Raw genomic sequence first — 49,377 nt, 5'->3', positions numbered from 1 at the left:
CGCACCCGACGGGCGTCGCCCGGCGCCGACCCCGCCCGCACCCGACGGGGGTCGCCCGGCGCCCACCCCGTCGGGGCCGGCGCCCTCGACGCCGACCGCGTCCGGGCGGATCCGCTCGACGTCGATCCCGACCGGGCCGGCGTGCGACACCGCCACCGCCACCAGGCCGGGCGCCCGGCTCATCGACAGCTGCGGCGCCGGGCTCCCGTCGGCGAGGTCGCCCACCGGGACGCCGTGCGCGGCGGACCCGCACCGCGGGCAGCGGCGCCGGACACGGACGGCGCCCGGGTCGACCCCGCACGCCTCGGCGACCGCGAGCCGCGCGAGCAGCAGCGCGGAGGCGACCGGGTTGCGGTCCCCGGGTGCCGCGCGGCCGAGCCGGTCGCGCTCGTCGGGGCTCAACCGCGGGACCAGCGCGTCCGCCGGGACGACGGCGGCACGACGGACGCGGATCGAGGTCACCCCGCCATCATCCCGCGGACAGGTGCGGACGCGTGCCCGCCGTGTGCCGCGACGAGGGGCACGTCCTTCCTGGCGGTGTGGACGCGGTGCACCCCGGCCAGGGAGGCGTTCGTCTTGGCGGTGTGGACGCGGTGTACCCGGGCCAGGGAGGCGTTCTTCCCGGCGATGCGGACGCGGTGTACCCCTGCGGGTGGGAGGTTCCTCCTGGCCGGGGGGACACGGTGTACCCGGGCCTGGGAGACGTTCGCCCTCGCGGTGCGGACGCGGTGTCCACGGTGTCCCGTCGTCCGGAGCGATGGTGCCCCCGCCCGGGTACACCGCGGACCCCGTTCGCGTCGGGGTGCCGGCGTGCAGTCGCGCGACGGGGCGTGCGGCCGCACGCTGCTCCCCGTCGTCAGGCCGCGGCGGCCTCGCGTGCAGGCTCCGGCGCCTCGTCGGCGGGGGAGCGGTGCGTGAAGCGGTGGATCGTCGCCCGCGTGCCGCCGTCGCTGCGCCGGGCGAGCGCCAGACCGACGACGACCGCGCCGAGCAGCGGGCCGACCCCGCACGCGACCATGCCGGCCCGCGCCCCGAGGTGCTCGCAGATCCAGCCGACCAGCGTGCCGGACACCGCCTGCGCGCCGAGCAGCACCAGCACGTACAGGGCCATGACCCGGCCGCGGACGTGCGGCGCGACGGTCGTCTGGACGAGCGTGTTGGACCCGGTCAGGTAGAGCAGCGTGACGACGCCCATCGCGATCAGCACGGTGATGAACACCGGGCGGGACGGGGCGGCCGCGGCGAGCAGCTGCAGCAGGCCGATGGCACCGGCGAGCAGCACCAGGTGCGTGATCCGGCTGCCGCGGCGGCGGGTCGACAGCAGCGCGCCGGTGAGCGCGCCGACCGCCAGCATCGAGGTGAGCAGCGCGTAGCCGCCGGCGTCGGTGCGGAACACCTGGTCGGTGTACGCGGCGAGCACGGTCGCCATGTTGACGCCGGTGATCGCGACGAACCCGACGAGGACGACGGACCACAGGATCCGCGGGCTCCGACGCACGTACGCGAGGCCCTCGCGGAGCTGGCCCTTCGCGCGCGCCACCACCGGCGCGGCGGTCAGCTCGCCGGTCCGCATGACCGCGAGCAGCACGACCGCCGCGAGGCAGGCGACGGCGTTGAGCAGGAACGTCCAGCCCTCGCCGACCGCGCTGATCAGGCCGCCGGCGACCGCGGGACCGACCAGGCCGCCGAGCTGGAACACGGCGGAGTTCACGCTGATCGCCTGGCGCAGGTGCTCGGGGCCGGCGACCTCGTGCACGAACGCCTGCCGCGCCGGGTTGTCGAACACGGTGGCGAGGCCGCTGACGAACGCCGCGACCAGCACGTGCCACGCCTGGACGTGCCCGCTGATCGCGAGGACGGCGATCGCGAGCGTCGAGAGCCCGAAGACCGACTGGGTGACCATGAGGACGCGGCGGCGCGGGAACCGGTCGGCGACGACGCCGCCGACCAGGCCGAGCAGCAGCATCGGCACGAACTGCAGCGTCACGGTCAGGCCGACCAGCGCGGCGGACCCGGTGAGGCTGAGCACCAGCCAGTCCTGGGCGACGCGGGCGGCCCAGCCGCTGGTGTTGGTCAGCACCTGCGAGAAGACGTAGAGCCGGAAGTTCCGGACGCCGAGCGCGGCGAGCGTCGCGTTCCGGGGCTTCGGCGCGGGGGTCGCGGTCGACGCGGCGGCCGCGGCGTCGGCGGGGGTGTCGGCCACCGGGCGGGGGCGGCGGTGCAGCGCGAGGCGCGGGCCGTGCAGCGTGCGGCGCAGGCGGCTCGTGCCGGTGGTGGCGGGGCGGCGGGTGCGGGTCGGGGACGTGGACGGGCGGCGAGCCGAGGGCACAGGTGTTCCTTGCTGGGCGATGCGGTGAGGTGTCGGTGCGGAACTCAGGTCCGTGACGAGTCGTGTCCCTCTAGGTTACGGCGCCCCAGGCAATTTCTTGAGGCGATGACCGCAATCACTGTGATGATGTTCTGTAATGATGCCGTGACGGCGCCGCAGGTCAGCGCGTCACCCCGAGCTGTAGAGGAGCGCCGTGCTTGACCCCGACCAGCTGCGGACTTTCCTCGCGGTTTCCGAGACGTTGAACTTCACGCGCGCCGCGGCGCGGCTGTCCCTCTCGCAGCCCACGGTCAGCCAGCACGTGCGCAAGCTCGAGGACGCCGCCGGGCGTCGGCTGCTCGACCGGGACACCCGCGGGGTGGCGCTCACCGACGACGGGCAGGCGATGGCGACGTTCGCCCGGACGATCCTCGCGGCGCACGACGAGGCGACCCGGTACTTCACCGGCTCGGCCATGCACGGGCGGCTGCGGTTCGGCGCCGCCGACGACCTGGCGCTGGCGCAGCTGCCGCGCGTGCTCCGCGACTTCCGCCGCCTGCACCCGCGGATCAACCTCGAGCTGACCGTCGCCCAGAGCGGCGCGCTGCACCGGCGGCTGCGGGCCGGGCAGCTCGACCTCGTCTACATCAAGGAGGCGACCGGCCAGGCCGAGGGGCAGCTCGTGCGGCGCGACCGGCTGGTGTGGGTGGCGGTGCCCGGCACCGCGGTCGACGCCGAGGCGCCCGTCCCGCTCATCACGTACCAGGGCGCGTCGCTGACCCGGCAGGCCGCCGTCCGCGCGCTGACCGACGCGGGCCGGCCGTGGCGCACCACGTGCAAGGTCGTCGAGGTGAACGGCGTGCTCGCCGCCCTGCGCGCGGGGCTCGGCATCGCGGTGCTGCCGCAGAGCCTGCTGCCCGAGGACCTGGTGCAGCTGCCGGCCGCGGCGCTCGGGCTGCCCGACCTCGGCGACGTCGACATCACGCTGGTGGCCAACCCGACCTCGCCGCGGGAGCCGATCGAGGCGCTGACCTCCGCGATCCTCGGCCAGGCACCGCGCTGACCCGCGGCGCCCCCGCACGCCGTCCTGCGCTACGGTCGCGCCCGGCCCGTCCGCAGCGGCCGGGCCGACGACGAGAGAGGACCGCCGTGGCGAGCGCCGACTACTTCCTGTCTGGGCACCCGGACGCCGCCCGCGCCGCGCTGGCCGAGGCGCTGGGCGAGCACGGGTTCGCGGTGTCGACCGGTCCGGACGGCTCGTGGGAGGTGACGCGCGGCAGCGCGACCGCCACCGCCCTGCTCGGGGCGCTCGCCGGGCGGAAGAACCAGCGGCTCGTCTACACGGTGCGGTTCTTCGACCACCAGGGCACGCCGGTCGCGCGGTTCGCCCGTGACTCGGGCGCCGGGGCGATGGGCGGTGCGTTCGGCGTCCAGCGCTCGGAGAACGTCTTCGCGGAGGTGAGCGAGGCGGTCGCCGCGCGGCTGCACGCGCGGGGGCACCTGGCGCACCTGCTCCGCGGGGCGTGAGATCCGGCCGCACGCGGCCCGGAACCGGAATGTCCCCGTAACACCCGCTGGTTAGGCTCGACGGTGGGACGCGCGTCCGCGCGCCCCGGGCACGAGGGAGAGCGTTCGTGGCACAGGGTGTGGTGGCCGAGGGCCTGCAGGTCGGGTACGCGGCGATGCTGGAGCAGTTCCATCCGACCGAGGCGGTCGAGCTGTCCGCCTACGCGGAGCAGCAGGGGTTCCTCGGCACGATGGCGGCCGACCACTACCAGCCGTGGGTGCCGCAGCAGGGGCAGTCGGCGTTCGTGTGGAACGTGCTGGCCGCGCTCGGCGAGCGCACCACGGGCGACATGGGCCCGGGCGTGACCGCCCCGACGTTCCGCTGGCACCCGGCGATGGTCGCGCAGGCGTCCGCGACGCTCGCCGCGATGTACCCGGGCCGGCACTGGCTGGGCCTGGGCTCCGGCGAGGCGCTGAACGAGCACATCACCGCGCAGTACTGGCCCGAGGCGCCCGAGCGCATCAACCGGATGTTCGAGGCCATCGACATCATCAAGAAGCTGTTCTCGGCGTCGCTCGCGGGCAAGGACGTCAAGCACGCGGGCCAGTTCTACAAGGTCGAGTCGACCCGGCTGTGGACCATGCCGGAGGTCGCCCCGGAGATCCTCGTCGCCACGGCCGGCCCCGTCACCGCCAAGCGCGCGGGCAAGCACGCCGACGGCCTCATCACGGTCGGCGCCCCGCTGGAGAAGATCAGCGGCCTGTTCGGGAAGTTCGACGAGGGCGTCCGCGAGTCGGGCCGGAACCCCGAGGACCTGCCGAAGGTGCTGCAGCTGCACCTGTCCTGGGCCGACACCGACGAGCAGGCGCTCGAGAACGCCATGGTCGAGTGGCCCAACGGCGGCATGAAGTTCCCCAAGGGCGACATCCGCTCGCCGTTCGACTTCGCGCAGATGGCCAAGCTGGTGCGCCCGGAGGACTTCGAGGGCCGCATGGTCATCTCGGCCGACCCCGACGTGCACCGCGCCGAGATCCAGAAGTACGTCGACCTCGGGTTCGACCGCATCTACCTGCACAACGTGGGCCGCAACCAGCGCGAGTGGCTCGACGTGTTCGGCCGCGACGTGCTGCCGAAGCTGGTGCGCTGACCGTGCCCGAGCCGGTGTCCGTCGCCGCGGACGTCCTCACCGCCTGGGGCGTCCCCGGGATCGGCGAGGTGCGTCCCGGCGACGACCTGGCCGCGCTGCTCGGCGACGCCCTGGCGGCGGACGCCGCGGCCCGGCCGGCGACCGCGCCCGCGGACGGCGACGTCCTCGTCGTGACGAGCAAGGTCGTGTCCAAGGCGGAGGGCCGCGTGGTCCAGGCCGAGGACCGCGAGGCGGCCATCACGGCCGAGACCGTGCGGGTCGTCGCCACCCGCGAGCACCCGGGCGGCGTCACGCGGATCGTCGAGAACCGGCTCGGCCTGGTCATGGCCGCGGCGGGCGTCGACGCGTCGAACACCGACGACGGCACCGTCCTGCTGCTGCCGGTCGACCCGGACGCGACGGCCCGGGCGCTGCGCGCGGCGCTGTCCGCGCGGTTCGGGGTGCGCGTCGGCGTGGTCGTCACCGACACCGCCGGACGGCCCTGGCGCCAGGGGCAGACCGACATCGCGATCGGCGCCGCCGGGGTGCGGGTGCTCGACGACCTGCGGGGCTCGACCGACACGCACGGGCGGCCGCTCCAGGTCAGCATGGCGGCCGTCGCGGACGAGATCGCCGCGGCCGCCGAGCTCGTCAAGGGCAAGGCGACCGGGCGTCCGCTCGCCGTCGTCCGGGGGATGGCGCACGTCGTCACCGCCGAGGACGGCCCGGGGGCGCGGGTGCTCGTGCGCACGGGGCCGGACGACATGTTCGCCGAGGGCACCGCGGAGGCGTACGCGCGCGGCTGGAAGGACGCGGCGGGAGTCGGCAGCGCCGACCGCTGAGGCGAGGCAGGACGACCTGTCGCGCCGAGCGTGCCCTGGATACGATCGAGGGCATGTCGCGCCTCGACCGCATCACCTCCGACCCGGGCATCTGCCACGGTCGGCCGGTCGTGCGCGGGCTGCGCTACCCGGTGTCGATGCTGCTGGAGCTGATGGCAGCGGGCATGTCGGCAGAGGCGATCCTCGACGACTACCCCGACCTCGAGGCCGACGACCTGCTCGCCGCGCTCGAGTACGGGGCGCTCGCGGCGGGCGGGCACACGGTCCTCCCCGTCAGTGCCGCGTGAAGTTCCTGGTCGACGCGCAGCTCCCACCACGGCTCGTGCGAGCCCTCGTCCGGCACGGGCACGACGCCGTGCACACGAGGGATCTGCCGCATGGCAATCGGACGCCGGACGCCGAGGTCGCCGCCCGGGCGGACGCCGAGAACCGCGTCGTCGTCACGAATGACGCCGACTTCCAGATCACGCACCAGCTGCACGGGCGGCAACGGCGTCTGCTGGTGGTCGCGACCGGCAACATCACCGACGACGACCTGCTCCTCGTGGTCGAGCGGTCCCTGTCCACCGTCCTCGCGGCGTTCGACGCGGCGGACCGCGTCGAGCTGCGGGCCGCGGAGATCGTGGCCTGGCCCCGGCGGGCCGTGTCCACGGATCAGGTATGACGGCCCAGCTCACAGGCGCTGGGGCTCGGTCCGCGTGGCGCCTCCGGTTCGACTGGGGGCCGACCGGCGCGCTGGCCGTCGGCGACGGCGCCGACGTCGTCGTGGTCGTCGACGTGCTGTCGTTCACGACCGCCGTGTCCGTCGCGGTCGACGGGGGCATGGCGGTGCTGCCGTACCCGTCCCGGGACGGCGACGCGGCTGAGCACGCGCGGCGTCGCGGCGCGGCGCTCGCGGTCCCGCGGTCCGCGGCGTCGCCCGGCGACCTGACGCTCTCGCCCGCGAGCCTGCGGGACGCGGTGGGGGTGCACCGCGTGGTGCTGCCGTCCCCGAACGGGTCGACGATCGCGCACGCGCTGGCCCACCGCGCCGGTGCCGTGGTCGCGGGGTCGCTGCGGAACGCGGGTGCGGTGGCCCGGTGGATCGCGGCGCAGGTGCGCGACGAGGACGCCGTGGTGGCGGTCGTCGCGGCGGGGGAGCGGTGGCCCGACGGGTCGCTGCGCCCGGCGGTCGAGGACCTGTGGGGCGCCGGGGCGGTGCTCGCGGCGCTGTCCGGCGCGCCGGGCGCGCGGCCCACGCCGGAGGCGTGCGCGGCGGTCGGGGCGTACCGCGAGGTGGCGGGCGACGTGCCGGCAGCGCTGCGCGCGTGCGTCAGCGGCGTCGAGCTGGCCGGGTCCGGGTGGTCGGACGACGTCGCGCTCGCGGCCGAGGTCGGCGCCGGCCGGTCGGTCCCGATCCTGCGCGACGGCGCCTTCGTGGCGGCCTAGCGGCGCCCGCGGGCGTCCGGGGCGCACGAGACACCCCGGGAGTGCCCGCACGGAGGGCACCCCGGACGTGTCTCGTGCACCCTCGCCGTCAGCGCCCCGGCTGCTGCCCCGCGATCTGCGCCGACTGCCCCGTCGCGCCGGGCTCGCCCGCCGGGATCGGCTCCGCGATCACGGCGGTGCCGTACGCGCACACCTCGCTGAACTGGCCGATCGCGTCGGTGTCGAACCGCATGGCGACGATCGCGTTCGCCCCGCGCTGCACGGCCTCGTCGGTCATCCGGCGCATCACCTCGTGCCGGGACTCGTACATGATCTTCGTGTACTCGGGGATCTCGCCGCCGCCGATCGACCGGAAGCCCGCGGTGAAGCTCGCCCCGATGTTGGTGGCGCGCACGGTCAGGCCCATGACCTCGCCGAGCACCGCCTGGATGCGGTAGCCGGGGATCTCGTCGCTCGTCACCACGATCATGCGGCGATCGTGCCAGGACGGCCCCGGTCCCACGACCGGCGCGGGCACGGATCACCCGCGTGCCGCGTCCCGGGCGTGGCCGCGGCACGCGGATAGCATCACGCCGAGGCATGACGAGAGGGAGGCCCGCGGTGGGCACGTCCGAGAAGTTCCAGTACGGCGGCGGGCAGTGGGGCGGCGACCTCGCGGCGACGCCGAGCCTGGCGATCGAGGTCCAGGACAGCGACATCGCCGTCATCGACTACCGGCCGGCGCCCGAGGGCCTGGGGCGGTTCTACCTCGGGTTCCAGCCGCGCGACCTGTACGACGACCCCTCGGAGAGCGAGCCCGTGGACGTCGAGGCCGAGGCGGAGGCGTTCGCCACGTGGGCCGAGGCGATCGGTGTCGACGACGTGCAGCCGAAGGAGGTCCGGCGGCTGATGGCGATCGAGGGCGAGGAGCCCGAGGACACGTTCGTCGAGGAGACGGTCGTGCGGCTGCTGCGCCTCGTCGGGCTCTCGGTGCCGAAGGGCCTCGCGGGCTGACGTCCGGAGCCCGTCCCGCGCGGTCCCGTGCCGCCGGCCTCACATCGGGGCGCGCCACGTCGTCGGGGAGGTGCCGCGGCGTCCGGCCGCGCGCTGTCGAGGTGAGGTGGGGCGGATGAGGATCGTGGTCTGCGGCGGGACCGGCGCGGTCGGACGGCACGTGGTGCGGGTCGCCGGCGGGCGCGGGCACGACGTCGTCGTCCTGAGCCGATCGGCGGGCGTCGACCTCGCGGGCGGGCCGGACGCCGCCCTCGACGCCGCGCTCGCCGGCGCGGACGCCGTCGTCGACGTGCTCGGGACGCCGACGCTGTCCGCGAGGGGCTCTGTCGCGTTCTTCACGGCGACCACCGGTCGGCTCCTGGCGGCGGAGCACCGGGTCGGGGTGCCGCACCACGTCGCGCTGTCGATCGTCGGCATCGACGGGATCGACGCGGCCTACTACGCGGGCAAGCTCGCGCAGGAGCGGCTGGTCGCGTCGGCGGCGGTCCCGCACACGGTCGTGCGGGCGGCGCAGTTCCACGAGTTCGCCGGGCAGATCGTGTCCCGGGCCTCGCTGGGGCCGGTCACGCTCGCGCCCCGGACGCTGACCCGCCCGGTCGCGGCCGCGGAGGTCGCCGAGCACCTGGTCGGGGTCGCCGAGGCGGGCCCCGTCGGCCGCGCACCGGACCTGGTCGGACCCGCCGACGACACACTCGCGGGGATGATCAGGCGGCTGTCCGCGCACGACCGCGCCGGCCGCCGGGTGGTCGAGGTGCGCCTGCCCGGCCGGTACGGCGCGGGCCTCGCGTCCGGTGCGCTCCGCGGCGGGCCGGGTGCGGTGCGTGGGCGGCTGACGTTCGACGACTGGCTGGGGTCGGCGGCACGGGTGGCGTGAGGTTCGGGCCGCCCCGTGGCGGTGTCAGGCCTTGGCGGCGCGCGCGGCGGCCTTCGCGGCCTGCTTGGTCTCGCGGACCCGCCGCAGCGAGTCGGGGTCCCGCACGTCCGCGATCGACCGCGGGACGTCGTCGCCGTAGGCGCCCGCCGCCTCCTGCCAGCCCGCGGGGGCGACGCCGCGCTGCTTGGCCAGGAGCGCCAGGAAGATGCGCGCCTTCTGGTCGCCGAACCCGGGCAGCGCCTTGAGCCGCTTCAGCACGGTCGCGCCGTCCGGGTCGCCCTCGGTCCAGATCCGCGTGACGTCGCCGTCGTAGTCGTCGACGACCGCGCGGGCGACCGCCTGGATGCGCCCGGCCATCGAGCCCGGGAACCGGTGCACCGCGGGCGGCGTGGCGCACAGCGCGGTGAACTCCTCGGCGTCGGCCTCGGCGATCCGCCGGACGTCGAACCCGCCCATGCGCTGCTCGATCTTGGCCGGGCCGGCGAACGCGGACTCCATCGTCACCTGCTGGTCGAGCAGCATGCCGGTGAGGAGCGCGAACGGGTCGGAGTCGAGCAGGCGGTCCGCGTCGGCGTCGCCGGTCAGCCACAGGGTCATCGCGCCATTGTGCCCGAGCGGCGCGACGCGCGGATCTCACCCGCCACGGGTGCCACGGCCCGTTGACGGCGACGCCCGACCGGCGGAGCGTGGACCGGGTACGAGGGAGTACCGCCATGCGCCGCCGACTGCTCGTCCTGCTGTCCGTCCTGTCGCTGCTGCTCGGGGGGAGCCTGCTCGCCGCACCTGCGGCGTCGGCGCATCCGTACTGCGCGCAGGTCTGGGGGTCGACCGCGAAGGGCGTCCCCGGCATGTCGGCGGGTCAGCTCACCAACGTCCGCGCCGGCCGGCACGCCTGCTTCGACCGGCTCGTGCTCGACGTGGACCGGCCGCTGACGGCGTGGTCGGTGCGGTACGTCGGCCAGGTCGTCATGGACGGGTCCGGGGCCGTGGTCCCGGTGCGCGGCGGGGCGCGCCTCGAGGTGGTCGCGCGCGTGAACGTGCTGCCGACCGACGCGTTCTTCGTCGGGTCCGGGCGCGACCTGGTGAACACGGCGGGGTACCGGACGTTCCGGCAGGTGGCCTGGGCCGGGAGCTTCGAGGGCGTCTCGACGGTGGCGCTGGGCGTGCGCGCGCGGCTGCCGTTCCGGGCGTTCGTGCTCCCCGGGCCGGGTGCCGGGTCGCGGCTGGTCGTGGACGTCGGGCACCAGTGGTGCGCGCCGGGCCACACCGACTGCTGAGGCCGCTCGGGGACCCGGCCGTCAGGGCGTCGGCGCGACCGCCGGGACGGTCGTCGCCGCGCCCGCGGCGGTGTGGACCACGGCCGTCGACCAGCGCAGGTCCGGGCAGTCGGCCGCGGTCGCGCAGAACCGCGCGGGCTCCTGCGCGCCCCAGCCGAGCGGGATGCCGACGACGCCGAACAGGCAGCCCGCGAGGGTGAGCGCGGACATGACGCGCTGCCGCGTGCTCATCGCCCCACCCCCTGCCCGACCCGCCGACGTCCGTCACCCCCTCCCATCGGCGGCCGGGCGCTCGCGTCGAGCAGGCATCCGGGTGATCGCGAGGGTGTGCAGCGGAGCGGAGCGCCGCCATGATCGGCGAGGCAGAGGAGGAGCACCCATGACCGAGGTGACGGAGTACGTGGCGTCGCTGACCGGCCCGGAGCGGGACCTGGTCGCCCGGCTGCTCGACCGGGCGCGGGCCCTCGTCCCGGGCGTCGAGGAGGGCACCAGCTACGGCATGGCGGCCTTCCGGCACCGCGGCCGACCGCTCGTCGCCGTGGCGGTCGGGTCGCGCGGCTGCACCGCCTACCCGTTCAGCTCGGACGTCACGGCGGCGGTGCTGGCGACGCCCGACGGGTTCGACGCGACGAAGGGCGGGATCCGGTTCACGGCTGACCACCCGCTGCCCGACGCGGCGTTCGACGCGCTGGTCGCGGGGCGGCGCGCCGAGATCGACGCGGCCCTGGACCGCGTGCGGGGCTGACGCGCCCGGACGCGCCTGCCGCCGCGCCGCGGCCCCGCGTAGGGTGCGTCCGTGCTGCTCGGTCGGTGGGTCCTCGTCGTCCCGGTGAAGGACGCGCGGCGGGGCAAGACCCGCCTGGCCGACGTGCTGGAGGCGCGGGCGCGCGCCGCCCTGGTGCGGGCGATGGCGCTGGACACCGTCGAGGCGGTGCTCGCGGTGCCCCGGGTGGCCCGGGTGGTCGTCGTCACCGCGGATCCCGAGGTCACGGCCGGCGCGGCGGCGCTCCCGCGGGTCCGGGCGCTGCCGGAGCCGCCCGCCGCGCCGGACGACGCCGCCGGCTGGGCCTCGCTCGACCGCGCCGTCTCCGCCGGCGTGGCCGCGGCGCGCGCCGAGGCGCCGACCGCGCACGTCGGGGTGCTGCTGGGCGACCTGCCCGGGCTCGACCCCGCAGAGCTCGACGCGGCGCTCGCGGCGGCCGAGGCGCACCCGCTCGCCGTGCTGCCCGACGCCGAGGGGACCGGGACGACGCTGCTGACCGCGCGGGCCGGGACGGCGCTGCGGCCGGCGTTCGGCGGCGGGTCGGCGGCTGCGCACCGGGCGCTCGGGCACGCGGAGCTCGTGCTGCCCGCGGACGCGACCCTGCGGCACGACGTGGACGTGCCGGACGACCTGGCCGCGCTCGTCGCGCGCGGGGTCGGCGGGCGGACCGGTGCGCTGCTGCGCCGCCTCGGCCCGCTGGGCTGACGTGGCCGGACGCGCCGGACGCGTTGCCGCCGGCCCGTTCCAGGTCGTCACATGACGGCGAGGTCGTCAGCACCGTCTGACGACCTCGCGCGGTTCTGACGACCTCGTCGACCGCGCGCCCGCCCGCCCCGCCCTCAGCGCCCGACGAGCGCCAGCGCCTCGGCCGCGATCCGCGCCGTCGCCGGCACGTCCGTCATCAGCGTCGCCGCCGCTGCGGACCGCCAGCCGTCGGCAGCCAGCTTCTCGGCCGCCTCGGCGTCGACGGTGTCGACCAGCCACGCGTCCAGCACGCCGACGTCCTCGCCCGCCCGCGACGCGTCGTCCCGGCGCCCGTAGAACCGCGCGACCGCCTCCGCCGTGGCGTCGACGCCGATCGTCGCGAGGCACTGCGCCGCCATCCCGCGCACGGGCGCGCCGCCGACGATCGGTGAGACGCCGACCACGGGCGCAGCGGTCGAGGCCAGCGCGGCGCGGACGCCCGGCACGGCCAGGATCGTCGACACGGACACGACGGGGTTGGACGGCGGCACGACCACCACGTCGGCCGACGCGATCGCGTCCAGCACGCCCGGCGCCGCCTGGGCGGACCCCAGGCCCACCTGGACGAACCGCAGCGCCGGCAGGGCGGCGCGGTGCCGCACCCACCACTCCTCGAAGTGGATCGTCCGCTCGGCGCCGGGGCCGGCGTCCGGGTCCGCGACCACCACGTGCGTCTCCACCGGCTCGTCCGCCATCGGCAGCAGCCGGACGCCCTGCTCGGCGAGCCCCCACCGCCGGCACAGCAGCGCCGTCGCCTCGGACAGCGTCCGGCCCTCGCGGAGCCACTGCGTGCGCGCCAGGTGCGTCGCCAGGTCGAGGTCACCGAGCGTGAACCAGTCCCAGCCGACGTCGTACGCCGCGAGGTCCGCGCTGACCCGGCTCGTCTCGTCGCGCCGGCCCCAGCCCTGCTCCTCGTGGACCGCGCCGCCGAGGGTGTACATGAGGGTGTCGAGGTCCGGGCAGACCCGGACGCCGTGCAGCCACATGTCGTCGCCGGTGTTCGCGATCACGGTGACCTCGGCGGTGGTGCCGCCGCGGCCGTCCGGCAGCCGGTCGCGCAGCAGGGCCAGCAGCCCGCGGGTGAACCGGGCGCCGCCGACGCCGCCGGACAGGACGGTGATCCTCATCGTGCTCCTCCGTGAACGGGCTCGGGCCGGGTGCTGCCGGCGTCGTGGGCGTCGGCCGCGCCGCCGGGCGCCGGCTCGCCGAACGCGATCACCGGCCGCCCCGTCCGCGGGTTCGTCAGCACGGCGCACTCCACGCCGTAGACCCGCCGGACGAGGTCCGCGGTCAGCACGTCGCGCGGGTCGCCCGCCGCCACCAGCCGCCCCTCGGCGAGCACCAGCACGTGCGCGCAGTACGCGGCGGCCAGGTTGAGGTCGTGCAGCGCGGCGACGGTCGTGCGGCCGAGGTCGCGGACGAACGCCAGCAGCGACAGCTGGGCGCTGACGTCCAGGTGGTTGGTCGGCTCGTCGAGCAGCAGCAGGTCCGGCTCCTGCGCGAGCGCCCGGGCGATGTGCACGCGCTGCCGCTCGCCGCCGGACAGCGCGGACCACGCCCGGTCGGCCAGGTGGGCGGCGTCGGCGGCGGCCAGCGCGCGGTCGACGGCGGCCTCGTCGGCGTCGGCGCCCCAGAGCGTCCGGTACGGGATGCGGCCCAGCGCGACGACCTCGCGGACGGTCAGCGGGACGGTCGACGACGACTCCTGCTCGAGCAGGGCGACCCGGCGGGCGCGCTCACGGCGCGGCACGGTGTGCACGGGGACGTCGTCCAGCAGGACGGCGCCGGCCTCGGGGTCGAGCAGCCCGGCGATCAGCCGCAGCAGCGTGGTCTTGCCGGCGCCGTTCGGGCCGAGCAGGCCGGTCAGCGCGCCGGGCGGCGGCGTCGCGTCCACGCCGTCGACGACCCACCGGCCGCCGAGCCGGGTGCCGACGCCCGCGATGCTCAGGTCCACGCCGACCCCCTCCCGCGCCGCAGCAGCACCGCGAACACCGGCACGCCGATCAGCGCCGTGACGATGCCGACCGGCAGCTCCCGCGGGTCGAACAGGGTGCGGGCGCCGGTGTCCGCCCACACCAGGAAGATCGCCCCGACGACCGCGGCGACCGGCAGCAGCCGCCGGTGCGCCGGGCCGGTGAGCGCCGACACCGCGTGCGGGAGCACCAGCCCGACGAACCCGATCGACCCGCTCACCGCGACCATCGCGCCGGTCAGCAGCGCGACCAGGGTCATGAGCACCCACCGGGTCCGGTCGACGGGGATGCCGAGCGCGGCGGCCGCGGTGTCGCCGAACGCGAACGCGTCCAGCCGCACCGCCGACGCGACCAGCACGGTGCCGACGACGACCAGCGCCCCGGCGGCGATCGCCACGCTCTGCCAGGTCGACCCGGCGAGCGAGCCGAGCAGCCAGTTGAGGATCTCCCGGTAGGAGTCGCCGGTCGCCGACCAGAAGATGACGAACGACGTGCCCGCGGCCGCGAGCTGCGACACCGCGAGGCCGGCCAGCACCGCGCGCCCGGGGGTCAGCACGCCGCCGACCCGCGCCAGGCTCAGCGTCGCGACCAGCGCCGCCAGCGCCCCGGCGAACGCCGCGACCGGCAGCAGCAGGCCGATCCCGACGACCAGCACCGCCACCGCGCCGAGCGACGCGCCCGACGACAGCCCGAGCAGGTACGGGTCGGCGAGCGGGTTGCGGGTCAGGCTCTGCATCACCGCGCCCGCCAGCGCGAGGCCCGCGCCGACCGCCGCGCCGGTGAGCACCCGCGGCAGCCGCAGCTCCCACACGATCGCGTCGGTCAGCACCGGCACACCGCCGTCCGCGCCCGCGGCCGGGCCGAGGCCGACGTGACCCGCGATGCTCCGCGCGACGTCGGCGACCGCGATGTCCGCCGGGCCGATCGTCACGCAGACCAGCACGGTGCCGACCAGCAGCACGACCCCGACGAGCAGGGTCGGCAGCAGCGGCGGCCGCCACGGGGGCCGAACCCCGGGGCGCGCCTCGTGGGCGGGTGCGGTGGTCGTCATCGGCGCGGTCAGCCCTCCAGGCCCGCCAGCTGCTCGGACAGGGACACCACGGCCTCGGCGTTCCGGACGCCCGCCTCGGCGGCGGGGAACGGCACGGTCAGGTAGCGCTGCTCCCGCACGGCGGTGAGCTGCGCGGTGGCCGGGTTCTGCTCGAGCGCCTCGATCTTCGACTCCGCCGTGTTCCAGGTGGCGTCGACCAGGACGATCACGTCGGGGTCGGCCGCGACGACCTGCTCCCAGCCGGCGGACGTCCAGGTGTCGTGCACGTCCGCGAAGATGTTCGTCAGCCCGGCGGCGTCGAGCATCATCTGCGGCGCGCCGATGCCCGCGCCCACGTACGGGGTGTCGTCGCCGGAGGAGTACCAGAGCGCGGTGGTCTCCTCGGCGGGCGGCTCGACGGCGTCCAGCTGCGCCTGCTGCCCGGCGATCAGCTCCTCCGCGCGGTCCTCGACGCCGAACACGGACGCGAGCTCGCGGATCTCGTCGAACAGGCCGTCGAAGGTCAGCGGGTCCGGCATGTACCCCTCCTCCTTGCAGGCGGCGGGGGAGACGTACGTGCCGATGCCGAGGCCCTGCAGGGCGGCGCGCTCGCCGGCGCCGTCGTCGGAGAAGTTCGACTCCCACCCGGCGTACACGAAGTCGGGCTGCACCTCGAGCAGCGCCTCCTGGCCGGGCACCTTGTCGGACAGCACCGGGACGGCGTCGTAGGCGGCGGTGTACTCCTCGGGGACGGGTCCGTCGGCGAAGGCGGTGCCGACCAGGCGGTCCCCCAGGCCGAGCGCGAGCAGCATCTCGATCGACGTCGACTTGATCGCGACGACGCGCTCCGGCGGGCTCTCGACGGTGACCTCGGTGCCGCAGTTGTCGAGCGTGACCGGCTCGAACGCGCTTGCGGAGGCGGACGCGGCGGCGGTGCCGTCGGCGGCCGGGGCGTCGCCGGCGCCGGCGGTGCCCGAGCAGGCGGCGAGCGCGGCGACGGCCAGGGCGGCGGGCGCGGCGAGGGCGAGGCGGGCGGTGCGGGTGGCGCGGGCGGGGCGGGTGCTGGTGCGGGGGGTGCTGCGCACGGGGCGGGGCTCCTGACGGGATGCGGCGACGGCGCGGGCGCGGCCGCGGCGACGTCGTCGAGCGGTCCGGGCGCCCGCGTCGGACGCTCGGTCCGACGGTGGACGCTGGGGGAGGCGGTCCCGTGGCGACGCGCGAGGGCGTCCGCCGCTGCGGGCCGGGGAGGGTGCACGTCGCGCCCGGTGGCCGCGCCGCCCATGCGCGGGCGGCGACACCCAGGCCATATCCGGCCTGGTCCGGAACCACCCTACGCCCGCGGGCGCCGCCGCCGCGCCCTCCCGCGCACCGCGCCCGCCCACGCCCACGCCCACGCCCGCCGAGTCTCCACTTCCGCACTGCGCCCCCGCGCGCCCACACAGTCCGGGAACGGAGACTCGACGTACCTGCCCGCCGAGATGGCAACTCTCGGCTGTGCGCGGGCGTCCCCGGACAGCCGAGAGTTGCCATCTCGGCGACACGGGGCGCTACGGGAGGGCCGCGAGGGACAGGGCGGTCGCCACGCGTTGCACCTCGTCCGGGCCGCCCGACAGGGCGCCGACCGTCACCCGGACGTGGCCCGCGCCACCGGCCGGCGGGTCCGCGTCGGCGTCCGGGCCGTCGTCGGGGCCCGACCCCGCGCGGAACGGCCGGCCCGGCGCGACCCGGATCCCCGCCGCCGCCAGCCGCACGAGCGCCGTCGCCTCGTCGGCCACCGGCACCCAGAGGTTGATCCCGTCGCCGGGCTGCACCTCGACCCCGTGCCCGGCGAGCGCCGTGCTCAGCGCGCGCTGCCGCGCGTAGTACGTCCGGCGGGCCTGGGCGACGGCCGCGAGCGCCTCGCCGTCGTCGAGCAGGTCGGCGAGCACGTGCTGCAGCAGCCGGCTCGTCCACCCCGGCCCGAGCATCCGCCGCGCGACGACCCGGTCCAGCACCGCCGCCGGCCCGCCGACCGCCGCGATGCGCAGGTCGGGCCCGTGCGACTTGGAGTACGACCGCACGTGCACGACCCGGTCGGGCAGGTGGCTGCCGAGCGACACGTCGGCGGACGAGGCGATCTCGCCGGAGTGGTCGTCCTCGACGATCGTGAGCCCCGCGCCGGGCGTCTGGGCCAGGTGCTTCCGGACGACCGCCGCGAGCTCCCGCGCCCGGGTCGAGGTCATCGAGACGCCCGTCGGGTTGTGCGCGCGGGGCTGCAGGACCACGACCTCCGCGCCGGTGCGCAGCGCGGCCGCCAGCGCGTCCGGTCGCAGGCCCTGCCGGTCGAGCGGCACCGGGACGCGTTCCAGGCCGAGCTGGTCGCACAGGTCGAAGATCGGCGGGAACGACGGGTCCTCGACCACGACCCGGTCGCCGAACCCCGCGAGCTGCTCGAGCGTGCGGCTCATCGCGTCCACCGCGCCGTCGACGACCGTCACCCGCTGCGGCGTGAACGGCCAGGACGTGCGCAGCAGGCGCTCCAGCGGCTCGACGACGGGGGCGCCCAGGTACGAGCCGGTGCCCGCGGCGGGCGTGGCGGCGGCGACCCGGGCGAGGGCGCGGCCGAGCGGCGGGAGCAGCGCGGGGTCGGGGGTGCCGGTCGACAGGTCGAGCGGGCGCCCGGGGCGGGTGGCCGGGGCCGCGGCGACCGGTGAGCGCCCCGGCGTGCCGGTCGCCGCACCCGGCAGCGGCCGCGCCGTCCCGCCCGGCTCCGTCCCGCCCGCCGACCGGCCGCCGGCCGCGAGGTCCCGGTACCGCGGCGGCAGCCACGACGCCGGCTCCGGCAGCACCACGGTTCCCGCCCGCCCGCGCGACGCCACCAGCCCGACCGCGGCCAGCGCCTGCCACGCGCCGCTCACGGTCGCCGGGCTGACGCCGAGGTCGGCGGCGAGCCGGCGCACGGTGGGCAGCCGGTCGCCCGGCCGCAGGTCCCCGCTGCGCACCAGGCGCGACACGGCGGCGGCGATGCCGCGTGGACTGCGGTCCTCCACGTGCTGGGCCACGTCCATGGGCGTCATCGTGCCCCCGCGCGCACCTGCTCGAGGCCCGGCCCGCAACCCGGGGCCCGAGTGTTTACAGGCCCGTCATCGACGTTCTCGGGGCCGTTACCGGCAGAAACGCCGCAGAAATGTTCAACCCCCACAGTCACATTCCCATCGGGCCCCTCACGGCGGCCCGGTCCCGGTCCCACCACCACGCGGAGGTCCCTCATGTCAGTCGTGCGCGTCGCCTTCACCCAGGCCACCTGGACCGGCGACAAGGAGTCGATGATCCAGCTGCACGAGGACTGGACGCGCAAGGCGGCGGCCGAGGGCGCGCAGGTGATCGGCTTCCAGGAGCTGTTCTACGGCCCGTACTTCGGCATCACCCAGGACACGAAGTACTACGAGTACGCCGAGACGATCCCGGGCCCGACCACCGACCGGTTCTCGGCGCTGGCCAAGGAGCTCGGCATCGTCATCGTGCTGCCGATCTACGAGGAGGACCAGCCCGGCGTGCTCTACAACACGGCGGCGGTCATCGACGCGGACGGCACCCTGCTCGGCACGTACCGCAAGCACCACATCCCGCACCTGCCGAAGTTCTGGGAGAAGTTCTACTTCCGGCCCGGCAACCAGGGCTACCCGGTGTTCGAGACGGCGGTCGGGAAGATCGGCGTCAACATCTGCTACGACCGGCACTTCCCGGAGGGCTGGCGGGTGCTCGCGCTGAACGGCGCGGAGATCGTGTTCAACCCGAACGCCACGGCCCCCGGCATCTCGAACAAGCTGTGGGAGGTCGAGCAGCCCGCCGCCGCCATCGCGAACGGCTACTACGTCATCGCGAACAACCGCGTCGGGCTCGAGGACAACGAGTACGGCGACGAGGCCGTGAACTTCTACGGCTCGTCCTACGCCGTCGGTCCGGACGGCAACTACGTCGGCGACGTCGGCTCGTCGTCGGAGAACGAGCTGCTCATCCGCGACCTGGACCTGGACGCGATCCGGACGACCCGGGAGCGGTGGCAGTTCTTCCGCGACCGCCGGCCGGACGCCTACGGCCCCATCGTGGCGCCCTGACCGGCCCGGGAGGACGAGGCATGAGGACCCTCATCACCGGCGGCACCGTCGTCAACGCGACCGGGCGCGGCGCCGCGGACGTGCTCGTCGACGGCGAGACGATCGTCGCGCTGCTGCAGCCGGGCTCGACGGCCCTGGGCGTCGACCTGCGCAGCACCGTCGACCGCGTGATCGACGCGACCGGCAAGTACGTCATCCCCGGGGGCATCGACGCGCACACCCACATGGAGATGCCGTTCGGCGGCACGTTCGCGTCCGACACCTTCGAGACCGGCACCACCGCGGCGGCCTGGGGCGGCACGACCACGATCGTCGACTTCGTCGTGCAGTACCCGCACGAGAACCCGGTCGACCAGTACGCGCTGTGGCACCAGAAGGCGGCGGGGAACTGCGCGGTCGACTACGCGTTCCACCAGATCCTGTCCGACGTGCAGGACTCCTCGCTGCACGCGATGGACGAGCTGATCGCCGAGGGCGTCACGTCCTTCAAGCTGTTCATGGCCTACAAGGGCGTGTTCCTGTCGGACGACGGCCAGATCCTGCGGGCCATGCAGAAGGCGTCCGACAACGGCGCGATGATCATGATGCACGCCGAGAACGGGTCGGTCATCGACACCCTCGTGCAGCAGCACGTCGCCCGCGGCGAGACCAGCCCGTACTACCACGGGGTCTCCCGGCCCTGGCAGGCCGAGGAGGAGGCGACGCACCGCGCGATCATGCTCGCCGACCTGACCGGGGCGCCGCTGTACGTCGTGCACGTCTCCGCCAAGCAGGCCGCCGAGCAGATCGCCCAGGCTCGCGACCGCGGCCAGAACGTGTTCGGCGAGACCTGCCCGCAGTACCTCTACCTGTCGCTCGAGGACCACCTCGGCGCGAGCAGCGAGCGGTGGGGCGACTTCGAGGGCGCGAAGTACGTCTGCTCGACCCCGCTGCGCTCCAAGCACGAGGGCCACCAGCACCAGATGTGGAACTCGCTGCGGACCAACGACCTGCAGCTCGTGTCCACGGACCACTGCCCGTTCTGCATGACGGACCAGAAGGAGCTGGGCCTCGGGGACTTCTCCAAGATCCCGAACGGCATCGGCTCCGTCGAGCACCGGATGGACCTGCTCTACCAGGGCGTCGTCACCGGCGAGATCAGCCTGGAGCGCTGGGTCGAGATCTGCTGCACCACACCGGCGCGGATGTTCGGCATGTACGGGCAGAAGGGCGTGCTCGCGCCCGGCGCCGACGCGGACGTCGTGGTCTACGACCCGAACGGGCACACCTCGATCGGGCTCGGGAAGTCGCACCACATGGCCATGGACTACTCGGCCTGGGAGGGCTTCGAGGTCGACGGGCACGTCGACACGGTGCTGTCCCGCGGCGAGGTCGTCGTCGACGGCGGGCTGTTCCTGGGCCGCGCCGGCCACGGCAAGTACGTCAAGCGCGGCCTGTCCCAGTACCTGATCTGACGCCCCTCGACCCCGGAAGGAGGGCCGCGCCATGGAGTTCGGCGTCGTCCTGCAGAACGACCCGCCCGCGTCCCGGGTGGTCGACCTGGCCCGCCAGGCGGAGACCCACGGGTTCGACTACGTCTGGACCTTCGACTCGCACCTGCTGTGGCAGGAGCCGTTCGTGGTGTTCTCGCAGATCCTCGCGGCCACCCGCAAGGTGATCGTGGGCCCGATGGTCACCAACCCGGCCACCCGGGACTGGACCGTGCTGGCGTCCTCGTTCGCCACGCTCAACGAGATGTACGGCAACCGCACGGTGTGCGGGATCGGCCGCGGCGACTCGGCGGTGCGCACGCTCGCCGGCCGGCCGTCCAACCTCGCCACGCTGCGCGAGTCGATCCACGTCATCCGGGAGCTCGCCAACTCCCGGGCCGTCGAGCACAACGGCCGCAAGGTCCAGTTCCCGTGGTCCCGTGGCTCGGCGCTCGAGGTGTGGGTCGCCGCGTACGGACCGCTGGCGCTCAAGCTGACCGGCGAGGTCGGCGACGGGTTCATCCTGCAGTGCGCCGACCCGGAGATCGCGTCCTGGATGATCCGCACCGTCCGGGACTCCGCGGAGGCCGCGGGCCGCGACCCCGACGCCATCAAGTTCTGCGTCGCGGCGCCCATGTACGTCGGCGACGGCGACTCCCCGGCGGCCCGGGCGCACATGCGGGAGCAGTGCCGGTGGTTCGGCGGCATGGTCGGCAACCACGTCGCGGACATCGTCGCGAAGTACGGCCAGGGGTCGCAGGTGCCGAAGGCCCTCACCGACTACATCGCCGGCCGGCAGGGCTACGACTACAACGAGCACGGCCGCGCCGGGAACTCGCACACCCAGTTCGTGCCGGACGAGATCGTCGAGCGGTTCTGCCTGATCGGCACCCCGCGCGAGCACGTCGAGAAGCTGCAGGCGCTGCGCGCGCTCGGGGTCACCCAGTTCGCCGGCTACCTGCAGCACGACAACAAGGACGAGACCCTGCGGATGTACGGCGAGCGGGTCATCCCGGCGATGGCCGAGCACGTCGTGGCGACGGCATGACGACCGGGGTGGCGGGGCCGGGGGTCGCGGAGGCCGGGGACGCGGCGGTCGTCGCGCCGTCCGCCGCCGCGCTCGCCCCGGCCGCGCGCCGGTCCCGCGCGCTGCCCGCGCCCGTCCGCGCCCTGCGCCCCGTCGCCCTCGGCGTCGCCGCCCTCGTCCTGCTCGCCGCGTTGTGGGAGCTGGTCAAGGCGGTCGTCCCCGAGGACGGCTGGAGCGTGGGCGAGCTGCGCGTGCTGCCGCGCACCACCGACCTCGCGATGCCGCACGTCACCGAGATGCTGGCCCGGCTCGGCGAGCCGCTGACGTCCCAGCCGGGCGCCGACCCGCTGTGGCTCGCGGTGCTCCGCGCCGGCGGCACCAGCCTGCGGATCGCGGCGGTGTCCTGGGTGATCGGCGTGGTCGTCGGCTTCGGCCTCGCGCTGCTGATGACCCGGTTCCGGGTGGCGCGGTCGGCGGTGCTCCCGCTGGTCGTGCTGAGCCAGACCGTCCCGCTCATCGCGCTCGCCCCGCTCGTGAAGGGCTGGGGGTCGAAGCTCGAGCTCGGCTTCACCTGGGAGCCGTGGATGTCGGTCGCCGTGATCGCCTCGTACCTGGCGTTCTTCCCGGTCGCGGTCGGCGCCCTGCGCGGCCTGACCTCGCCCGACACCCTGCACCGCGAGCTGTTCGCCGGCTACGCCGCCTCCTGGACCCAGGAGCTGGTCCGCCTGCGGCTGCCCGCGAGCGTGCCCCACCTGCTGCCCGCCCTCCGCCTGGCGGCCACGAGCGCCGTGCTCGGCGTCGTCGTCGCGGAGGTCTCGACCGGGATGCCCGGAGGTATCGGACGCATGATCCTCGAGTTCGCCAACTTCGCCAGCAGCGACCCCGCCAAGCCGTGGGCGCCGATCTTCGGGGCGGTGCTGCTCGGCCTGGTCGCCTCCGGGGCGGTCGCGCTGCTCGGCACCGCGCTGCGCCGGTTCCGCCGGGCGGAGGTGGCCGCGTGACCGCGCCGACCGCCGCCGGCGCCGCGCCCGGAGCGCCGACCGCGACCGCCGCGGCCGTCCAGGTCACCGGCGTCGGCCGGGTGTTCCCCGGCGAGGGCGGCCGGTCCGTCACGGCGCTGGAGCACGTCGACCTCACGGTCGGCGCGGGGGAGTTCGTGTCCCTGATCGGCCCGTCGGGCTGCGGCAAGTCCACGCTGCTCCGCCTGGTCGCCGACCTCGACGAGCCGACGTCGGGCTCGATCGCCGTGTTCGGGCGCCCGGCACGGGAGGCGCGGCTCGGCCACGACTACGGCATCGCGTTCCAGCAGGCCGGCCTGCTCCCGTGGCGCACGGTCCGGGCGAACATCGAGCTGCCGCTGTCCCTGCACGGCGTCGGCCGCGGCGCCCGCCGGGAGCGCGCCGACGAGATGCTGGCGCTGGTCGGGCTGACCGACTTCGCCGACCACTTCCCGGACCAGCTGTCGGGCGGCATGCAGCAGCGCGTGGCGATCGCCCGGGCGCTCGCGGAGCGGCCGAGCCTGCTGCTGATGGACGAGCCGTTCGGCGCGCTGGACGAGATGACCCGCGAGCGGCTGCAGTCCGAGCTGGTGCGGATCTGCGCGGAGACGCAGGCGGCGGTCGTGTTCGTCACGCACTCGATCCCGGAGGCGGTGTTCCTGTCCGACCGGGTCGTGGTGATGTCCGCGCGGCCGGGGCGGATCGCCGGGATCGTGGACGTGGGGCTCGGCCGGTCCGGGTCGCGGGACGACGCGCTCCGCGAGGACGAGGCGTACTTCGCGGCGGTCACGGCGGTGCGCGAGGCGCTGCACGGCGGCGCGGACGGCGTCCCGAGCCGCGGGGTGGAGACGCGGTGAGCGCCGCCGCAGCCCCGGCGCCCGCTGCTGCCCCCGCCCCGGGCCGGGCGCGCCGCACCGCCGCCGCGTGGGGCCACCGCGCCGCCCCCGTCGTCCTGCTGGTCCTCCTCGTCGCGGCCTGGCAGGCCGTCGTGGCGCTGGCCGAGGTCCCGCCGTTCCTGCTGCCGAGCCCGTCCGCAGTCGCCGCCGAGTTCGCCGAGTTCCTCCCCACGATCGCCTCGGCGGCGCTGATCACCGGGACGAACGCGCTGGTCGGGCTCGTCGTCGGCGCGGTGGTCGCGATCGCCGCGGCCGTGCTGGCCTCGGCGGTCCGGGCCGTCGACCTGCTGCTCGACCCGGTGGTCGCCGGCCTGGCGGTCGTGCCGATCGTGGCCCTCGCCCCGGTGCTCTACACGATGTACGGCGCCTCGGTGGAGACCGGGCGGCAGATCGTGGTGGCCGTCGCGGTCGGGGTGCCGGTGTTCGTCACCACGTTGCGCGGCCTCCGGCAGGTCCGGCCCGTTCACCGGGACCTCATGCGGGCCTACGCCGCGACCCCGCGGCAGGCGGTCCGCGCGGTGACGATCCCGACGGCGCTGCCGTTCGTGTTCACCGGCCTGCGGCTGGCGTCCTCGCTGGCGGTGATCTCGGCGATCGTCGCGGAGTACTTCGGCGGGCCGCGGTCCGGCATCGGGTCGTTCATCACCACGGCCGCGGCGGGGTCGAACTACGCCCGGGCCTGGGCGTACGTGCTCGGCGGCGTGCTCGTCGGGCTGCTGTTCTACGGGGCCACCTCCGCGGTCGAGCGGTGGGGGACCCGCGGCGTGCGCCGGGGCTGAGCGCACCGCACCGAACGTCCCGCGGTCGGGGGTCCGCGGGCCGGAACCACCCCGCCTGCCGACGGCGCCAGGAGGGCCTCTGGACGTGTTGCGACGACGAAGGGGATGACATGAGGAACACCACCAGGCGGGCCGGGCTCGGGGCGCTCGGCGTCGTGGCGGCGCTCGCGCTGACCGCGTGCGGCGGCGGCTCGGACGACCAGGCCGGGTCGACCGGGTCGGGGAGCAGCGGCGACGGCGGGCTGACGCCCGTGAAGCTGCAGCTGCAGTGGCTGACCCAGGCGCAGTTCTCCGGCTACTACGCGGCGCTGGACCAGGGCTACTACGAGGACGAGGGCCTCGACGTCGAGATCATCCCCAGCGGCGGCGACATCGTGCCGCAGGACGCGCTCGCGAACGGCGAGGTCGACTACGCGGTCGCGTGGGTGCCGAAGGTGCTCGGCTCCATCGAGCAGGGCGCGGACATCACCAACGTCGCGCAGATCTTCGAGCGCTCGGCGACCCTCCAGGTGTCGTTCGCGGACGCCGGCATCGACTCGGTCGCGGACCTCGAGGGCAAGAAGATCGGCTCCTGGGGCTACGGCAACGAGTGGGAGCTGTTCGCGGGGCTGAACAAGGCGGGCGTCACGGACTTCGAGATCGTGCAGCAGGCGTTCGACATGAACGCGTTCCTGGCCGGCGACATCGACGCGGCGCAGGCGATGACCTACAACGAGTACGCCCAGCTGCTCGAGACGGAGGACCCGGAGACCGGCGAGCTCTACCAGCCCGACGACTTCTCGGTCATCGACTGGAACGACGAGGGCACCGCCATGCTCCAGGACGCGATCTGGGCGGACGCCGGCCGGTTGGCGGACGACGCGGAGTACGCCGACACGACGGTCGCGTTCCTCAAGGCGACCCTCAAGGGCTGGATGTACGCGCGGGACAACCCGCAGGAGGCGGCCGACATCGTCACGGCCGCGGGCTCGACGCTCGGCACCAGCCACCAGCTCTGGATGACCAACGAGGTCAACAAGCTCATCTGGCCGTCGACCTCCGGCGGCATCGGCCTGGTCGACGAGGCCGCCTGGGACGCGACCGTCGAGATGGCGCTCCAGACGTCGAACGAGACCGGCGCGACGATCATCACCGCCGACCCGCCGGAGACCGCGTACACCAACGAGTACGTGCAGCAGGCGCTGGACGAGCTGACCGCCGACGGCGAGGACGTCGAGGGCGCGGACTTCGCGCCGCTCGAGGTCGAGCTCCAGCCCGGCGGCAACTGACCCGATCCGCAACGCGCCGAGTGTCCAGGATCCGAGGCGGTTCGCCCCGGTTCGTCCCCGGGGTTCTGGACACTCGGCGCGCCTCACCCACGGAAGGCCCGCACCCATGACCGCACTCGACGCCGACGGCGCGCTCGCCCTCGAGCTCGACCGGGCGCACGTGTTCCACTCCTGGTCCGCCCAGGGCGCCCTGCAGCCGCTCGTCGTCGCCGGGGCCTCCGGCTGCGAGGTCGCGCTCGCGGACGGGCGCACGCTGCTCGACTTCAGCAGCCAGCTCGTCAACACCAACATCGGCCACCAGCACCCGCGGGTCACGGCGGCGATCGCCGAGCAGGCCGGGCGGCTGGCGACCGTGGCCCCGTCGCACGCCGTGCTCCCGCGCGGGCGGGCGGCCGAGGCGATCCTCCGGCACGCGCCGGCGTCGTTCTCCAAGGTGTTCTTCACGAACGGCGGCGCCGACGCGAACGAGAACGCCATCCGGATGGCGCGCCTGGTCACCGGCCGCGACAAGGTGCTGTCCGCGTACCGCTCGTACCACGGCAACACCGGCGCGGCCGTGGTCGCGACCGGCGACTGGCGCCGGGTGCCGAACGAGTACGCCCGCGGCCACGTGCACCACTTCGGTCCGTACCTGTACCGCTCGGAGTTCTGGGCGACGACGCCGGAGGAGGAGTGCGAGCGCGCGCTGCGGCACCTGGCGCGCGTCGTCGAGGCGGAGGGGCCGGGGTCGATCGCGGCGATCCTGCTCGAGACCGTCCCGGGGACCGCGGGCGTGCTGGTGCCGCCGCCGGGCTACCTCGCGGGCGTGCGGGCGATCGCCGACCGGCACGGGATCCTGCTGGTCCTCGACGAGGTGATGGCCGGGTTCGGCCGCACGGGGTCGTGGTTCGCGTTCGAGCAGCACGACGTGGTGCCCGACCTGGTGACGTTCGCCAAGGGGGTCAACTCCGGCTACGTGCCCGCCGGCGGCGTGCTGATGTCGGACGCCGTCGCCCGCGCGTTCGACGACCGGGTGTACCCCGGTGGGCTGACGTACTCCGGGCACCCGCTCGCGATGGCGGCGGTCGTCGCGACCATCGAGGCGATGGAGGACGAGAAGGTCGTCGAGAACGCCGCCCGGATCGGCGCCGAGGTGCTCGCGCCGGGGCTCGCGGCGCTCGCGGACGCGCACCCGTCGGTCGGCGAGGTGCGGGGGACCGGCGTGTTCTGGGCGCTGGAGCTGGTCACCTCTCGCGCGACCCGGGAGCCGGTCGGCCCCGCGGCCATGGGCGCGGTCAAGGCCGGCCTGCTCGACCGGGGGCTGCTGCCGTTCGTGCAGGACAACCGCATCCACGTCGTCCCGCCGTGCGTCGTCACGGACGCGCAGGTCGCGAGAGCGCTCGCGGCCTACGACGCGGTGCTGTCGGAGCTCGACGCCACCCTCTGACCGCTCGGCTCGCCGAGACCCACTGATCCGACCGAGACCCCCGCCCGCGGACGTGGGCCTCGCGCGGATCAGTGGGTCTCGGCGCGGCCTACAGTCGGACCCGAACCAGCCCCACCGAGAGGACCCAGCATGTCCGAGACCGCCACGCCCGCCCTCCGCGCCGTCGTCACCGGTGCGTCCAGCGGGATCGGCGCCGCGACCGTCCGCCGGCTGCGCGCCGAGGGCTGGGACGTCGTCGCCGTCGCGCGCCGCGCCGACCGGCTCGAGGCCCTGGCCGCCGAGACCGGCGCCGAGCCGTTCGCCGCGGACCTCACGAGCGACGAGGACGTGGCTCGCCTGGCCGCGCACGTCGAGGCGACCGGCGGGCTCACGTCTCTCGTCAACAACGCGGGCGGCGCGCTGGGCCTCGACCCGGTCGCCGAGGCGGACGTCGAGGGCTGGCGCCGCATGTACGACATCAACGTGCTCGGCACGCTGCGTGTCACGAAGGCCCTGCTGCCGCAGCTGAAGGCCAGCGGCCGCGGCGACGTCCTCGTGGTCACCTCGACCGCAGCTATCGGCCCGTACGAGGGCGGCGCGGGCTACACCGGCGCCAAGCACGCCGAGCGGATGCTCACCACCACCCTGCGGCTCGAGCTGATCGGCGAGCCGGTGCGGGTCATCGACATCGCGCCCGGCGCCGTCGCGACCGAGGAGTTCTCCCTGGTCCGGTTCGGCGGTGACGCCGAGCGCGCGGCGAAGGTCTACGAGGGCTACCAGCCGCTGCTCGCCGAGGACATCGCGGACGTCATCGCGTTCGCGCTGACCCGGCCGCACCACGTCAACATCGACACGCTGGTCGTCCGGCCGCGGGCCCAGGTGTCGAACACCCAGACCGCGCGGTCCTGACCCCGCACGGGGCGCCGGCGGGCGCCGGGGCCGTCACGCCCCGGCGCTCACCGTGCCCTCCATCTCGTCGGCACGGCGGATGTGCCGGGTCACCCACGGCGACAGCGCGAGCAGGATCAGCGCGAAGGCCAGCGCCACCGCGCCGATCCCGCCGAAGTACGCCGTGTCGGACGCGCCCTCGGTGGCCTTGATCAGCTGCGCCGTGATCGCCTGCCCAGCGGCCGGGGCGAGGAACCACACGGCCATCGCCTGGTTCCGGAACGCCCGCGGCGCGAGCAGCGTGGTCGCGGCGAGGCCGACGGGGGACAGGCACAGCTCGCCGAGCGTCTGGATCACGTAGACCACGACGAGCACCCACGCCGGCGCCAGGCTGTCGGCGAACGCGGCCGACGCCAGCGACATCACGAGGAACGACACCGCGGCCAGCGCCAGCCCGATCGCGAACTTGGTCGCGGTCGGCGGGCGGTCGTGGGTCTTCGACCAGATCCACGCGAACACCGGCGCCAGGACGATGATCGACAGCGGGTTCACCGACTGGAAGAACTCGGGGCTGATCGTCACGCCGACGATCGACAGCTCGGTGCGGTTCGCCGCGAACGCCGCGAGCGTCGTCGCCGCCTGCTCGAAGATCATCCAGAACAGCATCGCCGCGACGAACAGCGGGATGTACGCGAGCACGCGCGGACGCTCGGCGTCGGTGACCTTGGGCGAGCGGTACATCACGATGAAGTACGCGACCGGCGCGATGAACGCCAGGTACGACATCGTGTCGATGAAGGTGTCGAGGTTGAACCCGCCGGCCACGACGGCCGCGACCAGCCCGACGACGACGATCCCGGCGAGGACGACGAGGAACCCGCGGATCAGCGCGACGCGCTCCTCGGGACGGACCGGGTTGGGCGCGACGCCGCCGGCGCGGCCGAGGTACTTGGCGCCCGCCACGAAGAACACCAGGGCGATCGCCATGCCGACCGCCGCGACGAGGAACCCGGCGTGGTACCCGCCCCAGGCGCGCGCGGCGCCGACCAGGAACGGCGCCGTGAACGACCCGATGTTGATGCCCATGTAGAAGATCGAGAACGCCGAGTCGCGGCGCTCGTCGTCGCGCGCGTACAGCTCGCCGACCATGCTCGACACGTTCGGCTTCAGCAGGCCGGTGCCGAGGGCGACCAGCGCGATGCCGAGGTACGAGGACGCCGCGGCCGGGATCGCCAGCAGGACGTGGCCGGCGGCGATGATGATCCCGCCGATCAGCACCGAGCGGCGGGCGCCGATCACGCGGTCCGCCAGCCAGCCGCCGACCACGGACAGCAGGTAGACGCTCGTGCCGTAGATCGACACCAGCGCGAGGCCGGTCGTCTCGCCGATCCCGAGGCCGCCGTTCGCGACCGTGTCCGTCAGGTAGTACAGCAGGATGGCGCGCATCCCGTAGTAGCTGAACCGCTCCCACAGCTCCGTGGTGAACAGCGTCATCAGCCCGCGCGGGTGGCCGAAGAACGCGCGGTCGCCGGCCAGCTGTCCGGCGGGCGGTTCGCCGTGGGCCGCGGTGGTCATGGGGTCTCCTGACGGTCGACGGGCGCGCGCCAGGTGCGCGCGCGCCGCCTTCCAGGGTGGGCCCGGCGCTCGCAGGCCTGCAAATGCTGAAGGCCCCGGTCCGGCGCTGCGACGCCCGCTGCTACGGTCGCGTCGTCCGGACGGGCCCCCGCCGTCGCACCGCGTCACCGACGACCGCGAGGTGCTGCCCCATGACCCGACACGGCCACGCCGCCCTGCCGATCCACGGCCGGGCGAGCTTCCGCACCGCCATCGACCGCACCGAGTTCCCCGCGCACGGCCTGGACCCGGACGAGGTCTACGAGCTGCTGCACACCGGCCTGATGCTCGACGGGCGGGAGACGCTCAACCTCGCGTCCTTCGTCACCACCTGGATGGAGCCGCAGGCCGAGGCGCTGATCCACGACACGCTGCGCAAGAACCACATCGACCACGAGGAGTACCCGGTCGCCTCGCTCGTCGAGGAGGCCTGCGTGCACATGCTCGGCGACCTGTTCCACGCGCCCGACCCGTCGACGGTCGTCGGGGTCGCGACCATCGGCTCGTCCGAGGCGATCATGCTCGGCCTGCTGGCGCACAAGCGCGCCTGGCAGCACCGGCGCGCGGCGGCGGGGCTGCCGGCCGACCGGCCGAACGTCGTGTTCGGCGCCGAGACGCACGTGGTGTGGGACAAGTTCGCCAACTACTTCGACGTCGAGATGCGCAAGATCCCCATGCGCCCGGACCGGTACACCGTCACCGCGGAGGACGTCGTCGAGCGGGTGGACGAGCGGACCATCGCCGTCGGCGCCGTGCTCGGGACGACCCACATCGGCGAGTCCGACCCGATCGCGGAGATCGACGCGGCGCTGGTGCGGATCCGGGACGAGCGCGGCTGGGACGTCCCGCTGCACGTCGACGGCGCGAGCGGGGCGTTCGTCGCGCCGTTCGCCGAGCCGGACCTGGCGTGGGACTTCCGGCTGCAGCAGGTGGCCTCGATCAACGCCTCGGGCCACAAGTACGGCCTGGTGTACCCGGGCGTCGGCTGGCTGGTGTTCCGGGACGCCTCGAGGCTGCCCGAGGACCTGGTGTTCAGCGTCAACTACCTGGGCGGCGCGCAGCCGACGTACACGTTCAACTTCTCCCGCGGGTCCTCGATGATCCAGGCGCAGATGTACAACTTCCTGCGGCTGGGGCGGGACGGGTACACCGCGATCGTCGAGACCATGCTCGCGAACGCGCGGTACCTGAACGAGCAGCTCGAGGCCACGGGCCGGTTCGAGATCCTCAACCCCGGCCTCGCCGAGCCGGTCGTGACGTTCCGGCTGGCCGACGACCCCGGCTTCGACGTCTACCACCTGTCCGCGCGGCTCCGGGAGAGCGGCTGGATCGTGCCCGCGTACAGCCTCCCGCCGGACGCCGAGGACGTGCACCTCATGCGGGTGGTGGTCCGGCTCGACCTCAGCCGGATCATGATCGACCAGCTGCTGCGCGACCTCGACCTGGCGTACACGAGCCTGGCGGCGGAGGCGCCGGTCCCGCGCGCGCCCGCGGCCGCCGACCTGTGGACCGCGCCCGCGCACGCGGCGGCGCGGAGCAAGGCGCGGACCGGCCTCGGGTCGTGACGCGGCCGGCGCCGAGCACGGCGAGCGTCCGGCTCGCCGTGCTGTTCGGGCTGGGGTCGGCGTGCTTCGCGGTCGGGTCGCTGCCGCTGTTCGTCGCGCGGGCCGCGCCCGGCGTGGTGGCGTGGACGTTCGTCGTCGGGTCGGTGCTGTTCACCACCGCGGCGGCGTCCCAGCTCGCCGGCACGCCGCGGGACGCGCGGCTCGACCGGTGGGCGGGGCTGGTGCAGCTGGTCGGGACGGTGTGCTTCAACGTGAGCACGCTCGCGGCGACCCGGGACCTGGCGGCGCTGCCGGCGCGGCGCCTGGTGTGGGCGCCGGACGTCTACGGGTCCGTGTGCTTCCTGGTGGCGAGCGTGCTGGCGTGCGCGGCGGTGCGGCGTGCCGCCGCCGGACCGGGGCGGTCCGTCGACCGGTGGGTGGCGGCGCTGAACCTCGCGGGGTCGATCGCGTTCGGTGCCGCGGCGGTGGCGGCGCGGTACGTGGCGGGGACGACCGAGGAGACGAACGCGGCGCTGGTGAACGCCGGCACGTTCGCGGGCGCGGTGTGCTTCCTCGCCGGGGCGGCGCTGCTGCCGGTGGGCTCCGCGCGGGTGGCCCGCGCGGCGTCCCGGTCGGGAGCGGAGTAGGGCAGGTGGGGCTTGAACCCACGACCGACGGATTATGAGTCCGCTGCTCTGACCGGCTGAGCTACTGCCCCGCGATGGCGTCAGGCTAGCGCGCCCGGACGCCCTCCCCGCGCGGCGGCGCCGCTACGGTGGGTCACCGTGCCGATCTTCTCCCGCCGCGCCCTGCCCGACGACGTGCGCCGCGCCCTCGACCTGCCGGCCGGGGACCGGGTGCTCGCGGCCGCGCGCTCGGGCGACCGGTGGCTGGCGGCGACCCGGCTGGCGCTGTACGTGGTCGGGAGCGCGGCCGACGCGGGTGCCGGTCCCGTGCGCCGGCACCTGTGGTCCGACGTCGACCGCGCGTCGTTCGCCCCCGAGCCGCCGGCCATCACGGTGCACTGGGTGACCGGGTCCGTCGAGGAGCTCCCGCTGGACCCGCCGGTGCCGGTCGCGTTCGCGCAGACGCTGCGCGAGCGGATCCAGTCGTCGGTCGTGCACGTCGAGTCGGTGACCGTGCCCGGCGCGGGGCCGGTGCGGGTCGCGCTGCGCCGCGGCGAGGCGGGCGAGCTGTTCACCCAGGTCATCGGCACGGGCCGCGTCGACCTGGCCGATCCGGCGGTCGCCGCGCTGCTCGACGAGGTCGAGGCGCGGGTGCGCGCGGCCGCCGGCCTGCGGGCGTGACCGGGGCCACGCGCGACGTGTCCGGAGCAGCCCGGGAGGGCTGCTAGAGTTCTTCCCGCACGATCCCTCGTAGCTCAATTGGCAGAGCATCCGACTGTTAATCGGACGGTTACTGGTTCGAGTCCAGTCGAGGGAGCACCCAGACCCCCAGCGGCCACCGGCTGCTGGGGGTCTTCTGCTGCTCCGGCCCCTCGGCGACCTCCCCGGCACCTAGGGTGTCGGTCGTGGGACTGTTCAGCCGCAGGTCGCGACAGCACGAGCCGGACGAGCCGGCGGAGGGCGCGGCCGCCGCGCCGCCGGAGCCGGGCCCCGGCGTCCGGAACGACGGCGTGCGGGAGGCCCTCGCGGTGTGGGCCGGACGCAAGGACGTGCTGACGTTCGCCGACGTCCTGCGCCGCGCCGTGGCCGGCGAGCTGCTGCTCGACGTCACCGACTCGCGCCTCGCCGACCCGGACCGCGGGTTCCAGCAGGGGGACACGCTGGCGATCGCGTCGGTCCGCGACAACGCGGGCGCCGACCTGCTGGTCGCGTTCACCGGCCACGACGAGCTGCAGCGGATGCGGCAGGCCGCGGGGCGCTCGCTCGTCCAGCCCGCCGCGGCCGTGCTGGCGCAGGCGCTCCGCGACCACCAGGGGATCGTGGTCGACGGCCGGTCGCCGGGCGCGTTCATCGCGTACGCCGACGAGATCCGGGCGCACCTCACCGACGACCCGGAGGCGGTGGCGCCGCTGACCGACGTGACCGCGGGCCGGTCCCTGCCGTTCGGTCAGTACCTCGAGGCGCTCGGGGACGGCCCCCTGTTCGCGCCGGTCGACCCCGAGGTCGAGGACGGGGCGGCCGGCCCGGCGGCCACCGGGCCGGACGGCGGCGCGTACACCGCGGTCGGGACGTCGCCCGCCGAGGTCTGGGCGTGGCGCCCGGGCGGCGAGGTCCGCCGGGTGGCGTTCGCCGACGTGGCGGCCGCGACGCGCGCCGCGGGCCGGGCGGGCGTGGTGGTCAACCCGGCCCGCCCGGCCGTCGTCGTGCCGGCCGGCGCGCTCCCGGCCTGACCCCAGGCGGCGCGAGACACGTCGTCGGTTCTCGACGTGAGGGCGCTCCCGACGTGTCTCGTGCACCGCCGCGGCGTCAGTCCGCGGCCTCCGGCGGCCAGACCACCCGGAACCGCTCCAGGACGATCTCGTCCTGCTCGCTCCAGACGGCACCGCGGGCGGCGCAGGTGCGCTCCCAGTAGACCCGGTGCTGCTCGCGCCAGCTGCGGAGGCTGCGGTCGTCCTCGGCCTCGTCGAACGCGAAGTCGGCGTCGACCTCGCGGAACGTCGCGAGCCGCAGCTCGACGGTGCGCAGGACGAGCTGCGGGGCCCCGCGGCCGTCGCAGGCGACCCAGTGCGCGCCGACCCGCGGCAGGGCCTCGCCGCGGTGCGCGAACTCGGTGACGAGCTCGGCGGTGGCGCGCTTGGCGCCGTGCCGCACGATGCCGAGCAGCTCGTCGCTGAGCTCGACGGAGTCGCCGAACCGGTCCACGACGTACTCGTCGCCGGCGGCGACGGCCTCCGGGCGGGCGGCGACGTAGTCGCGCCACAGGGCGTCGGCCGCGGCGGTGTCGAGGGGTCCGGGCGGGGTGCGGTGCTGGGTCACGCCGTCATTGTCACGTGCGCTGCACTACCGCCGACGAGCGAGCGTCGATATCATCGACGATATCAACCGAGGGGAGGCCACGTGGCCCAGCTGCTGGTGCGCAACCTGCCGGACGACGTCAAGGACCGCCTTCGCGCACGCGCGGAGCGCCACCACCGGTCGGTCGAGGCCGAAGCGCGGGAGATCCTCGCGGCAGCCGTGCACGTCGACCCGGTCCTCGCGTGGCTCGACGAGAGCGCCGGGCTCCGTGCGGCGCACGGTGGCGTCGACCTGCCGGAGGCGGAGCGGTCCGCCGCGAGGCCTGTCGAGCCGTTGTGATCGTCGTCGACACGAACGTCTGGTCGGAACCGCTGCGCCAGGATCCCGACGAGGGGGTCCTCCGGTGGATGCGGGCGCACGCCGGTGAGCTGCTCATGCCCGCCCTCGTGGTGCACGAGATGGTCTTCGGCGTCGAGCTGCTCCCTCCGGGTGCTCGGCGTGACCGGATCGCCGGTCAGGTGGGTGACACCGTCCGTGCCCTGGCCGACCGCGTGCTGGCCTACGACGCCCCCGTCGCGGCGACGCACGCGCGGCTCCGCGCCGCGGCGCGAGCGGCGGGGCACGAACCATCGGCTCAGGACGGCCAGATCGCCGCCCACGCCGCGCATCTCGGGATCCCGCTGGCGACGCGCAACGTCCGCGACTTCCGAGGTCTCGGCGTCGAGGTCGTCGACCCCTGGCGCTGAGGCGCCGTCGACCGCGACGATCGCCCGCGTCGCCCGCTAGGTTGGGTCGCATGGCGATCATCCACCGGGCCACGCTGGAGCCGACCAAGGCCGAGCTCGTCGCGGCGTGGCTGCCGACGCAGACCTGGTTCGACGGTCCCGCGGACGTGGCGACGCCGGTCGGCGCGTACCGGTTCGACGACCCGGACGGCGAGGTCGGCATCGAGTCGCACCTGTTCGAGGTGGGCGGTCGGCTCGTGCACGTCCCGCTGACGTACCGAGGCGCGCCGCTCGACGGGGCGGAGGAGTCGCTCGTGGGCACCATGGAGCACTCGGTGCTCGGCACTCGCTGGGTGTACGACGGCCCGGCCGACCCGGTGTACGTCGCCGAGCTGACCCGGGTGGTCAGCGAGGGCGACCAGCAGGTGCGGATGTGGGTCGAGACGCCCGAGGGCGACCGCGTCGAGCGGGAGCCGACGATGCGGGTGCGGGGGAGCGGCGGCGACCCGCAGGACGCCGGCGTGGTCGTGGTCCGCTGGCCCGCCCCCGGCGCGGACGCGCCCGCCCGCGCCGTGCTCACCGGCACCTGGGCCGGGCAGGACGAGCCGGTGGCCCTCGCCTACCTGGGCTGACCCGCGCGCCGGGCGGCGCAGGTCACGCGTGCCCGAGGCGCTCGTGGTCGCGGTGCGACGCCGGCTCGATCTGGAACGTCGAGTGCTCGACCGACACGTCGAAGTGCGTCGCCAGGCACTCCTGCAGCTGGTCGAGGATCCGCGCGGTGTGCCCGTCGCCGAAGCACGCGTCGTCGACGACCACGTGCGCGGTGACCACGGGCAGCCCGGTGGCGACGAGCGTCGCGTGCAGGTCGTGCACCTCGCGCACGTGCTCCAGCGCCAGCAGGTGACCGCGGACCGCGTCGAGGTCGAGGCCCGGGGGAGTCGACTCGAGCAGGACGGCGGCGGTCTCGCGGAGCAGCCGGAACGCCCGCGGCACGATGAGCACGCCGATCAGCAGGCCCGCGACCGCGTCCGCCTGCTGCCACCCGGTCGCGGCGATGACGACCGCCGCGGCGATGACGCCGACCGAGCCGAGCGCGTCGTTGAGCACCTCGAGGAACGCGGCGCGCGTGTTGAAGGTCGCCCGTCGGCCGCCCGCGAGCACCGCGATCGCGGCTACGTTGGCGACCAAGCCCACGGCGCCGAACACGAGCAGCTCGGTCGACGGCACCTCGGGCGGCTCGGCGAGGCGCCGCACGCCCTCGACCAGCACGTACACGCCGACCGCGAGCAGCACGGCGGACTGCGCCAGCGCCGCGAGGACCTCGGCCCGCCGGTAGCCCCAGGTCCGGCGGGAGGTCGCGGCGCGGCGGGACAGGTGGGCGGCGACGAGCGCCATCCCGAGCCCGGCCGCGTCGGTGAGCACGTGCGCGGTGTCGACGAGCAGGGCGAGGCTGCCGGTGAGCAGCGCGCCCACGGCCTGGGCGGCCAGCACCGTCGCCGTCAGGCCGAACGCGACCGCGAGCCGGCCGCGGTGGTCCGGCGCGCCGTGACCGTGGTCGTGGCTCACGGCGCGCCCGCGGCGGCGAGCGACGCGCAGGCCGACGGCGTGCCGGACGGCTCGTGGTCGCCGGCGAGGAGGGCGTCGGCCGCCGCGAGGAGCGTCGCGAGCCTGCCCGGGGCGGCGACGGCGTAGATCGAGGCGCGTCCGCGCGGCCGGACGGTGACGAGCCCGCAGTCGCGCAGGCACGCGAGGTGGGCGCTGACCGTGCTCTGCGCGAGACCGAGGTGGGCGGTGAGGTCGCGCACCGAGTGCTCCCCGGTGAACAGGTGCCGCAGCAGCGCCAGCCGGGCCGGCTCCCCGAGCGCCCGGAACAGGGCGGCGGCCGGCGCGCCGAGGTCCGCGTCGGTCCGCGGACGGGCACCGTCCTGGTGATCGGCAGCCGGGGATGTGATCGCCATGCGGCGATGCTAGGGCGCGCTTCGGTGCGCCGTCGACGGCGTCGTGGCGGCGCGGCGGCGCGGCGGCGGCCCGTCGGAAGTCGCCGCACTCCAGCGGGGCAAATCGGGACGTAGGTCCCGATCGCGGCGCCGCCCGGCGCGTCGCCGGGCGGGGCGCTCGCGACCCCACCACTCCAAGGGCGCACGACGGCGACCGATGGCACTCAGTTCGACGGCGGAGTACTCCGTCGCCACGTCATCCGCTCACGGAAAACGCGGCGTCACGCCCCCTCAAAGCCGTTCCCGGCATTGTCAGATCGACGCCCGGCGGGGTGCGGGAAACTGAGGCATCACACGATAGATCCGCAGGTCAGAGCGGCTTTTGCACGCCTCGGAACGCGTCCGTTGCAATGGGTTCCACGCGCCCCGGCGGGCGATTCAGCAAACGTGGGAGGTGTCGTGGTCTGTCGTCTCGGCGAGGCGTCGCTCCTCCCGTTCGACGCCGACCCCGCGGAGGTCAGCCTGGCCCTGTCGGGGGTCGGCGTCCTGCTCGCGGTGGTGGCGTTGCTGGTCGCCGTCCGTGCGCGCCGGCGGCAGGCGGTGCCGGACGGACGCCCCGGCGCCCCCGCGGACGAGGCGGGGTCCCCGCCGCCCGCCGCCGGACCCGCCGTCGGTGCCGCGCCGGGCGGGACCGTGCTCCCTGCGCCGCCGGTCGCGTCGCCGGCTGCCGCGTCCGCCGCGTCGCCGGTCGCCGGGACCCCGGTCGCCGGGACCCCGGTCGTCCGGGCCGGCGCCCCGGAGCCGGAACCCTCCCCGCCCGACGGCCCCGAACCCGACGCCGCGGCCGCCTCCTCCGCCGCCTTCGCGGTCGCCGCCCGGCGCGACATCACCCTGCTCGACCGCCAGCTGCGCGCCCTCGACGAGCTCGAGCGCACGGAGACCGACCCCGACACGCTCCAGCAGCTGTTCCTGCTGGACAACCTCGCCATGCGCCTGCGCCGCGGCGCGGAGTCGCTGCTGGTGCTCGCCGGCAGCCCGCCCGGCCGCCGGGTGCGCGAGTCGACCGCGGTGTCGGACGTGGTGAGGACCGCGAGCTCGCAGATCGAGTCGTACGAGCGCGTCCGGGTCGACCTGACCGACGACCCGCCGCTCGCCGCCGTGCACGTGGTGCCGCTCGCGCACCTGCTCGCCGAGCTGCTGGAGAACGGCACGGAGTTCTCCGCCCCGGACACCACGGTCGACGTGCTCGGCCACTGCGACGAGCACGCCCTGCACCTGACCGTCCGCGACCGCGGACTCGGGATGACGCCCGAGGAGCGCGCCGCCGTCGAGGCGAGCGTGCGCGACGCCGGCGGCACGCGACCCGGGACGGAACGGCTCGGGCTCGCCGTGGTCGGGGCGCTCGCGGGCCGGCTCGGGGTCGACGTGACGTTCGCGGAGCCGGCCGACGGCCCGGGGACCGCGGTGACCGTCCGGTTGCCGCGCGAGCTCTTCGACGTCGAGAGCACCGGGGCCCCGCCCGTCGCCGTGGACGACGAGATCGTGCTTCCCGAGCCGGCGTTCGGCGGGGCGACCACGCTGCCCGACGCCGACCGCGGCGGCGCTGTCGGAGCACCCGCCGCACCCGTCCGGCCTCTCGAGGAGTACGTGCCACTCGTCGTCCCCGGCCCCCTCGCGCCGGACGGGACGGCGCCCGTCCCGGGTCATCGCCGGACAGCCACCTCGGGCGCGCACGCCGTGGCCCCGCTCGACCCGCCCGACGTGGACCTGCCGTCGTTCGACTCGATCCTGGCGGGCGACCTGCCGGCGCCGCGGCGTCCGGACGCGGGCGCGGCCGAGCGGCCCGCCGGGCAGGCGAACGGCCCGGCGTCCGGGTCGGTGGACGGGCCACGGCGCACGACGGGACCGGCCGCCGCCCTGGCCGGCGCCGCGCGCGCGCACCGTGGTCGCGGTCGGTCCGCCTCGTCCCGGCGCGCCGTCGCACCGGCCACCGCGCCGACGCCCGGCGTCGGGTCTCCGCCCGCGTCCGGCGAGGTGTTCTACCCGGACGCCGGTGCCGTCCCGGACCCCGGCGGGATCAGCGGCTCCGTGCCGCCGCCCGGCGACGCGGCCGAGCCCGTCACCGGCCTCGCCGCGGTCGACCCCCACGCGGCGCTCGCCGAGCGCGCCTCGCTGCAGCGCCAGGCCCTCGCCGAGCTCAGCAGCATCTCGTCGTACCGGCCCGAGGCGACGGACACGGGCGCCTCGGCGCTCGCACGGCGCACGCCGACCGCCGTGCGGGCTCCCGACGCCGAGCCCGACGACGCGATCGCTCGTGACGCCGAGGCCCTGCGCGCCCGGCTCACGGCGTTCCGGGCGGGCACCGCCCAGGGTGCCCGCGACGGCGTAGCCGGGACGGACCTGCTCGCTGCACCCGACCTGACCAGCACCGCCGAGGAGGCACGATGAACGGCACGACCCAGAACCGCACCGGGTTCGTCTGGCTGCTGGACGAGCTCGTGCGCTCGACGCCGGGCACGCGGTTCGCGCTCGTGGTGTCCGCCGACGGCCTGCTGATGACGATGTCCCAGGGCCTCGACCGGACCAGTGGCGACCAGCTCGCGGCGATCGTGTCCGGGCTCGCGAGCCTGACGCGCGGGGCGGCCCGCGAGCTCGGCGGGCGCCAGGTCGCGCAGTGCGTCCTCGAGCTGGACGTCGGCTTCTTCGTGCTGATGAACGTGTCGGGCGGGTCGGTCCTCGCCGTCGCGGCGGAGCCGACCTGCGACGTCGGCGTCGTCGGCTACGAGATGGCGATGCTGGCGAGCAGGGCGCAGACGACGCTCACCCCGCAGCTGGTCGCGGACCTGCGCCGCGAGCTGCCGGTCGACCCCCCGGCCGGCCGGCCTGCGGGTCACCCCGGCGTCCCCGCGCTCCGTCCGCTCGACCGGACGGACGGCTGACGTGGCGCGGCGGAGGGCTGACAAGGCAACGGTGGCCGGCGTGCGGCCGTACGTGCTCACCGGGGGGCGGGTTCCCGACGACGACGACGTCCGGCTCGACACGCTGGTGCACGCCGCGGCCGCCGCCGACCACGCGCCGTCCCTGAGCACGGAGCAGCGCGCGATCCTCGCCGGCCTGGCGGGCAGCTACCTCACCGTCGCGGAGGTCGCGTCGCAGCTGCGGCTGCCGCTCGGCGTCGCGCAGGTGCTCGTCGCGGACCTGGTGCGCCTCGGCGCGCTCCGGGTGCACGACGCGGGCCTGCCGTCCCTCGACCCGTCGGGAGGCGGCGCCTCGCAGGAGGAGCGGTACCTGGTCCTCGACGTTCTGGAGAGTCTCTACGATGGCATTTCCTCCCTCTGACCCGGGCGGGCCGACCCCCGGCACGGCTGCGCCCGTCCCCGCGGCGCACGACCGTGTCCCGCGCGGGGGCGCCGACGCCGACGGCCACGGCGCGCACCGCGCGGAGGCACCGACGGTGGTGAAGATCGTCGTCGCCGGCGGGTTCTCGGTGGGCAAGACGACGTTCATCGGGTCGATCTCCGACATCGAGCCGCTCAACACCGAGGCCGCGATGACCGAGCACTCGGTCGGCGTCGACGACGCGGGCGGGCAGTCCGAGCGCAAGACGTCGACGACGGTCGCGATGGACTTCGGCCGCATCGCGCTGCCGGGCTCGCTGTGGCTGTACCTGTTCGGCACCCCGGGCCAGGACCGGTTCCTGTTCATGTGGGACGACCTGGTGCGCGGCGCGATCGGCGCGGTCGTGCTGGTCGACACCGACCGGCTGGACCAGTGCTTCCCGGCGGTCGACTACGTGGAGTCGCGCGGGATCCCGTTCGTCGTGGGTGTGAACTGCTTCGACGGCGTCGCCAAGCACCGCCTGGAGGACGTGCGCGAGGCACTCGCCATCCCCGCTCACGTGCCCGTGCTCTACACGGACGCCCGCTCGCGCACCGCCACCAAGCAGGTGCTCCTGACGCTGGTGCGGCTCGCGATGGAGGGGCTGCGCCGTGCGTGACCACCCCGCCCCGACCGGCGAGCTCCGGACCCTCGGCCCGACCGAGCTCATCTTCTCGACGACCGACGCCCGCGGCGTGATCACCGCCGCCAACGGGGCGTTCTGCCGGATCGCCGCGCACGAGCAGCGCGACCTGCTGGGTGCACCGCACAACGTGATCCGGCACCCCGACATGCCGGGCGGGGCGTTCCGCGCGATGTGGGACACCCTGCAGTCCGGGCGGCCGTTCGCCGCCTACGTGCAGAACCTGGCCGGCGACGGCGTCGCGTACTGGGTGTACGCCACGGTGACCCCGCTGGGCGACGGCTACCTGTCCGTGCGGATCACCCCCGGGGTCGAGTCGACGTGGTCCGCGGCGGCGGGGGCGTACGGCGAGATGCTCGAGGTCGAGCGGGCGGCGCGGAACGCGGGGCACGGGTCCGTCGAGGCCGCCGCGGCCGGCCGCGACCACATGGTGCGCCGACTCGGCGAGCTCGGCTTCGCGAATCACGACGAGTTCATGCACACCGTCATGCCCGCGGAGGTGCTGGCGCTGGTCGAGCGCCGCCGGTGGGCGGCCGACCGGGGAGCCGTCGGCGGCCCGGCGGGCGACGTGCTCGCCGCGTGCCTCGCCGTGACCACCGCCCTGGAGGACCTGCTGCGCCGCCTGGACGGGTTGCAGCACCTGGCCGAGCGGCTGCAGGCGGTCGAGCAGGACGCGCTCGGCGCCGTCGCCGCGCTGACCGAGGTCACCGCGATGGCGTCGCAGGCCTCGGCGACGGTCTCCGACACCGCCCCCGTCCTGGTCAGCACGGCCGGTGCGATGTCGACGCTCGGCGACGAGGTCGGCGCGATGATGACCGCCCTCGCGCCGGCGCTCGCCGCCGCCCGGCGGTCGGTGCTGCGGGTCCGGTTCCTCATCGCCCTGGCACGGCTGCACACCGACATGGTCGGCGACGTCGCCCGCGAGGTCGGGCGCGGCGAGCCCGAGGTCCGACCGGAGCACCTGGCGCAGCTGAGCGCGACGCTCCGCGACGACCTCACCGCGGCGACCGTCGAGCTCGCCGCGGCGGCCGGTGTGCTGCGCGGCGTCGGCGGCGACCTGGAGAGCGCGCACGACCGGCTGCGGCGCACCGACCGGTTCCTCGCGACCTGGCGGGTGCAGGTGCCGCGGTACCAGGTGTCCCGGCAGCTCGCGCCGTACGTGTCGCCCATCGACGGGCGGCTGCGGATGAGCCACGAGCAGCTCGCCGCGATGCGGGACCTCGCGCAGGAGTGCGAGCGGGAGGCGCGGCCGTTCGACGACACCGCGCTGCGGGGGCTGGTCGGGCGGATCGCGCGGGCGGCGGACGAGCTGGCGACGCCCTGGGCCTCGGGGGGCGCGCGATGAGCAGGCAGCTCGCGGAGATCCTGCTGGAGCGCGGGCTCGTGGACGAGGAGCAGCTGCTCGCCGCGCTCGACGCCCAGGTCGCGACGCGCAGCCCGCTCGGTCCGGCGCTGGTCGCCAGCGGAGCGCTCACCGAGGAGCAGCTGGTCGGCGCGCTCGCCGAGCAGGCGGGGATGGCGTACGTCGACCTCGACACGGCCGTCCTCGACCCCGCGGTCGTCGCGCTCGTGCCCGGACCGGTGTGCCGGCGGCACGGGGTGCTGCCCATCGGCACGGACGACGGCGTGCTGCAGATCGCCATGTCCGACCCGGGCAACGTGCTGGCGCTCGACGACCTGCGCGCGCTCACCGGCCGGCAGGTCCGTCCCGTCGTGGCGTCCCGGCGCGCGCTCGAGTCGGCCCTCGACCGCTGGGTCCGGGCGGACTCCGAGATCGCGGACCTCAGCCAGTCCATGCAGGAGGCGCAGGCCGCGTCCGGCGAGGTCGCCGAGGTCGGCGATGTGCTGGACGCGGACACCCCCGTCGTGCGGTGGGTGAACCTCCTGGTCACCCAGGCGATCGCGGACCGCGCGTCGGACGTGCACGTCGAGCCGGCGGAGACCGAGCTGCGGGTGCGGTACCGCATCGACGGCGTGCTCAAGGAGCAGCAGCCGGCGCCGAAGGCGATGCAGGCCGCCGTGCTCTCGCGGATCAAGGTGATGTCGGACATCGACATCGCCGAGCGCCGCAAGCCGCAGGACGGGCGCATGTCGGTCGTCCACCAGGGGCAGAAGATCGACCTGCGGGTGGCCTCCCTGCCCACGGTGTGGGGCGAGAAGATCGTCATGCGGGTGCTCGACAACTCGACCGCGCGGCTGGACCTGCGTGACCTGTCCTTCTCGGAGCGCAGCTTCGAGGTCTACGACCGCGCGTACCGCAAGCCCTACGGGATGATCCTGGTCACCGGGCCCACGGGGTCGGGCAAGTCCACGACCCTGTACGCCACGGTCAACGCGGTCTCGAAGCCCGAGATCAACGTCATCACGGTCGAGGACCCGGTCGAGTACCGGCTCCCGGGCATCAACCAGGTGCAGGTGAACCCGAAGGCGGGCCTGACGTTCGCGGGCGCCCTGCGGTCGATCCTGCGGTCCGACCCGGACGTGGTGCTGCTCGGTGAGATCCGCGACCACGAGACCGCCCAGATCGCCGTCGAGGCGGCGCTCACCGGCCACCTGGTGCTGTCCACCCTGCACACGAACGACGCCGCGTCCGCCGTGACCCGTCTCGTGGAGATGGGCATCGAGCCGTTCCTCGTCGGGTCGGCGCTGGACGCGGTCGTCGCGCAGCGGCTCGCGCGACGGCTCTGCCGGAAGTGCGCGGAGCCCTACGAGCCGTCCCCGGCCGACCTGCGGTCCGCGGGCTTCACCTGGCCGGACCCCGGTCGCCCCGTCGAGCTGTTCCGCCCCGTCGGCTGCCCCGCCTGCTCGGGCACCGGCTACCGCGGGCGACTCGCCCTGCACGAGGTGATGGAGGTCTCCGAGCCCATCGAGCGGCACGCCGTCGCCCGGTCCTCCGCCCAGGAGATCGCGGCGACCGCGCACGCGGAGGGGATGGTCTCGCTGCGCGAGGACGGCTGGCAGAAGGTGTGCGAGGGTCGCACCTCCCTCGAGGAGCTGCTGCGGGTGGTCGTATGACGACGCCCTGGTACCAGTCGACCGGGACGCGACCCGCCGCGTCGGTCACCGCCGACCCGGTCGAGCCGGTCGCCTACCGGCCGGCGCCCGAGCCCGCCGACCCGCTGGAGCTCGTGGTGCAGGAGGGCATCGCGCTCGAGGCGTCCGACGTCCACCTGGCCGCCGACCACCCGCCCCTGCTGCGGGTGCACGGCGAGCTCCGCCCCTCGCAGGTGGTGGGTGTGCTCGGCGACGCCGACGTGCGACGGATCGTCGAGCAGATGGCCACCCGCCAGCAGCTGGCCCGGTACGACGCCGAGCACGAGCTCGACTTCTCGCACGAGGTGGCCGCGGGGTACTCGGCGCGCGTGAACGTGTACCGGCAGAGCGCGCGGGTGGCCGTGGCGATGCGGCTGATCCCGGACCGGATCAAGGGCCTCGACCAGCTGGGCCTGCCGCCCGTCGTCGCGACGTTCGCGGCCATGCCCCGTGGGCTGGTGCTCGTCACGGGACCGACGGGCTCCGGCAAGTCGATGACCCTGGCCGGCATCCTCGACCTGGCCAACCGCACCCGGCCCGACCACATCCTCACGGTCGAGGACCCCATCGAGTACCGGCACCGGTCGCAGCGCTGCCTCATCACGCAGCGGGAGATCGGGGACGACACCGACTCGTTCGCGGCCTCCCTGCGGCACGCGCTGCGGCAGGACCCCGACATCATCCTCATCGGCGAGATGCGCGACCCGGAGACCATCCAGACGGCGCTCACCGCCGCCGAGACCGGGCACCTCGTCTTCGCGACCCTGCACACCCAGGACGCCGCCCGCAGCGTCGAGCGCATCGTCGACTCGTTCCCGGCCGACGGCCGCGAGCTGGTCCGCACCCAGCTCGCGGGCACCCTGCGCGGCATCGTCTCCCAGACCCTGTGCCGCCGCGCCGGCGGCGGCGGCCGGGTGCCCGCCGTCGAGGTGCTCATCACCACGCCGGCCGTGCGCGCCCTCATCCGCGAGGGCCGCCAGCACCAGCTGTACTCCACCATCCACTCCGGCGGCGACGTCGGCATGCAGACGCTCGACCAGGCGCTCGCGGCGCTCGTGCTCCAGGGCCAGATCACGTACGAGGCCGGGCTGGACAAGGCGCGGGACCTCGAGGCGTTCGAGCGGCTGTGCGGCCGCCGCGCCGCCGCCCACGGCTACGGCGCCGGGCCGGGGGTGCGCTGATGGCCGGCGGGATGAAGACCTTCGAGTACGCGGTCGTCGGTCCGGACGGACGGTCGGTCACCGGCCGGATCGAGGCCTCGAGCGAGCGCGCGGTCGCCACCCGGCTGCGGGAGCTCAACCTGGTGCCCACCGCGATCGACGAGGTCGCCGCGACGGGGATGAACAAGGAGATCTCGCTCGGCGGCAAGAAGATCAAGCCGAACGACGTCGCCATGGTCGTCCGGCAGCTCGCGACGATGGTCCGCGCCGGCCTGCCGCTGCCGCGGGCGCTGAGCGTGCTGGTCGACCAGTCCGAGAAGCCCGCGCTCACCGAGGTGCTCCGCGACCTGAACGCCGAGGTCGGCGGCGGCGCCTCGCTCGGCGACGCGGTGGACCGGCACCCGGCCGTGTTCCCGCCCGTGGCGCGGGCGCTGGTCGCGGCCGGCGAGGTCGGCGGGTTCCTCGACGAGGCCCTCGCCTCCGCCGCGGCCGGCATGGAGTCCGACCTCAAGCTCCGCCGCACGATCAAGTCCGCGATGGTCTACCCGGTCGTCGTCCTCGGCATCGCCGTGCTCGCGACCGTCGTGATGCTCATGTTCATCGTGCCGGTGTTCGCCGACATCTTCGAGGGGCTGGACAGCGAGCTGCCGGCCCCCACGCAGGCGCTGGTGGTGCTGTCGGACGTGCTGGCGGTCGCGGCGCTCCCGCTGGCGGCGGCGATCGGTGCGTTCGCCTGGTGGTGGCGGAAGCACCGCCGCGACCCGAAGGTCCGCGACGCCGTCGAGCCGCGGCTGCTGCGGGCCCCGCTGGTCGGCCAGCTGATGCGCAAGCTCGCCATCGCCCGGTTCACCCGGAGCCTGTCGACGATGGTCAGCTGCGGCGTCGCCCTCGCCCGTGCGCTGGAGGTCGTCGGGCCCACGAGCGGCAACATCGTGATCGAGAAGGCGGCCGCGCAGGCGGGGGAGTCGGTGCGCGGCGGCGAGTCCTTCGCGGACAGCCTCGAGGCCACGGGCGTGCTGCCGTCCCTGGTGGTGCAGATGGTGACCGTCGGCGAGGACGCCGGAGACCTCGACGGGATGCTGCGCCACGTCGCCGACTTCTACGACGAGGAGGTCACGAAGGGCACGGAGTCGCTGACCAGCGCCCTGGAGCCGCTGCTGCTCGTGATCATCGGGGGCGTCGTCGGCGGAATGCTCCTGGCCCTGTACATGCCCATTCTCACGGTGACGAGCAACATGTGACGAAAAATGGTGAGGAAAATGAAGACAATGCGACGGCGCACCGGCCGGCGCGACGACGGCTTCACGCTGACGGAATTGCTGGTCGTCATCGTGATCATCGGGATCCTGGCCGCGGTCGCGGTGCCGCTGTACCTCAACCAGCAGTCGAGGGCGCGCGACTCCGCGGCGCAGTCGGACGTCTCCGGGCTCGGCCGCGAGGTCCAGGCGCAGCTGGTCACGGAGGACGTCAGCGCCATCCGGGTCGGCTACGGGCTGCTCGGCGCCGCTGGTACCTCCGGACGGCTCTACACGATCTCGACGGGGAGTGGTGCCTCCGGCACCTGGGAGGGCCTCGGACGCGTCTCGGCGCACGTGTTCCTCGCCCAGGCGAACGGTTCGGCGCAGTACAAGGGCGACTCGTTCCTCACCGCGCCCGACGGCACCTGGACGGGCTTTCCGCTGGTCGTGCACGACCCCGTGAACCCGGCGGCCACCGACCTGACCGAACGCAACTGGTGCGTGCACGTCTCCGTGGACAACGGAAAACCGACCTGGGGCGTCTGGCGCTACTCGGCGATGCGCGGCCTCGAGGACGGGCGCTGCGGCGCGTACTGATCGCGACCAGCGACGCAGATGTCCCGTCGTCAGCCGCCCGCCCCGGTGCTCGTGCGCGGCGACGGACGAGGGAGCGGTACCGGCCGCGACCTCACCGGGAAACACCTCGAATCGACACTGGAGGACAGACACATGTGTGCACGCCTGAGGCGAGTGCGCGACGACGACACCGGCTTCACCCTCACCGAGCTGCTGGTCGTCATCGTCATCATCGGGATCCTGGCCGCGGTCGCGGTCCCGCTGTACATCAACCAGCAGGCCCGCGCCCGGGACTCGGCCGCGCAGTCGGACGTGTCCGGCATCGGCCGGGAGATCCAGACCCAGCTCGTGACGGCAGACCCGACCCGGATCCGCGTCGGCATGAACTTCGATCCCGTGACCGGCGACCCGACGACCTACTGGGTCAGCTCCACGGGCTCCGCCAGCGGGGCAGAGCCGCTGGGAGGCGTGTCCACCTCCGTGAAGCTCCTGACCGGGGCGGGTGCTGCCGTGGCTGACGAGACCACGGCCGTGGCTCTCGTGCCTTACCCGGGGGACTCGGACCCGGTCAACCAGCACAACTGGTGCGTGAACGTCCGCACCGACGCGGGCAAGGAGAAGGACTACCGGTACTCCGCGCAGCGCGGACTGGAGACGGGCACGTGCTCGTGACCGTGTCGTCCTGATCGCCGGGGCGATCGCCTCGGACCCGCGGTGCACCGCCGCACCGTCGCCCGTCCCCGGAGCATCGCTCCCGGGACGGGCGACGGCCGCAGAGAGCAGAAGGGACCACACGTGACCAACCGACGCATCGGCGTCGACCTGGGCCGCACGGCGGTCCGGGTCGCCGAGGTCGACGGCGCACCCGGGAAGCGGCCGCGGCTGCTGCGGTTCGGCGAGCAGCCGCTCCCGCCCGCCGCGGTCGAGCGCGCGCAGGTGCTCGACCCCCGTCGGGTGGCGGCGGCGGTGCGACGCGCGTGCCGGACAGCCGGCGTGCGCGCGCGCGAGGCCGTGCTCGGCGTGGCCGGGGAGCACACGATCGTCCGGCCCGTGACGATGCCGGCGGCCTCCCGCGAGCAGATGCGCGCGTCGCTGCCGTTCCTGGTGCAGGAGAGCCTGCCCGTGCCGGTGGCCGACTGCGTCCTCGACTTCTACCCGGTGCGGGGCGACGGGGAGCGGGTCGAGGGCCTGCTGGTCGCGGTGCCGGACGCCGCCACCGCCGCGGCCGTCGAGGCGGTCGAGCAGGCCGGGCTGCGCGTCGTCGGTGTCGACCTCGCGGCGTTCGCGCTGGTGCGCGCCGTGGTCCCGCGGGGTGGCGAGCACGCCGTGACCGCCGTCGTGGACGTGGGAGCGGACGGGGTGCAGATCGTGGTGGCCGAGCACGGCGTCCCGCAGCTGGTCCGGTTCGGCGGCGTCGCCGGGACCGCGCTGGTCGCCGAGCTCGCCCGCCTGCTCGGGGTGGACGTCGACGCGGCCGAGCAGGCGCTGCGTGACGAGCGCGTGCTGCACGGCGACCTCGCCCCGGTGGTCGCGGCCCACGCCGAGCGGATGGCCACGATCGTGGCGGAGACGCTGGCGTTCCACGCGCAGGGCGGCAACCGCCCCGTGGAAGCTGTACTGCTGACCGGCCGCGGGGCCGGTCTGCCCGGGCTCGGCCAGTACCTCGCGTCCTTCGCGCGCGTCCCGGTCTCGCTGCCGCGGCCCGACGGGGTGTTCGCGGTGGAGGGCAGGGCTGCGAGGGCCTGCGAGGGCTCCCTCCCGGTGTGGGCCGTCGCCGCGGGGCTGGCTTCCGGCGGTGGTGCCGCGTGAGCCCGCTGCGTGCGCGGGAGCGCGCTCCGAAGGCCGAGCGCGACACCGGGTCGCAGGTCGCGACGCCGGTCGTGGACCTGCTCCCGGACGTGGTGCGGAACCGGCGCGCCCTGCGAGCGGTGCGCCTCCGGTGCGTCGTCCTGCTCCTCGCGGTGGTGCTGGCCCTCGTGGCGGCCCTCGCATGGGGGATGAGCGCCCGCTCGTCGGCGCAGTCGCGCGAGACCGCGGTGCAGGCCGAGTCCGATGCGCTCGCCGCCCAGATCAACGGCTACGCGGATCTCGTGAGCCTGCGCTCGGACATCACCGCGGTGCGGTCCGCGATCGCGGACGGGATGCGCAACGAGGTGCTCTGGGCCGACCTCGTGCGGCACGTCCAGGACCGCATGCCGTCCTGGGCCCTGCTCGAGAGCGGATCGATCAGCATCACCTTCGAGTCGGACTACCTGGACCAGGCCGACGACGACCCGTTCGACCCCGGGTTCGCGATCGGCACGATCACCTGGGTCGTCCACGTGCCGACGCTCCAGCAGAGCGGTGAGCTGCTCACCGTGTTCGACGCGATGGACGGACTGTTCGGCGCCACGTTCACCTCCGTCGAGCGGGACGAGCAGCTCGGCACCCACAAGGTGTCCGGCACGGTCCAGATCGACGCGTCGCGACGCTCGCAGCGCTACGTCGAGAGCCCGGGCGAGGCCGGCGCGGAGGCCGGCCGGCCCGAGCAGGAGGAGGAGGCGGCGTGACGAGCACGCGCAGGCTCTGGTGGGTGGCGACCGTCGCCGTCGCGCTGCTGCTCGCGGCCGGGTGCTGGTTCCTCGCGCTCTCCCCGATGCTGGACGAGACGCGCGAGGCCGACGCAGCGGCGGACCGCACCGAGGAGACGAACGAGGACCGACGCCGCGAGATCGTGCGGCTCGCGGCCGACCGGGAGGACCAGCCGGCGCTGGAGGCGGAGCTGGCCGGGCTCCGGCGGCACTTCCCGACGTCGCTCGAGCTCGAGTCGTTCGTGCAGCGGCTCGCCGACCTCTCGGCGCGCTCGGGTGCGGTCGTGACCTCGGTGTCCCGGGCGGAGCCGACGGCGAGCGACGTCGGCGGCGGCCGTCTCTACCA

General features: G+C 75.1%; 54 protein-coding genes, 2 tRNA genes and 1 pseudogene (1 of these 57 only partly in view). 42 read left to right on the top strand and 15 right to left on the bottom strand.

Annotated elements, in window-relative coordinates:
- Positions 1-462, bottom strand: a pseudogene (locus Cpa01nite_RS11675) (hypothetical protein); the annotation flags it as partial.
- A 394-nt stretch (positions 463-856) separates the two neighbouring features.
- Positions 857-2,329 (bottom strand): MFS transporter, encoded by a 1,473-nt coding sequence (locus Cpa01nite_RS11670; protein ID WP_239068727.1) that lies wholly within the window; start codon positions 2,327-2,329, stop codon positions 857-859.
- Between the two features lie 193 nt (positions 2,330-2,522).
- On the opposite strand from Cpa01nite_RS11670, the gene Cpa01nite_RS11665 reads away from it, so the two are divergent.
- The 7 genes from Cpa01nite_RS11665 (at position 2,523) to Cpa01nite_RS11635 (ending at position 7,211) form a co-directional block, all read left to right on the top strand.
- Complete coding sequence (locus Cpa01nite_RS11665; RefSeq protein WP_203668936.1) at positions 2,523-3,371, top strand: LysR family transcriptional regulator; 849 nt, start codon at positions 2,523-2,525, stop codon at positions 3,369-3,371.
- A gap of 86 nt (positions 3,372-3,457) precedes the next feature.
- Entirely contained in the window at positions 3,458-3,835 is a 378-nt protein-coding gene (locus tag Cpa01nite_RS11660) for a hypothetical protein (RefSeq protein ID WP_203668935.1), read from the top strand.
- Between the two features lie 155 nt (positions 3,836-3,990).
- On the top strand, positions 3,991-4,962 hold the full coding sequence (locus Cpa01nite_RS11655) for a TIGR03557 family F420-dependent LLM class oxidoreductase (protein WP_203668944.1): 972 nt from the start codon (positions 3,991-3,993) through the stop codon (positions 4,960-4,962).
- Between the two features lie 2 nt (positions 4,963-4,964).
- The gene (locus Cpa01nite_RS11650) at positions 4,965-5,783 is read left to right on the top strand and encodes a coenzyme F420-0:L-glutamate ligase (RefSeq protein ID WP_203668934.1); all 819 of its coding nucleotides are present in this window, start codon (positions 4,965-4,967) and stop codon (positions 5,781-5,783) included.
- A gap of 53 nt (positions 5,784-5,836) precedes the next feature.
- Positions 5,837-6,070, top strand: a complete 234-nt coding sequence (locus Cpa01nite_RS11645; RefSeq protein WP_203668933.1) for a DUF433 domain-containing protein — start codon at positions 5,837-5,839, stop codon at positions 6,068-6,070.
- On the top strand, positions 6,067-6,447 hold the full coding sequence (locus Cpa01nite_RS11640; protein ID WP_203668932.1) for a DUF5615 family PIN-like protein: 381 nt from the start codon (positions 6,067-6,069) through the stop codon (positions 6,445-6,447). The genes Cpa01nite_RS11645 and Cpa01nite_RS11640 overlap by 4 nt, the downstream gene beginning before the upstream one ends.
- Positions 6,444-7,211, top strand: coding sequence for a 2-phosphosulfolactate phosphatase (locus tag Cpa01nite_RS11635; protein ID WP_203668931.1), 768 nt, complete (start codon positions 6,444-6,446; stop codon positions 7,209-7,211). The genes Cpa01nite_RS11640 and Cpa01nite_RS11635 overlap by 4 nt, the downstream gene beginning before the upstream one ends.
- 88 nt (positions 7,212-7,299) lie before the next feature.
- On the opposite strand, the gene Cpa01nite_RS11630 is transcribed toward Cpa01nite_RS11635, so the two are convergent.
- On the bottom strand, positions 7,300-7,680 hold the full coding sequence (locus Cpa01nite_RS11630) for a YbjQ family protein (protein ID WP_203668930.1): 381 nt from the start codon (positions 7,678-7,680) through the stop codon (positions 7,300-7,302).
- A 131-nt stretch (positions 7,681-7,811) separates the two neighbouring features.
- On the opposite strand from Cpa01nite_RS11630, the gene Cpa01nite_RS11625 reads away from it, so the two are divergent.
- Positions 7,812-8,204, top strand: a complete 393-nt coding sequence (locus tag Cpa01nite_RS11625; RefSeq protein ID WP_203668929.1) for a hypothetical protein — start codon at positions 7,812-7,814, stop codon at positions 8,202-8,204.
- Positions 8,205-8,319: 115 nt separating this feature from the next.
- Positions 8,320-9,078, top strand: a complete 759-nt coding sequence (locus Cpa01nite_RS11620; protein WP_203668928.1) for an SDR family oxidoreductase — start codon at positions 8,320-8,322, stop codon at positions 9,076-9,078.
- Positions 9,079-9,102: 24 nt separating this feature from the next.
- Here the strand turns inward: Cpa01nite_RS11620 and Cpa01nite_RS11615 are convergent, their stop codons facing one another.
- Positions 9,103-9,675, bottom strand: a complete 573-nt coding sequence (locus tag Cpa01nite_RS11615) for an HhH-GPD-type base excision DNA repair protein (protein WP_203668927.1) — start codon at positions 9,673-9,675, stop codon at positions 9,103-9,105.
- Positions 9,676-9,791: 116 nt separating this feature from the next.
- Here Cpa01nite_RS11615 and Cpa01nite_RS11610 point away from each other — a divergent pair, with 116 nt between their 5' ends.
- Positions 9,792-10,355: an AMIN-like domain-containing (lipo)protein gene (locus tag Cpa01nite_RS11610; RefSeq protein ID WP_203668926.1), complete on the top strand. Its 564-nt coding sequence runs from the start codon at positions 9,792-9,794 to the stop codon at positions 10,353-10,355.
- Positions 10,356-10,376: 21 nt separating this feature from the next.
- On the opposite strand, the gene Cpa01nite_RS11605 is transcribed toward Cpa01nite_RS11610, so the two are convergent.
- On the bottom strand, positions 10,377-10,586 hold the full coding sequence (locus Cpa01nite_RS11605; protein WP_203668925.1) for a hypothetical protein: 210 nt from the start codon (positions 10,584-10,586) through the stop codon (positions 10,377-10,379).
- Between the two features lie 148 nt (positions 10,587-10,734).
- Between Cpa01nite_RS11605 and Cpa01nite_RS11600 the strand changes: the two genes are divergently transcribed.
- Both Cpa01nite_RS11600 and cofC read left to right on the top strand, forming a co-directional pair.
- The gene (locus Cpa01nite_RS11600) at positions 10,735-11,100 is read left to right on the top strand and encodes an iron chaperone (protein WP_203668924.1); all 366 of its coding nucleotides are present in this window, start codon (positions 10,735-10,737) and stop codon (positions 11,098-11,100) included.
- A 51-nt stretch (positions 11,101-11,151) separates the two neighbouring features.
- On the top strand, positions 11,152-11,823 hold the full coding sequence (cofC, locus tag Cpa01nite_RS11595; RefSeq protein WP_239068726.1) for a 2-phospho-L-lactate guanylyltransferase: 672 nt from the start codon (positions 11,152-11,154) through the stop codon (positions 11,821-11,823).
- Positions 11,824-11,957: 134 nt separating this feature from the next.
- Here the strand turns inward: cofC and cofD are convergent, their stop codons facing one another.
- From cofD to Cpa01nite_RS11570, 5 genes are all read right to left on the bottom strand, one after another.
- Positions 11,958-12,989: a 2-phospho-L-lactate transferase gene (cofD, locus tag Cpa01nite_RS11590; RefSeq protein ID WP_203668923.1), complete on the bottom strand. Its 1,032-nt coding sequence runs from the start codon at positions 12,987-12,989 to the stop codon at positions 11,958-11,960.
- On the bottom strand, positions 12,986-13,816 hold the full coding sequence (locus tag Cpa01nite_RS11585; RefSeq protein WP_203668922.1) for a putative F420-0 ABC transporter ATP-binding protein: 831 nt from the start codon (positions 13,814-13,816) through the stop codon (positions 12,986-12,988). Before Cpa01nite_RS11585 ends, cofD begins: the two co-directional genes overlap by 4 nt.
- Complete coding sequence (locus Cpa01nite_RS11580; RefSeq protein WP_203668921.1) at positions 13,807-14,886, bottom strand: putative F420-0 ABC transporter permease subunit; 1,080 nt, start codon at positions 14,884-14,886, stop codon at positions 13,807-13,809. The genes Cpa01nite_RS11585 and Cpa01nite_RS11580 overlap by 10 nt, the downstream gene beginning before the upstream one ends.
- 8 nt (positions 14,887-14,894) lie before the next feature.
- Positions 14,895-15,950, bottom strand: coding sequence for a putative F420-0 ABC transporter substrate-binding protein (locus Cpa01nite_RS11575; RefSeq protein WP_373307398.1), 1,056 nt, complete (start codon positions 15,948-15,950; stop codon positions 14,895-14,897).
- A 462-nt stretch (positions 15,951-16,412) separates the two neighbouring features.
- Complete coding sequence (locus Cpa01nite_RS11570) at positions 16,413-17,912, bottom strand: aminotransferase-like domain-containing protein (protein ID WP_203668919.1); 1,500 nt, start codon at positions 17,910-17,912, stop codon at positions 16,413-16,415.
- A 201-nt stretch (positions 17,913-18,113) separates the two neighbouring features.
- Here Cpa01nite_RS11570 and Cpa01nite_RS11565 point away from each other — a divergent pair, with 201 nt between their 5' ends.
- The 9 genes from Cpa01nite_RS11565 to Cpa01nite_RS11525 all read left to right on the top strand — a co-directional run bounded on the left by Cpa01nite_RS11565 (position 18,114) and on the right by Cpa01nite_RS11525 (position 27,713).
- Complete coding sequence (locus Cpa01nite_RS11565; RefSeq protein ID WP_203668918.1) at positions 18,114-18,962, top strand: nitrilase-related carbon-nitrogen hydrolase; 849 nt, start codon at positions 18,114-18,116, stop codon at positions 18,960-18,962.
- Between the two features lie 20 nt (positions 18,963-18,982).
- Complete coding sequence (hydA, locus tag Cpa01nite_RS11560) at positions 18,983-20,416, top strand: dihydropyrimidinase (RefSeq protein WP_203668917.1); 1,434 nt, start codon at positions 18,983-18,985, stop codon at positions 20,414-20,416.
- A 31-nt stretch (positions 20,417-20,447) separates the two neighbouring features.
- Positions 20,448-21,479 carry a TIGR03842 family LLM class F420-dependent oxidoreductase gene (locus Cpa01nite_RS11555; protein WP_203668916.1) on the top strand — a complete coding sequence of 344 codons (1,032 nt, stop codon included), beginning with the start codon at positions 20,448-20,450 and terminating at the stop codon, positions 21,477-21,479.
- A complete protein-coding gene (locus tag Cpa01nite_RS11550; RefSeq protein WP_203668915.1) occupies positions 21,476-22,459 on the top strand; it encodes an ABC transporter permease in 984 nt (327 codons plus the stop codon). The genes Cpa01nite_RS11555 and Cpa01nite_RS11550 overlap by 4 nt, the downstream gene beginning before the upstream one ends.
- Positions 22,456-23,313, top strand: coding sequence for an ABC transporter ATP-binding protein (locus tag Cpa01nite_RS11545; RefSeq protein WP_203668914.1), 858 nt, complete (start codon positions 22,456-22,458; stop codon positions 23,311-23,313). Before Cpa01nite_RS11550 ends, Cpa01nite_RS11545 begins: the two co-directional genes overlap by 4 nt.
- A complete protein-coding gene (locus Cpa01nite_RS11540) occupies positions 23,310-24,131 on the top strand; it encodes an ABC transporter permease (RefSeq protein WP_203668913.1) in 822 nt (273 codons plus the stop codon). Before Cpa01nite_RS11545 ends, Cpa01nite_RS11540 begins: the two co-directional genes overlap by 4 nt.
- A gap of 110 nt (positions 24,132-24,241) precedes the next feature.
- Positions 24,242-25,399 (top strand): ABC transporter substrate-binding protein, encoded by a 1,158-nt coding sequence (locus Cpa01nite_RS11535; protein ID WP_203668912.1) that lies wholly within the window; start codon positions 24,242-24,244, stop codon positions 25,397-25,399.
- A 106-nt stretch (positions 25,400-25,505) separates the two neighbouring features.
- The gene (locus Cpa01nite_RS11530; protein WP_203668911.1) at positions 25,506-26,825 is read left to right on the top strand and encodes an aspartate aminotransferase family protein; all 1,320 of its coding nucleotides are present in this window, start codon (positions 25,506-25,508) and stop codon (positions 26,823-26,825) included.
- Positions 26,826-26,954: 129 nt separating this feature from the next.
- Positions 26,955-27,713: an SDR family oxidoreductase gene (locus Cpa01nite_RS11525; RefSeq protein ID WP_203668910.1), complete on the top strand. Its 759-nt coding sequence runs from the start codon at positions 26,955-26,957 to the stop codon at positions 27,711-27,713.
- 33 nt (positions 27,714-27,746) lie between these two features.
- On the opposite strand, the gene Cpa01nite_RS11520 is transcribed toward Cpa01nite_RS11525, so the two are convergent.
- Positions 27,747-29,267: a peptide MFS transporter gene (locus Cpa01nite_RS11520; RefSeq protein ID WP_203668909.1), complete on the bottom strand. Its 1,521-nt coding sequence runs from the start codon at positions 29,265-29,267 to the stop codon at positions 27,747-27,749.
- Positions 29,268-29,458: 191 nt separating this feature from the next.
- On the opposite strand from Cpa01nite_RS11520, the gene gad reads away from it, so the two are divergent.
- A complete protein-coding gene (gad, locus tag Cpa01nite_RS11515) occupies positions 29,459-30,871 on the top strand; it encodes a glutamate decarboxylase (RefSeq protein ID WP_203668908.1) in 1,413 nt (470 codons plus the stop codon).
- Positions 30,868-31,497: a YrhK family protein gene (locus tag Cpa01nite_RS11510; RefSeq protein WP_203668907.1), complete on the top strand. Its 630-nt coding sequence runs from the start codon at positions 30,868-30,870 to the stop codon at positions 31,495-31,497. Before gad ends, Cpa01nite_RS11510 begins: the two co-directional genes overlap by 4 nt.
- On the opposite strand, the gene Cpa01nite_RS11505 is transcribed toward Cpa01nite_RS11510, so the two are convergent.
- A tRNA-Ile gene (locus Cpa01nite_RS11505) sits at positions 31,495-31,568 on the bottom strand. The two genes, Cpa01nite_RS11510 and Cpa01nite_RS11505, sit on opposite strands and share 3 nt — an antisense overlap.
- A 67-nt stretch (positions 31,569-31,635) precedes the next feature.
- Between Cpa01nite_RS11505 and Cpa01nite_RS11500 the strand changes: the two genes are divergently transcribed.
- The 3 genes from Cpa01nite_RS11500 to Cpa01nite_RS11490 all read left to right on the top strand — a co-directional run bounded on the left by Cpa01nite_RS11500 (position 31,636) and on the right by Cpa01nite_RS11490 (position 33,206).
- Complete coding sequence (locus Cpa01nite_RS11500) at positions 31,636-32,157, top strand: hypothetical protein (protein ID WP_203668906.1); 522 nt, start codon at positions 31,636-31,638, stop codon at positions 32,155-32,157.
- 63 nt (positions 32,158-32,220) lie between these two features.
- Positions 32,221-32,293 (top strand) — tRNA-Asn (locus Cpa01nite_RS11495).
- An 88-nt stretch (positions 32,294-32,381) separates the two neighbouring features.
- Positions 32,382-33,206, top strand: a complete 825-nt coding sequence (locus Cpa01nite_RS11490; RefSeq protein ID WP_203668905.1) for an SseB family protein — start codon at positions 32,382-32,384, stop codon at positions 33,204-33,206.
- A 76-nt stretch (positions 33,207-33,282) separates the two neighbouring features.
- Here Cpa01nite_RS11490 and Cpa01nite_RS11485 read toward each other — a convergent pair whose 3' ends face one another.
- Positions 33,283-33,792 carry an ASCH domain-containing protein gene (locus Cpa01nite_RS11485; protein ID WP_239068725.1) on the bottom strand — a complete coding sequence of 170 codons (510 nt, stop codon included), beginning with the start codon at positions 33,790-33,792 and terminating at the stop codon, positions 33,283-33,285.
- Between the two features lie 81 nt (positions 33,793-33,873).
- Here Cpa01nite_RS11485 and Cpa01nite_RS11480 point away from each other — a divergent pair, with 81 nt between their 5' ends.
- The 3 genes from Cpa01nite_RS11480 to Cpa01nite_RS11470 are packed head-to-tail and all read left to right on the top strand — an operon-like array spanning position 33,874 to position 35,128.
- The gene (locus tag Cpa01nite_RS11480; protein WP_203668904.1) at positions 33,874-34,110 is read left to right on the top strand and encodes a FitA-like ribbon-helix-helix domain-containing protein; all 237 of its coding nucleotides are present in this window, start codon (positions 33,874-33,876) and stop codon (positions 34,108-34,110) included.
- Positions 34,107-34,517 (top strand): PIN domain-containing protein, encoded by a 411-nt coding sequence (locus Cpa01nite_RS11475; protein ID WP_203668903.1) that lies wholly within the window; start codon positions 34,107-34,109, stop codon positions 34,515-34,517. The genes Cpa01nite_RS11480 and Cpa01nite_RS11475 overlap by 4 nt, the downstream gene beginning before the upstream one ends.
- A 50-nt stretch (positions 34,518-34,567) precedes the next feature.
- Positions 34,568-35,128 carry a CG0192-related protein gene (locus Cpa01nite_RS11470; RefSeq protein WP_203668902.1) on the top strand — a complete coding sequence of 187 codons (561 nt, stop codon included), beginning with the start codon at positions 34,568-34,570 and terminating at the stop codon, positions 35,126-35,128.
- A 22-nt stretch (positions 35,129-35,150) separates the two neighbouring features.
- Here the strand turns inward: Cpa01nite_RS11470 and Cpa01nite_RS11465 are convergent, their stop codons facing one another.
- Complete coding sequence (locus Cpa01nite_RS11465; RefSeq protein WP_203668901.1) at positions 35,151-36,062, bottom strand: cation diffusion facilitator family transporter; 912 nt, start codon at positions 36,060-36,062, stop codon at positions 35,151-35,153.
- Complete coding sequence (locus Cpa01nite_RS11460) at positions 36,059-36,454, bottom strand: ArsR/SmtB family transcription factor (protein ID WP_203668900.1); 396 nt, start codon at positions 36,452-36,454, stop codon at positions 36,059-36,061. Before Cpa01nite_RS11460 ends, Cpa01nite_RS11465 begins: the two co-directional genes overlap by 4 nt.
- A gap of 438 nt (positions 36,455-36,892) precedes the next feature.
- Here Cpa01nite_RS11460 and Cpa01nite_RS11455 point away from each other — a divergent pair, with 438 nt between their 5' ends.
- The 13 genes from Cpa01nite_RS11455 to Cpa01nite_RS11395 all read left to right on the top strand — a co-directional run.
- Positions 36,893-38,881: an ATP-binding protein gene (locus Cpa01nite_RS11455; protein WP_203668899.1), complete on the top strand. Its 1,989-nt coding sequence runs from the start codon at positions 36,893-36,895 to the stop codon at positions 38,879-38,881.
- Complete coding sequence (locus tag Cpa01nite_RS11450) at positions 38,878-39,372, top strand: roadblock/LC7 domain-containing protein (RefSeq protein WP_203668898.1); 495 nt, start codon at positions 38,878-38,880, stop codon at positions 39,370-39,372. The genes Cpa01nite_RS11455 and Cpa01nite_RS11450 overlap by 4 nt, the downstream gene beginning before the upstream one ends.
- 40 nt (positions 39,373-39,412) lie before the next feature.
- Positions 39,413-39,772 carry a DUF742 domain-containing protein gene (locus Cpa01nite_RS11445; RefSeq protein WP_203668897.1) on the top strand — a complete coding sequence of 120 codons (360 nt, stop codon included), beginning with the start codon at positions 39,413-39,415 and terminating at the stop codon, positions 39,770-39,772.
- A complete protein-coding gene (locus tag Cpa01nite_RS11440; RefSeq protein ID WP_239068724.1) occupies positions 39,753-40,430 on the top strand; it encodes a GTP-binding protein in 678 nt (225 codons plus the stop codon). The genes Cpa01nite_RS11445 and Cpa01nite_RS11440 overlap by 20 nt, the downstream gene beginning before the upstream one ends.
- Entirely contained in the window at positions 40,423-41,799 is a 1,377-nt protein-coding gene (locus Cpa01nite_RS11435; RefSeq protein WP_203668896.1) for a PAS domain-containing protein, read from the top strand. Before Cpa01nite_RS11440 ends, Cpa01nite_RS11435 begins: the two co-directional genes overlap by 8 nt.
- Positions 41,796-43,469: a GspE/PulE family protein gene (locus Cpa01nite_RS11430; RefSeq protein WP_203668895.1), complete on the top strand. Its 1,674-nt coding sequence runs from the start codon at positions 41,796-41,798 to the stop codon at positions 43,467-43,469. Before Cpa01nite_RS11435 ends, Cpa01nite_RS11430 begins: the two co-directional genes overlap by 4 nt.
- Complete coding sequence (locus Cpa01nite_RS11425) at positions 43,466-44,668, top strand: type IV pilus twitching motility protein PilT (RefSeq protein WP_203668894.1); 1,203 nt, start codon at positions 43,466-43,468, stop codon at positions 44,666-44,668. The genes Cpa01nite_RS11430 and Cpa01nite_RS11425 overlap by 4 nt, the downstream gene beginning before the upstream one ends.
- Complete coding sequence (locus Cpa01nite_RS11420) at positions 44,668-45,888, top strand: type II secretion system F family protein (RefSeq protein WP_203668893.1); 1,221 nt, start codon at positions 44,668-44,670, stop codon at positions 45,886-45,888. The genes Cpa01nite_RS11425 and Cpa01nite_RS11420 overlap by 1 nt, the downstream gene beginning before the upstream one ends.
- An 18-nt stretch (positions 45,889-45,906) precedes the next feature.
- Complete coding sequence (locus tag Cpa01nite_RS11415) at positions 45,907-46,482, top strand: type IV pilin protein (RefSeq protein WP_203668892.1); 576 nt, start codon at positions 45,907-45,909, stop codon at positions 46,480-46,482.
- A gap of 132 nt (positions 46,483-46,614) precedes the next feature.
- On the top strand, positions 46,615-47,133 hold the full coding sequence (locus tag Cpa01nite_RS18880; protein WP_203668891.1) for a type IV pilin protein: 519 nt from the start codon (positions 46,615-46,617) through the stop codon (positions 47,131-47,133).
- Between the two features lie 123 nt (positions 47,134-47,256).
- Positions 47,257-48,270, top strand: coding sequence for a pilus assembly protein PilM (gene pilM, locus Cpa01nite_RS11405; protein ID WP_203668890.1), 1,014 nt, complete (start codon positions 47,257-47,259; stop codon positions 48,268-48,270).
- Entirely contained in the window at positions 48,267-49,010 is a 744-nt protein-coding gene (locus tag Cpa01nite_RS11400; RefSeq protein ID WP_203668889.1) for a hypothetical protein, read from the top strand. Before pilM ends, Cpa01nite_RS11400 begins: the two co-directional genes overlap by 4 nt.
- On the top strand, positions 49,007-49,377 hold the 5' portion of the coding sequence (locus Cpa01nite_RS11395) for a hypothetical protein (RefSeq protein WP_203668888.1). The gene runs 235 nt beyond the window's last position; only the first 371 of its 606 coding nucleotides appear in the window; the start codon lies at positions 49,007-49,009; its stop codon lies off the right edge, out of view. Before Cpa01nite_RS11400 ends, Cpa01nite_RS11395 begins: the two co-directional genes overlap by 4 nt.

The sequence above is a fragment of the Cellulomonas pakistanensis genome (assembly GCF_016862755.1).
GTDB classification, from domain to species: Bacteria; Actinomycetota; Actinomycetes; order Actinomycetales; family Cellulomonadaceae; genus Cellulomonas; species Cellulomonas pakistanensis.
The sequence above is the reverse complement of the archived record's forward strand: the minus strand, read 5'-3'. Positions and strand labels throughout refer to the sequence as shown.

Coding starts and splice junctions, on each gene's coding strand:
- Cpa01nite_RS11655 (WP_203668944.1), top strand. CDS start 3,991: ATGCTGGAGCAGTTCCATCCGACCGAGGCGGTCGAGCTGTCCGCCTAC.
- Cpa01nite_RS11645 (WP_203668933.1), top strand. CDS start 5,837: ATGTCGCGCCTCGACCGCATCACCTCCGACCCGGGCATCTGCCACGGT.
- Cpa01nite_RS11635 (WP_203668931.1), top strand. CDS start 6,444: ATGACGGCCCAGCTCACAGGCGCTGGGGCTCGGTCCGCGTGGCGCCTC.
- Cpa01nite_RS11630 (WP_203668930.1), bottom strand. CDS start 7,680: ATGATCGTGGTGACGAGCGACGAGATCCCCGGCTACCGCATCCAGGCG.
- Cpa01nite_RS11620 (WP_203668928.1), top strand. CDS start 8,320: ATGAGGATCGTGGTCTGCGGCGGGACCGGCGCGGTCGGACGGCACGTG.
- Cpa01nite_RS11615 (WP_203668927.1), bottom strand. CDS start 9,675: ATGACCCTGTGGCTGACCGGCGACGCCGACGCGGACCGCCTGCTCGAC.
- Cpa01nite_RS11610 (WP_203668926.1), top strand. CDS start 9,792: ATGCGCCGCCGACTGCTCGTCCTGCTGTCCGTCCTGTCGCTGCTGCTC.
- Cpa01nite_RS11605 (WP_203668925.1), bottom strand. CDS start 10,586: ATGAGCACGCGGCAGCGCGTCATGTCCGCGCTCACCCTCGCGGGCTGC.
- Cpa01nite_RS11600 (WP_203668924.1), top strand. CDS start 10,735: ATGACCGAGGTGACGGAGTACGTGGCGTCGCTGACCGGCCCGGAGCGG.
- cofD (WP_203668923.1), bottom strand. CDS start 12,989: ATGAGGATCACCGTCCTGTCCGGCGGCGTCGGCGGCGCCCGGTTCACC.
- Cpa01nite_RS11580 (WP_203668921.1), bottom strand. CDS start 14,886: ATGACGACCACCGCACCCGCCCACGAGGCGCGCCCCGGGGTTCGGCCC.
- Cpa01nite_RS11570 (WP_203668919.1), bottom strand. CDS start 17,912: ATGGACGTGGCCCAGCACGTGGAGGACCGCAGTCCACGCGGCATCGCC.
- Cpa01nite_RS11565 (WP_203668918.1), top strand. CDS start 18,114: ATGTCAGTCGTGCGCGTCGCCTTCACCCAGGCCACCTGGACCGGCGAC.
- hydA (WP_203668917.1), top strand. CDS start 18,983: ATGAGGACCCTCATCACCGGCGGCACCGTCGTCAACGCGACCGGGCGC.
- Cpa01nite_RS11555 (WP_203668916.1), top strand. CDS start 20,448: ATGGAGTTCGGCGTCGTCCTGCAGAACGACCCGCCCGCGTCCCGGGTG.
- Cpa01nite_RS11550 (WP_203668915.1), top strand. CDS start 21,476: ATGACGACCGGGGTGGCGGGGCCGGGGGTCGCGGAGGCCGGGGACGCG.
- Cpa01nite_RS11535 (WP_203668912.1), top strand. CDS start 24,242: ATGAGGAACACCACCAGGCGGGCCGGGCTCGGGGCGCTCGGCGTCGTG.
- Cpa01nite_RS11530 (WP_203668911.1), top strand. CDS start 25,506: ATGACCGCACTCGACGCCGACGGCGCGCTCGCCCTCGAGCTCGACCGG.
- Cpa01nite_RS11525 (WP_203668910.1), top strand. CDS start 26,955: ATGTCCGAGACCGCCACGCCCGCCCTCCGCGCCGTCGTCACCGGTGCG.
- Cpa01nite_RS11520 (WP_203668909.1), bottom strand. CDS start 29,267: ATGACCACCGCGGCCCACGGCGAACCGCCCGCCGGACAGCTGGCCGGC.
- gad (WP_203668908.1), top strand. CDS start 29,459: ATGACCCGACACGGCCACGCCGCCCTGCCGATCCACGGCCGGGCGAGC.
- Cpa01nite_RS11470 (WP_203668902.1), top strand. CDS start 34,568: ATGGCGATCATCCACCGGGCCACGCTGGAGCCGACCAAGGCCGAGCTC.
- Cpa01nite_RS11460 (WP_203668900.1), bottom strand. CDS start 36,454: ATGGCGATCACATCCCCGGCTGCCGATCACCAGGACGGTGCCCGTCCG.
- Cpa01nite_RS11450 (WP_203668898.1), top strand. CDS start 38,878: ATGAACGGCACGACCCAGAACCGCACCGGGTTCGTCTGGCTGCTGGAC.
- Cpa01nite_RS11440 (WP_239068724.1), top strand. CDS start 39,753: ATGGCATTTCCTCCCTCTGACCCGGGCGGGCCGACCCCCGGCACGGCT.
- Cpa01nite_RS11430 (WP_203668895.1), top strand. CDS start 41,796: ATGAGCAGGCAGCTCGCGGAGATCCTGCTGGAGCGCGGGCTCGTGGAC.
- Cpa01nite_RS11425 (WP_203668894.1), top strand. CDS start 43,466: ATGACGACGCCCTGGTACCAGTCGACCGGGACGCGACCCGCCGCGTCG.
- Cpa01nite_RS11420 (WP_203668893.1), top strand. CDS start 44,668: ATGGCCGGCGGGATGAAGACCTTCGAGTACGCGGTCGTCGGTCCGGAC.
- Cpa01nite_RS11415 (WP_203668892.1), top strand. CDS start 45,907: ATGAAGACAATGCGACGGCGCACCGGCCGGCGCGACGACGGCTTCACG.
- Cpa01nite_RS18880 (WP_203668891.1), top strand. CDS start 46,615: ATGTGTGCACGCCTGAGGCGAGTGCGCGACGACGACACCGGCTTCACC.